The organism is Paracidovorax wautersii, from assembly GCF_031453675.1.
GTDB lineage: Bacteria > Pseudomonadota > Gammaproteobacteria > Burkholderiales > Burkholderiaceae_C > Paracidovorax.
Window position 1 is genome coordinate 339,870 of the sequence record NZ_JAVIZX010000001.1, and the last position, 57,481, is coordinate 397,350.

The window sequence follows — 57,481 nt, forward strand, 5'->3', positions numbered from 1 at the left end:
TCGATGGCAGGCCGGCTGCGCTCGATGAGCTTGCGGTCCAGCGTGTGCTCGATGTTGTGGTCCTGCACGTCCACGTGGAAGCGAGGCACGTCGGCAGGCACTTCGGGCTGGGCGAAGAGGCGGCTGAAGTCCAGGCCGCGGGCCTTCCAGTGGGCGATGCCGGCGCGCATGTCGAGCAGGTCGGCGCGGCCGATCAGGTCGTCGAACTTGGCGATGCCCAGCTGGGCCATGATCTGGCGCACTTCTTCGGCGATGAAGAAGAAGTAGTTCACCACGTGCTCGGGCTTGCCCGAGAACTTCTTGCGCAGCTCGGGGTCCTGCGTGGCCACACCCACCGGGCAGGTGTTCAGGTGGCACTTGCGCATCATGATGCAGCCCTCGACCACCAGCGGCGCGGTGGCGAAGCCGAACTCATCGGCCCCCAGCAGCGCGCCGATGGCGACGTCGCGGCCGGTCTTCATCTGGCCGTCGGCCTGCACGCGCACGCGGCCGCGCAGGCGGTTCAGCACCAGCGTCTGCTGGGTTTCGGCCAGGCCGATCTCCCACGGGCCGCCCGCGTGCTTGATGGACGACCAGGGCGATGCACCCGTACCGCCGTCGTGGCCGGCGATCACCAGGTGGTCGCTCTTGCACTTGGTCACGCCCGCGGCGATGGTGCCCACGCCCACTTCGGACACCAGCTTGGTGGAGATGCTGGCGTGCGGCGCCACGTTCTTCAGATCGTGGATCAGCTGGGCCAGATCCTCGATGGAATAGATGTCGTGGTGCGGCGGGGGCGAGATCAGGCCCACGCCCGGCACGCTGTGGCGCAGCTTGCCGATGTAGTTGGTCACCTTGCCGCCGGGCAGCTGGCCGCCCTCGCCGGGCTTGGCGCCCTGGGCCATCTTGATCTGGATCTGGTCGGCCGAGGACAGGTACTCGGCCGTGACGCCGAAGCGGCCCGACGCCACCTGCTTGATGCGCGAGCGCAGCGAGTCGCCGTCCTGCAGGGGCAGGTCGACCTCGACGTTCTCGGCGCCGATCACGCTCTTGAGCGTGTCGCCCTGCTTGATCGGGATGCCCTTCAGCTCCTGGCGGTAGCGGCGCTCGTCCTCGCCGCCTTCGCCGGTGTTGCTCTTGCCGCCGATGCGGTTCATCGCCACGGCCAGCGTGGCGTGCGCCTCGGTGGAGATGGAGCCCAGCGACATGGCGCCGGTGGCGAAGCGCTTGACGATCTCCTTGGCGGATTCGACCTGGTCGACCGGGATGGCCTTGGCGGGATCGAACTTGAACTCGAACAGGCCGCGCAGCGTCATGTGGCGGCGGCTCTGGTCGTTGATGATCTGCGCGTATTCCTTGTACGTGTTCCAGTTGTTGGCGCGCGTGGAATGCTGCAGCTTGGCGATGGCATCCGGGCTCCACATGTGCTCTTCGCCACGGGCGCGCCAGGCGTATTCGCCGCCGGAGTCCAGCATGGTCTCCAGCACGGGGTCGTCGCCGAACGCCGCCTTGTGCATGCGGATGGCTTCCTCGGCAATCTCGAACACACCGATGCCTTCCACGCGGCTGGCCGTGCCCGTGAAGTACTTGCCCACGGTGTCGGTGTTCAGGCCGATGGCCTCGAACAGCTGCGCGCCGCAGTAGCTCATGTACGTGCTCACGCCCATCTTGGACATGATCTTGGACAGACCCTTGCCGATGGCCTTCACGTAGTTGTAGATGGCCTTGTCCGGCGACAGGTCGCCGGGCATGTCCTTGTGCATCTCGGCCAGGGTTTCCATGGCCAGATAGGGGTGCACGGCCTCGGCGCCGTAGCCGGCCAGCACGGCGAAGTGGTGCACTTCACGGGCGGTGCCGGTCTCGACCACCAGACCGGCCGTGGTGCGCAGACCTTCGCGCACCAGGTGCTGGTGAATGGCGGAAAGCGCCAGCAGCGCAGGGATGGCCACCTGCGTGGCGCTCACCTGGCGGTCGCTGATGATGAGGATGTTGGCGCCGCCCTTGATGGCGTCCACGGCCTGCGCGCACAGCGAGGCCAGCTTGGCCTCCACGCCTTCGTGGCCCCAGTCCAGCGGGTAGGTGATGTCGATCACCGCGCTCTTGAACTTGCCCTGCGTGTGCTGCTCGATGGCGTGCAGCTTGGCCATGCCGGCGAAGTCCAGGATGGGCTGGCTCACTTCCAGCCGCATCGGCGGGTTGACCTGGTTGATGTCCAGCAGGTTGGGCTTGGGGCCGATGAAGCTGTTGAGCGACATCACGATGGCCTCGCGGATCGGGTCGATCGGCGGGTTGGTCACCTGGGCGAACAACTGCTTGAAGTAGTTGTACAGCGGCTTGTTCTTGCTCGACAGCACGGCCAGCGGGCTGTCGTTGCCCATGGAGCCGATGCCCTCTTCGCCGTTCTTGGCCATGGGGGCCATCAGGAACTTGATGTCTTCCTGCGTGTAGCCGAAGGCCTGCTGGCGCTCCAGCAGCGGCAGCTCGGCCGGCTGCGGGCTGGCGGACGCCTGCTCGCCGACGTTGTCGAGCTTGATGCGCAGGTTCTCGATCCACTGCTTGTACGGCTTGGTGTTGACGATGTTGGCCTTCAGCTCATCGTCGTCGATCATGCGGCCCTGCTCCAGATCGATCAGGAACATCTTGCCGGGCTGCAGGCGCCACTTGCGCACGATCTTGTTCTCGGGGATCGGCAGCACGCCGGATTCCGACGCCATCACCACCAGGTCGTCGTCGGTGATGCAGTAGCGCGAGGGGCGCAGGCCGTTGCGGTCCAGCGTGGCGCCGATCTGGCGGCCGTCGGTGAACACGATGGAGGCCGGGCCGTCCCAGGGCTCCATCATCGCGGCGTGGTATTCATAGAAGGCGCGGCGGCGCTCGTCCATGGTGGTGTGCTGTTCCCACGGCTCGGGGATCATCATCATCACGGCTTGGCTGATGGGGTAGCCGGCCATGGTCAGCAGTTCGAGGCAGTTGTCGAACGTGGCGGTGTCGGACTGGCCCGCGAAGCTGATGGGGTAGAGCTTCTTCAGGTCGGCCGCCAGCACGGGCGAGGCCATCACGCCTTCGCGCGCCTTCATCCAGTTGTAGTTGCCCTTGACGGTGTTGATCTCGCCGTTGTGCGCCACGTAGCGGTACGGGTGGGCCAGCGGCCATTCGGGGAAGGTGTTGGTGGAGAAGCGCTGGTGCACCAGGCCGATGGCCGAGACGCAACGTTCGTCCTGCAGATCCAGGTAGTACGTGCCCACCTGGTCGGCCAGCAGCAGGCCCTTGTAGACCACGGTGCGGCTGGACATGCTGGGCACGTAATACTCTTTGCTGTGCTTGAGCTTGAGCGCCTGGATGTTGGCGCTGGCCGTCTTGCGGATCACGTACAGCTTGCGCTCCAGCGCGTCCTGCACGATCACGTCGTTGCCGCGGCCGATGAAGACCTGGCGCAGGATGGGCTCCTTCTTGCGCACCGTGGGCGACATGGGCATGTCCACGTTCACCGGCACGTCGCGCCAGCCCAGCAGCACCTGGCCCTCGGCCTTGATGGCGCGCTCCATCTCCTGCTCGCAGGCCAGGCGGGAAGCGTGTTCCTTGGGCAGGAAGATCATGCCCACGCCGTACTCGCCGGCGGGCGGCAGCTGCACGCCCTGCTTGGCCATCTCTTCGCGGTACAGCGCGTCGGGGATCTGGATCAGGATGCCCGCGCCGTCGCCCATCAACTTGTCGGCGCCCACGGCGCCGCGGTGGTCGATGTTCTCGAGGATCTTCAGCGCCTGGGTCACGATATCGTGACGCTTGACCCCCTTGATGTGGGCCACGAAGCCCAGGCCGCACGCATCGTGCTCTTGGTCGGATGCATACAAACCGTGCTGTTGCAGGTGCTGGATTTCGGCGGCCGTAGTCATGGCGCACTCTCCTCAGGGAAATGGGTCGCAGGGACCGCAAGGTTAGTGCAATGCAACATGCTTGCGCAAGCAGATTAATTAGGGTCAGATACTATTTATAAATAGGAATTTTTCTCATTTATTTATATTGGGGACATATTAAAAACAGGAGCAACAAACCTAAATCTACTAACGGTTTCCATTTTCTTCAGGTAGGGATGACGGGCTTGGGCGGTCGGCCAGCACGGGATTTGGTCACCCGGCGCACCGTGCTCTTCTGCAACTCCGCCGCGAATTTTTCATCGCCCAGGGCCCATCCGGCCAGCGCGGACGCGGTCAGATCCGCCTGGTCGGCCCCGCTGACGCCGCCCTGCACCAGCGCGCCGTAGGCGGCCTCGCGGGCGAAGGGCGTGTTGCCCAGCGACCAGTACAGGGCATGCGGCGTGATCAGCCGCTCGTGCCGCAGGCCCCGCGCGTGGGCATGGCTGGACCAGGGGTAGTCCGCCGGCTGGGCCACCAGGCCGGCGCGCACCGGGTTGAGGTCGAGGTAGGCCATGCACGGCAGCAGGTAGCGGGCGGCATCCAGCACCGTCGAGCGGTAGCGCCCTTCCCACAGCGTGCCACTACGGCCGTGGCGGTTGTTGAAGGTCCGCACGTAGCTGCGGCCCACGGACTGCATCAGCTGCGGCAGCCCCTCGGCCGTCTGTGGCGTGGCCAGCAGGTGGAAGTGGTTGGGCATGAGCACATAGGCGTGCACCGCGACGCCGGCCTTGCGGGCGTGCTCGCCCACCAGGGCGAGCAGGGCTTCGCGGTCCGCATCGTCCACGAAGATGGGCTGGCGGTTGTTGCCCCGCTGGATGACGTGGTGGACGTAGCCGGGCAGGGTCAGGCGGGGAAGACGGGCCATGGTGCGGTTGCGAAGGAGCGGCAGCAACCCGCATGGTATGCGAATCCGTCCCCGATTAGCGTGGCGACCCTGCCCCGGAGCGACCGCCGCTTGCCCTATGCATCAAAATGGCCCGCAGCGCTTATCCTGAAAGCGCATACAGCTATTTTTTTTATAGCAAAGCACTAATCCGCAGAATCCGCCAGCCATTCGGCCAGCGCGCGCCCGGCAGGCGTCAGGGCGGCCAGCCAGCGGCCGTCATCCTGTGTCACCCGCACCCAGCCGGGGCCGGGAATGCCGCCCAGCGCGGCATCGCCCATGAGTGTCAGTTCGCGCAGCACGGCACTGGCGCCCACACCCAGGCGCTTGGCCAGACGGGGCAGCGAGACGCTGGCCGGTGGCGGAGGCGCTGCCGAAGCCCCCTCCCCGCCGTGACCATCGGCCCCGACGGTGGACGCCGCAGGCCGCGGCCGGGCCTCCTCGTCCAGCACCTGCAGCAGCGCCACGGCCAGCGGCCGCTGCAGCAGCGGGTGCAGGCTGGCGGCGCCGTCCTCTGTCATGCCGGCACGGCGTCGGGCCGCGGTCCGGTGGGAGCGGGCTCGTGCGGCACCACCAGCACGGGTATGGACTTGGAGGTGGGCGTGCCGGCCGTCTCCGCCACGGCCGACAGCGGCACCAGCGGGTTGGTCTCGGGGTAGTAGGCGCCCACGTTGCCGCGCGGAATGTCGTAGGCCACCAGCTTGAAGCGGTCGGCCCGGCGCTCCTGTCCATCGCTCCACACGGTATGCAGGTCCACCCAGTCGCCGTCCTTCAGGCCCAGCGCGCGGATGTCTTCGGCGTGGATGAACAGCACGCGCCGCTGGCCGTAGACGCCGCGGTAGCGGTCGTCCATGCCGTAGATGGTGGTGTTGTACTGGTCGTGCGAACGCGTGGTGAACAGCGTGAACACGATGCGGTCCTTGATGCGCTCGCGTGCGCGGTGCGTGGGCGTGTCCAGCGGAATGGGGGCCGGGTAGAAGCTGGCCTTGCCCGACGCCGTGTTCCACACCCGCTCGCTGGCCGTGTTGCGCAGGCGGAAGCCGCCCGGCACGGCCACGCGCTCGTTGAAGCCGCGGAAGTCGGGGAAGACCTTCTCGATCTCGTCGCGGATGCGGGCGTAGTCCTCAATCAGCCACAGCCACGGCACCTGGCTGCGGCCCGCCAGCGTGGCGGCCGCCAGGCGGGCGACGATGGCCGGCTCGGACAGCAGATGCTCGGACGCGGGCGGGTTGATGCCCACCGAGATGTGCACCATGCTCATCGAATCCTCCACCGTCACGCCCTGCGGGCCGGTGGCCTGCATGTCGATCTCGGTGCGGCCCAGGCAGGGCAGGATCAGCGCCTCGCGGCCGTGCACGAGGTGGCTGCGGTTGAGCTTGGTCGTCACATGCACCGTCAGGTCGCAGTTCTGCAGGCCCTTCCAGGTCTGGTAGGTGTCGGGCGTGGCCGATGCGAAGTTGCCGCCCAGCGCGAAGAACACCTTGCCGTTGCCGTCCAGCATCTGCTGGATGGCCTCCACGGTGTCCACGCCGGGCGCGCGCGGCGGCTCGAAGCCGTACACATCGCGCAGCGCGTCCAGCAGCGCAGCCGGCGGCTTCTCCCAGATGCCCATGGTGCGGTCGCCCTGCACGTTGCTGTGGCCGCGCACGGGGCAGGCGCCCGCGCCTTCGCGGCCCAGGTTGCCGCGCATCATCAACAGGCTGACGATGGCCTGGATGGTGGCCACCGAATGCTTGTGCTGCGTGATGCCCATGCCCCAGCAGGCGATGACACGCTTGGCGCCGAGGTACACGTCGCCGGCGGCGCGCAGTTGCTCCTGCGACAGGCCGGACTCCTGCTCCAGCAGCGCCCACGATTCGGCGCGCAGATCGGCCGCCAGGGCCTCGAAGCCCTGCGTGTGCTCGGCGATGAAGGCATGGTCGAGCACGCCGCCCCGGGCGTCCTCGGCCTCGATCACATGCTTCATGATGCCCTTGACCGCAGCCAGGTCACCGCCCACGCGAAGCTGGAAGTAGTGCGTGCTGATGGGCGTGGAGCCGCCCGAGACCATCTGCAGCTTGTCCTGCGGATCGGTGAAGCGCTCCAGCCCGCGCTCGCGCAGCGGGTTGAAGCTGGCGATGCGGGCGCCGCGCTTGTGCGCCTCGCGCAGTTCGCCCAGCATGCGCGGGTGGTTGGTGCCCGGGTTCTGGCCGAAGATGAAGATGGCGTCCGCGTGCTCGAAGTCCTGCAGCGTCACCGTGCCCTTGCCCACGCCGATCTGCGGGCGCATGCCGCTGCCGCTGGGCTCGTGGCACATGTTGGAGCAGTCGGGGAAGTTGTTCGTGCCGTACTGGCGCACGAACAGCTGGTAGAGGAACGCCGCCTCGTTGCTGGCGCGCCCCGAGGTGTAGAAGATGGCCTGGTTCGGATCGGGCAGGGCGCGCAGGTGCTTGGCGATCAACGCGAAGGCGTCGTCCCAGGCGATGGGCCGGTACTGGTCGCTGGGCGCGTGGTAGGCCATGGGCTGCGTCAGGCGGCCCTGGTCCTCCAGCCAGAAATCGCTCTGGTCGGCCAGTTCGGCCACCGTGTACTGCGCGAAGAACTCCGGGCCCACGCGGCGCGCGGTGGCTTCGGCGGCCACGGCCTTCACGCCGTTCTCGCAGAACTCGAAGGTCGAGGCATGGTTGCGGTCGGGCCAGGCGCAGCCCGGGCAGTCGAAGCCATCCGGCTGGTTGGCCGACAGCAGCGTCTTGGCGCCCTTGATCGGAATCTCCTGGCGCAGCAGCGTGTTCTTCACGCTGTTGAGGGCACCCCAGCCGCCGGCTGAACCCGTATAGAACTCGATCTTCTGTTCTTTCATCGCAATCTCCGATCGCAGCGGCTCCTGGGTGCTGGCCGCTACGTGATCCCTGCAGCGCCCCGAATAAAACGCTGCATGGGTGAATTCTTCAGCGGGACACGGCCCTGGCGACATCCACCAGGAAACCGTCATGGCCTCTCCGGTCCGATGGCCGCGGAGCAGGCCGCGCCAGCAGACGCTGTGGAAACGGCTTGGCCGGGCCACCAGCGTCGTCCCCCTTCCCGCCCCGCGCAGCGGGTCGAGAGCGGGGGCTGAGGGCCGCGGCTCCCAGCCTGCCTGCGCAGGCTGGGACGTGCCCGAAGGGCTGTCGCCTCTGGCGGCTGCTCGGAGCGGCATCGCCGCTCAGGGGGTTGCCCCCGTCCTTCAATGGAAGAACTTGGCCGTGCTCAGCAGCGTCTTGTAGATGCCCCAGCACAGCGGAATCCCCACCAGCAGCCAGGCCAGCGCCACGGTGACCGGCGACGTGGTGCCGCCACCGCCCGTGCCGCTGCCCACTTCGGCCGCGGCGGCCTTGTCGTGCGCCAGGCGCTTCTCTTCGGCCAGCTCGGCGTCGGTCATGAAATGCTTGTCGGCCACGGGGCGCACCAGCAGGTTGGCGATCAGGCCCACGGCCAGCATGCCCACCAGGATGTACATCGTCTGGTTGTACACCTGCTCGCGCGGGATGCCCAGGCCCAGCTGGTAGTCGCGCATGTAGTTCACCACCACCGGGCCCAGAATGCCCGCCGTGGCCCAGGCCGTCAGCAGGCGGCCGTGGATGGCGCCCACGTTCTGCGTGCCGAACAGGTCGGCCAGGTAGGCCGGCACCGTGGCGAAGCCGCCGCCGTACATCGACAGGATGATGCAGAACGCGGCCACGAACAGCAGCTTGCTGCCCGCCGAGGCGCTGGAGGGGATGCTGAAGTACAGCAGGCCGCCCAGGATGAAGAACACGGCGTAGGTCGCCTTGCGGCCCAGGCGGTCGGAGATGCTGGCCCAGAAGAAGCGGCCACCGATGTTGAACAGGCTCAGCAGCGCAGTGAAGCCGGCGGCGACGCCGGCGATGGCGGCCAGCTGGCCCTTGTCGAGTTCGCTGTACTTCAGGTCGAGGTTGATCAGCCCGCCGCCGAACACCTCCTGCAGCATCGGGCTGGCCATGCCGATCACGCCGATCCCGGCCGACACGTTCATGCACAGCACCACCCACACCAGCCAGAACTGGGGAATGCCCCAGACCTTCTTCACGTGCACGTGGCGCTGCGTGATCATGGTGTTGTTGGCCTGTGCAGGAGGCGGCGTCCAGCCTTCCGGCTTCCAGCCGCTCGGGGGCACGCGGTAGCCCAGCGCACCGCCCATCATGAACACGAAGTACACCAGGGCCATCACCACGAAGGTCTGCGCAACGCCCACGTCGGTGGGGGTGGCGAACACCTTCATCAGTTCGGCCGCCAGGGGCGAGCCGATCATCGCGCCGCCGCCGAAGCCCATGATGGCCATGCCGGTGGCCATGCCGCGGCGGTCAGGGAACCACTTGATCAGCGTGGACACGGGCGAGATGTAGCCCAGCCCCAGGCCGATGCCGCCGATCACGCCAGAGCCCAGGATCATCATCCAGAACTGGTGGGTGTAGATGCCCAGCGCCGACAGCAGCATGCCGCCGCACCAGCACACGGCCGACACCACGCCGGCCTTGCGCGGGCCGGCACGTTCCAGCCAGCCGCCCCAGATGGCGGCCGAGCAGCCCAGGAACACGAAGAACAGGGTGTACATCCAGCCCAGGGTGGCCACGCTCCAGTCGCACTGCGTGGTGAACAGCTGGGCGAAGAAGCCCACGTCCTTGCCGCAGGCCACGCCGGTGCCGGCCGTCTGCAGCGCCTTGGACAGCGGCAGCCAGAACACCGAGAAGCCATAGGCCATGCCAATGCACAGGTGGATGGCCAGGGCGGCCGGTGGCACCAGCCAGCGGTTGAAGCCCGGGCCGGCGATGATGCGTTCCTTGCTCAGAAAGCCCGGTGCATCGTCGCCCTGCAGCGCGGCGAAGCCGGCGGCGCTTGCGGTCGATGTGTTCATGAAAAGTCCCTCTACGAATGAAATGTGATCCGTTGTTATTGATCTAGATCAATAGCGGGGCGGAGTGTCAGAGGGTGTCTGATTTGCGTCAAATTGAATCAGCACATGGGTCGATTCAGCTTTTGAATGATGCGGTGCAGCACCGCTGAGGCGGGACGGCGCCGAGGGGAAACGGCGCACAGCGGCATCACAACCGCCGTTTTGCTATTCAATACATAGCTGCATGCGCTTTCCCACCGAGGTTTCTGGCACTAAATATGCCTCAACCGCAGATGTGGAAAGCGCGTGTCGCTATGTTTTTTGATGCGCCGCGGCCGCCCAGGCGGCCGGCCCCGCTCAGCCCGGCAGGTCGCCGTAGTGCGCCGCCAGCTGCTCTTTCCACTCGGGCGTGTCGAGCAGTTCCAGCGCCGAGCCCAGGGCGCGCGACACGCGCGGGCCGCGCTGCGTCATGAAGCCGATGGGCGTGCGCACTTCCGGCCCCATCAGCGGCAGCGCCTCCAGGTTCGGCTCGCTGCGCACGGCGGCCACCATGGCGCCGGGCAGCACGCTGCACACATCGCCCGCCACCACGCTCAGTACCAGGGTGATGACCGAGTTGGTCTCGATGGCCGGCGCCACCGGCATGCCGGAATCGCGCAGCGCCGAATCCATGATGGAGCGGTTGTGCATCTCCTGCGTGAGCAGCACCAGCGGGTGCCGCGCGGCCTCCGCCCAGCTGACCGGCGCGCCGATGCGCAGCTGCGCCGCGGGCTCGGCGGAGCGCCGCAGCAGGTAGTAGCGCTCGATGCACTGCGGCCAGGCGCGCAGGTTCACGCCCTGCGCCTGCATGCGCTCGGAATAGCCCAGGGCCAGGTCCAGCGACAGGTCTTCCAGCCCCTGCTCCAGATCGCGCGAGCTCATCGACAGCACCACGGGCACGATGCCCGGATGGCGTTGCCGCAGCACGGCGGCAAAGCGCGAGAGGATGGGAATGGCCGTGGGCACGGCCGCCATGCGCAGGCGGCCTTGCGGCGCGAGTTCGGTGCCCCGCAGTTCCTGGCGCAGCACCTCGTTGTCGCGCAGCATGCGCCGGGCCGTGGTGAGCACGGCGCGCCCTTCGTGCGTGAGGCCGGCGTACGCCCGCCCCCGCTGCACGATCACGACCGCAAACTCCTGCTCCAGCGCCCGCAGCGCATTGGACAGCGCCGGCTGCGTGATGTGGCAGGCCTGCGCGGCGCGGCCGAAGTGGCGGTGCTCGTCCAGCGCCACCAGATAGCGCATCGCAGCCAGCAGGTTCATGGTCGTCCGAAGCCCCCGGTGCGCGGCACGCGCCTCAGGTGCCCTTGCTGATGGTGATGGACGGGAACTTGGACGAGAAGTCCTTGGCCTGCTGCGCGATCTTCACGGCCACCGTGCGGGCGATGGTCTTGTAGATGCCGGCCACGTCGCTGTCGGGCTCGGCAGCCACCGTGGGCCGGCCGCTGTCGGCCTGCTCGCGGATCGACAGCGCCAGCGGCAGTGCGCCCAGGTAGTCCATGCCGTAGTTCTCGGCCAGGCGCTTGCCGCCCTCGGCACCGAAGATGTGCTCCTGGTGGCCGCAGTGCGTGCAGATGTGCACGGCCATGTTCTCCACGATGCCGAGGATGGGCACGCCCACCTTCTGGAACATGGTGATGCCCTTCTTGGCATCGAGCAGGGCAATGTCCTGCGGCGTGGTGACGATGACGGCACCCGTCAGCGGCACCTTCTGCGACATGGTCAGCGCCACGTCGCCCGTGCCGGGCGGCATGTCGACGATGAGGTAGTCGAGGTTGTCCCAGCGCGTCTGCATGATGAGCTGCTCCAGCGCCTGGCTGGCCATGGGGCCGCGCCAGATCATGGCCTGCTCGTCGCCCACCAGGAAGCCGATGGAATTGACCTGCAGACCCAGGGCGCGCTTGGGCTCCATGAGCTTGCCGTCCAGGCTCTCCACCTTGCCCGAGGCGCCCGTCATCATGGGCTGGCTGGGGCCGTAGATGTCGGCGTCGAGCAGGCCGACCTGCGCGCCCTCGGCCGCCAGAGCCAGCGCCAGGTTCACGGCCGTGGTGCTCTTGCCCACGCCGCCCTTGCCCGAGGCCACGGCGATGATGTTCTTCACGCCCGGCAGCAGCTGCACGCCGCGCTGCACCGCATGGGCGATGACCTTGGTGGTGATGTGGACCGACACGTTCTCCACGCCCGGCACCGCCTTGGCCGCCGCGACGAACTGGCCGCGCAGCGCGGGGGCCAGGCTCTGGGCAGGGTAGGCCATCTCCACGTCGAAGGCCACGTCGCCGCCCGTGATCTGCACGTTGCGCACAGCGCGCGCGCCGACGAAATCCTTGCCCGTGTGCGGGTCGGGCACGCTGGCCAGCGCGGCGAGCAATGCCTGTTCTGTGACTGCCATATGGTTGGTATCTCCTGTGGGAGCGGTAGTCTATCGAAGGGGCCGGACCCGGAACGCCCGTAGGGAGAATCGCCCGGCGGCGCCCCGGCCCCATGCCGCGTGGCGCCGCACGTGCAGGGGCATTGGCGGCGCGCCGGGGCATTTCCCGCACAATGCGCGCCGACCGCTCCAACCCCGAGGACCCTTTCCGTGAAATTCAAGATGGCCCCCAATTCCCTGTTCGCGATCCTGCTGCGCTCGCCGTGGTGGGTGAGCTGGGCCATCGCCGGCGCCATCGCGCTACTCTGCGGCGCGCTGCTGCCGGGCCACCTGGCGCCGTATGCCGCCGTGGGCGTGCTGCCCATCTTCATCGTCGGCTGCATGTCGGCGTGGCGCCAGCTCAGGGCGCCCAGCCCGGCCAAGGTGCAGGCCGCGTTGGCGCAGGCCGCGGCCATGTCGTGGCGCGACTTCGCGGCCGCGCTGGAAGCGGCCTGGCAGGCCGACGGCCAGAGCGTGCAGCACCTCACCCAGTCGCAGGCCGACCTGCGGCTGGACAAGGCAGGCCAGTCGGTGCTGGTGAGTGCCAAGCGCTGGAAGGCCGCCACCCACGGCGTGGAGCCGCTGCGCGAGCTGCAGTCCGCCGTGCAGGTCCAGGGCGCGCAGGCGGGCATCTACATCGCCATGCAGGGCAAGGTGAGCGACAACGCCCGCAGCTATGCCCGCGACCAGGGCCTGGTGATCATGGAAGGCGACGCGCTGGCCGCCCTGCTGCTGCGCCGGCTGCGCTGAGCGCGGCAGAGCGAAGCAAGGCACCGCCGCGGCGGGCATACTGCGCCCATGACCGCCCGCCCCCGCCCCGCGCCCGCCGCCATCCCCCAGGTCGGCCTGGTGCTCACCGGCGGCGGCGCCCGGGCCGCCTACCAGGTGGGCGTGCTGGAGGCCATCTCCGACCTGCGCATCGCCTGCGGCGCCGGGCGCGAGCCCAACCCCTTTCCCATCATCACCGGCACGTCGGCCGGGGCCATCAACGCCGCGGCGCTGGCCTGCGGTGCCGACCACTTCGACCGCGCCGTGCGGCGCATCGCCCACGTGTGGCGCCACTTCCGCGCGCAGCAGGTCTACCGGGCCGATTCGCTGAGCGTGATGCGCAGCGGCGCGCGCTGGCTCACGCTGCTGTCCATGGGCTGGATGCTCACCCGCTGGCGCCGCATGCGCCCCCGTTCGCTGCTGGACAACGGCCCGCTGCAGCAGCTGCTGGTGCAGCTCGTGCCGCTGGCGCGGCTTCCGCGGCTCATCCGGCAGGGCCACCTGCGGGCCCTGGCTGTGACAGCGTCCAGCTACACCTCCGGCGAGCACGTGACCTTCTTCGAGGCCGGCGATGCGCTGCGCCCCTGGGTGCGCTCGCAGCGCAAGGCGGCGCGCGACCGCATCACGCACGGGCACCTGCTGGCGTCGTCGGCCATTCCGTTCGTCTTTCCGGCCGCCCCCCTGGAGCTGGACGGCTACACCGAGTACTTCGGCGACGGCTCGATGCGCCAGTCCGCGCCCATCGCGCCGGCCATCCACCTGGGGGCCGAGCGCATCCTGGTGGTCGGCGCGGGCCGCATGCACGAGCCCGCGGGCGCCGCGCCGCCCGCTGCGGCCCCGGCCTACCCTTCGCTGGCCCAGATCGCCGGGCACGCACTGTCCAACATCTTCCTGGATGCGCTGTCGGTGGACGTGGAGCGCGCCCAGCGCATCAACCAGACGCTGGCGCTGATCCCGCCCGAGCTGCGCACCCACAGCCCACTGCGCCCGCTGGAACTGCTGGTGATCGCCCCTTCGCAGCGGCTGGACGAAGTGGCCGCCCGCCACGTGGCCGACCTGCCCAAGCCCATCCGCACCCTGCTGGGCGCACTGGGCGTGACGGCCACCCGGCAGGACGTGCGCGGCGCCGCCCTCGCCAGCTACCTGCTGTTCGAGTCCGGCTACACGCGCGAGCTGATGGCCCTGGGGCGCGCCGACACGCTGGCGCGCCGCGCCGAGGTGTGCGCCTTCTTCGGCTGGAAGGACCACGGCAACCCGGTGCGCGAGCCCGCCCTGTGAGAGGGTGCCCCTGGCAACCCGCGCGCATTTCCCGGCGCGCGCACAGCCTGCAAGCCTGATGCGCTTGCAGCTCGGCACCTCCCGGGCCTGTCGGCCCGGCCGGCGCCTCAGTCGCCCAGCGGCAAGGCGTCCAGCTCGGCGTAGGCGCGCTTGAGCCAGGTCTTCACCCGCTGGCGCTCCAGCAGACCCAGGGCCTCCGGGCCCGCCGTGCCATGGGCGGCCGCCCAGAAGCTGGCGTTCTGGCGGTCGATCTTGCGCATGCTCGCCTCGTGCAGCGGGGCCAGGTCCACCACGTGTCCGCCGGCCTCGCGCACCTTCTGGAGCGCGGGCGACGCGTCGAGCTGCGAGAAGTCGCTGCCGCGGCCCCGGTTGCGCACGACGATGTAGCCGGGCGCGTCGCCGTAGGTCGTGACCAGGCGCTCCAGCAAATCCACCGAGTCCTTGCCCGCGTCCGCCACGTGCCAGAAGTTCACGGCCACGCCCATGTCGGCCATCAGCGGCACCAGATCGGAGTCTTGCACCCAGCGCGCCAGCGGGGCAGCCGTCTGCGCGGCCAGGTCGACGATGACGTGCGGCACCGGCGCTCCGGCGGGCAGCGCCTCGTACACGCCGGCGATCGCGTCCAGCCCCTCGTAGCTGTCCACCACCACCGGGGCGGCGTAGTCGGCATAGAAGCGCTGGAACGAGGTGTGCGAACGGTCGGTGTCGAACCCCGTGAAGGCGCGCCCGTGGTCGATGAAGTACTGCGCCAGCAGACGGGCCACGACGGACTTGCCGACGCCGCCCTTCTCGCCACCGATGAAATTGAGGGATGCCATGGGTTTCCTTGGGTCAGACCGAAAAAGCGGAGGGGAAGCAAGACGTGTGCACAACCGGCTGTGCACGCGTTGCGCTGAAAGGGTTGGCGGCGGACCAAGGCGGTAGGGCGGCCGCCTCGGGGCAGCCTCGCAGATCACCCGGGGCCGCAGCCACCTCGCATGCCCATTCTTGCAGAGCGACCCGCAGCCGGTGCGGTCCCATGGCCCGCCGCGCCGTGCCGCCAGATCCGAACCAGGGCACGCACCCCCTAAAATCGCCCGTTCCGCCCGAGAAAGCCGCATTCCATGACGTCCCCCGCACGCCACCTCTTCGTCACCACCGCCCTGCCCTACGCCAATGGCAACTTCCACATCGGCCACATCATGGAGTACATCCAGGCCGACATCTGGGTGCGGTTCCAGCGCATGCAGGGCAACGCGGTGAACTTCGTGGGTGCGGACGACACCCACGGCGCGCCCATCATGATCGCCGCCGAAAAGGCCGGCAAGACGCCCCAGCAGTTCGTGGCCGGCATCGCCGCCGGGCGCAAGCAGTACCTGGACGGCTTCCACATCAGCTTCGACAACTGGCACAGCACCGACGCGCCCGAGAACCACGAACTGGCCCGCCAGATCTACCGCGACCTGCGCGACAGCGTCGACGGCAGCCTGATCGAGGTGCGCACCATCGAGCAGTTCTTCGACCCCGAGAAGAACATGTTCCTGCCCGACCGCTACATCAAGGGCGAGTGCCCCAAGTGCCACGCCAAGGACCAGTACGGCGACAACTGCGAGGTCTGCGGCACGGTCTACGCCCCCACCGACCTGATCAACCCGTTCTCGGCCCTGTCCGGCGCCAAGCCCGAGCTGAAGGCCTCCGAGCACTTCTTCTTCAAGCTGTCCGATCCGCGCTGCGTGGCGTTCCTGGAGCGCTGGACGCAGGACGGCAAGCTGCAGCCCGAAGTGGCCAACAAGATCAAGGAATGGTTCACCGTCCGTACCAACCCGGACGGCACCACCAGCGAAGGCCTGGGCGACTGGGACATCAGCCGCGACGCGCCTTACTTCGGCATCGAGATTCCCGACGCACCGGGCAAGTACTTCTACGTGTGGCTCGATGCGCCCGTGGGCTACCTGGCCTCGCTCAAGAACTGGTTCAGTCAATCGGCAACAGGGGGCGGCCCCAAGGCCGCGCATGGCGACACACGCAGCTTCGATGAATACATCGCCGCGCCCGACACCGAGCAGTACCACTTCATCGGCAAGGACATCGTTACCTTCCACACGCTGTTCTGGCCCGCCATGCTGCACTTCAGCGGCCGCAAGACGCCCAACAACGTCTTCGTGCACGGCTTCCTCACCGTGAACAACGGCGAGAAGATGAGCAAGAGCCGCGGCACCGGCCTGGACCCGCTCAAGTACCTGAGCCTGGGCATGAATGCCGAATGGCTGCGCTACTACCTGGCCGCCAAGCTCAGCGCACGCAACGAAGACATCGACTTCAACGCCGAGGACTTCATGCTGCGCGTGAACAGCGACCTGATCGGCAAGTACGTCAACATCGCCAGCCGCGCGGCGGGCTTCCTGACCAAGCGCTTCGGTGGCCAGCTGACCCGCGACTTCGGCGCCACCGGCGGCGCGCTGCTGGCCGAGATCCGCGGCGCGAGCGACGCCATCGCCGCCCTGTACGAAGCGCGCGAATACAGCAAGGCCACGCGCGAGATCATGCTGCTGGCCGACAAGGTGAATGCCTATGTCGACCAGAACAAGCCCTGGGACCTGGCCAAGGACGCCGCCAACAACGAGGCCCTGCACCAGGTGTGCTCGGTGCTCATCAACACCTTCGCCGCGCTCACGCGCTACCTGGCGCCGGTGCTGCCGGGCCTGGCCCGGTCGGTGGAGCAATTCCTGGGCGTGGACCTGCAGCGCTGGAACGTAGCCGGCGACGTGCAGGCCATCCAGCCCTACCAGCACCTGATGCAGCGCGTGGCGCCCGAGCAGCTTGAAGCCTTGTTCGAGCCCCCAGCGCAGGCAGCACAAGCGCCAGCAGCTACCGAAACAGGAGCAGAAGCAGGCAGCGCCCCGGGCGGCGAAGAGCTGGCGCCCACGATCACCATCGACGACTTCACCAAGATCGACCTGCGCATCGCGCTGATCGTGAACTGCGAAGCCGTGGAGGGCTCGACAAAGCTGCTGCGCCTGACGCTGGACGTGGGCGAAGGCCGCCACCGCAACGTCTTCAGCGGCATCGCCAGCGCCTACCAGCCCGCCGACCTGATCGGCAAGCACACGGTGATGGTCGCCAACCTGGCGCCGCGCAAGATGAAGTTCGGCGTCAGCGAAGGCATGGTGCTGGCCGCCAGCCATGGCGACGAGAAGGCCCAGCCGGGCATCTACGTGCTCAACCCCTGGCCCGGCGCCACGCCCGGCATGCGCGTGCGCTGAACAGCATTGCCCCATGAAAAAAGGCCCCTCGGGGCCTTTTTTCATGGGCTGCGATCAATGCCCCACATACCGGCCGGGCCGGTGGCTGATCCACAGGAACCCGCTCATCACCACCACGGCCAGCACCGAGTACGCCACGCGGTCGAAAGGCACGATGAACAGCGCCAGCAGCACCACCACGCAGTCGATGGCCATCTGCACCTTCCCGGCGCGGATGCCGTAGCGCTGCTGCAGGTACAGCGAGAGAATGGTGGCGCCGCCGAGGCTGGACTTGTGGCGCGCCAGGAAAAGGCAGCCCGTGCCCAGCAGCAGCCCGCCCAGGATGGCGGCGAACAGCGGGTTGAGGTAGTCCACATGCATGACGTGCGGGAACAGCTCGGTCAGCACCGACAGCAGCGCGACGGACAGGAAGGTCTTGACCGTGAACTCCCGCCCCATGCGCGTCCAGGCGAACCAGTAGAACGGCAGGTTGATGAGAAAGAACAGCTTGCCGAACGACACATCGGTCACGTAGTGCAGCAGGAAGGCGATGCCCGCCGTGCTGCCGATGAGCAGCCCCGCCTGCCCGAACAGCATGAGCGCCATGGCGACGAACAGCGTGCCGGCGAAGAGGGCCTGGGCGTCCTCGTAATGGCCGTGGCGCAGCGAGGGTAGCGGGGTGTCGGTGGGCGGTGGCATGGGGGCGACAAAAAGGGGTGGGGCAGTCTATGCCGCATGCAAGCCCCGCGCCAGCTCGCGCGTACCGCGCCGTGGCTCTACAGCAGCGCGTCAGCGCCCGTCAGCGCCCATCGCGCATCTCGACGGTGCTGCCGCTGCGCAGCACCCGCCCTTGTGCGTCGAAGGTCGCGGTGAAGACCATGGGCTGGGTGCCGCCGTCGTTCCAGCGCCAGTCCCAGTCGGTCTCGCCCTTGCGCTCATAGGTCGTCTGCTTCATGGGCTGGCCCAGGCGGCGGCGGACCTCTTCCTGGGGCATGCCGGGCACGATCTGCGCGAACTGGTGCGGCGCCAGCACCTGGCGCAGCGCGGCCATGCGGCCGTCCGGGCCGATGGTGATCATGTAGTTCTGGTGGCCGGCCGGCTGGCGGTTGTATTCGAAGGTCCGGGCGCCGCCCGGCTCGTCCCACACCCGATCGGGCTCCCCGAAGCGCGCGCGCACGTCGGCCTCGGTCGAGGTGCCTTCTTCCAGTTCAGCGATGCGCTGCTGATCGCAGCCGGCCAGCAGCGCGAGCAGCGTGAGCGCCGCGGCGCCAGCGGTTTTCTTCCAGTAGCGACTGACCATGCCTTCCCCTTAGAACGTGTTTACGATCTCCCTGGGGCCGCGCAGCGGCGTTTGCGGGAGGGGATGCAAGGCGCGGTGCGCTGCCAATAGCTCGGCTATTGGCAAGCGCCGCAACGCCGCAGACCGCCCGCAAACGCCACTGCCCGAAGGGTTGGAGCGAAATCGGGCGATTGAACGCCTCGAATGCTTGCATGGGCACGAGCCCATGCGGCGCATCCGAAGCGTCCACTCATTCCGATTGCGCTCCAACGCGACCCCTGCGAGATCGTAAACACGTTCTTAGAGCGTGTGCGGGCGATCACGCAGAATTGCGTCAGGACCGCACTCTAGTGCAGCTGCGGCGGGCCGAAACCCCACCGCCCCGACTTGCGCCGCGCCAGCCCGTAAAATCGCCGGTTCCCACAGAGCACGCCCTTAGCGACCATGTCCTTCTTCCGCCGCCCCGACTACCAGTCCGACACCACGCAGTTCATCAACAAGCTGAAGGAGCAGCGCCCCGAGTTGGACGCCCAGCAGCAGGCCGGCCGCGCCCTGCTGTGGGACAAGAATGTCGACCACAGCGCCTGGAAGGAATACGACGAGGCGCGCATCTCGCAGCAGCCTTACGTCTACCAGACGCGATCCTGAAGTTTTTTGATCAAAATGGCCGCCATCGCTTACCAGCAAAGCGCAAGCAGCTATTAAAACAATAGCATCATGGCTGCCACCGAGGCCCTCCACGCCGACGGCGATCACGCCCCGCCCGCCGACGCGGGCGGCCTGCCCAACGTCATCGACCAGGTGGCGTTGGCGCGCCTGTACGGCGAGCCGCTGTTCGCCCTGCCGAACGACCTCTACATCCCGCCGGACGCGCTGGAGGTCTTCCTGGAGGCCTTCGAGGGGCCGCTCGATCTGCTGCTGTACCTGATCCGCAAGCAGAACTTCAACATCCTCGACATTCCCATGGTGGGCGTCACGCGCCAGTACCTGGCGTACGTGGAAGAGATCCGCAGCCGCAACCTGGAGCTGGCGGCCGAGTACCTGCTGATGGCGGCTATGCTCATCGAGATCAAGTCCCGCATGCTGCTGCCGCCCAAGAAGCAGGAGGGCGGCGAAGAGGCCGAGGACCCGCGTGCAGAGCTGGTGCGCCGCCTGCTGGAGTACGAGCAGATGAAGCTGGCTGCCGCGCGCCTGGGCCAGATGCCGCAGTACGGGCGCGACTTCCTCAAGGCGCAGGTCTACATCGAGCAGAGCCTGCAGCCGCGCTTTCCGGACGTGCACGTGCTCGACCTGCAGGAGGCCTGGCGCGACATCCTCAAGCGCGCCAAGCTCGTGCAGCACCACCGCATCACGCGCGAGGAACTCTCGGTGCGCGAATACATGAGCCACGTGCTCAAGACACTGCAGGGCCAGCGCTTCGTGGAGTTCGAAGACCTGTTCAACCCCGAGAACGGCAGCACCGTGCTGGTGGTGACCTTCATCGCGCTGCTGGAGCTGGCCAAGGAGACGCTGATCGAGATCACCCAGGCAGAGGCCTTCGCACCGATCTATGTCCGCCTCGCCTATACACCGGCATAACACCCCCTGAGCGGCTGCGCCGCTTCCCCCTCTCTCGCTGCGCGGGAGGGGGACGCCACCGGTGGCCTGGCAAAGCCAGTTCCACGGTGGCCCTGGCAAGGGAGCGCGCCCCTGGGTACGGCAACGGACACCACTTTCATGGCACCCCACGACTTCGACGTTCTCATCATCGGCAGCGGCCTGGCCGGCCTGAGCGCGGCGCTGCATCTGGCCTCCACGCACCGGGTGGCGGTGGTCACCAAGCGCCAGCTGCACGACGGCGCCAGCGGCTGGGCGCAGGGCGGCATCGCCGCGGTGCTGGCCGAAGGCGACTGCGTGGACGACCACGTGCAGGACACCCTGGTGGCCGGCGCGGGCCTGTGCGACCTGGCGGCCACGCGCTTCGTGGTGGAGAACGCGCCCGACGCCATCCGCTGGCTGCAGCAGCTGGGCGTGCCCTTCTCGCTGGATGAAGCCGGCGGCGGGCTGCACCTCACGCGCGAAGGCGGCCACGGCGCGCGCCGCATCGTGCACGCGGCGGACGCCACCGGCGCGGCCGTGCAGCGCACGCTGATCGACACCGTGCGCGCCACGCCCGGCATCACCTTGTTCGAGCAGCACACGCTGGTGGACGTCATCACGGCCGGCAAGCGGGGCCTGAAGACGGCGGGCGGCAGCGACCGCTGCCTGGGCGCCTACGTGCTGGACGAGGCCGCCGACGAGGTGCTGACCTTCCGCGCGCCGCACACCCTCCTGGCGACGGGGGGCGCGGGCAAGGTGTATCTCTACACCACCAATCCCGACACCGCCACGGGCGACGGCATCGCCGCCGCCTGGCGCGCCGGCTGCCGCGTGGCCAACCTGGAGTTCATCCAGTTCCACCCGACCTGCCTGTACCACCCGCATGCCAAGTCCTTCCTCATCAGCGAGGCGGTGCGCGGCGAAGGCGGGCAGCTCCAGCTCCCCGACGGCGCGCGCTTCATGCCGCGCCACGACGAACGCGCCGAACTCGCCCCGCGCGACATCGTGGCCCGCGCCATCGACTTCGAGATGAAGACCCACGGCCTGGACTGCGTGCACCTGGACATCTCGCACCAGAGCCCGGCGTTCCTGCAGGAGCATTTCCCCAACATCCTGGCGCGCTGCGCCGAGTTGGGCATCGACATCACGAAGGAGCCCATTCCCGTGGTGCCCGCCGCGCACTACACCTGCGGCGGCGTGCTGACCGACCTGGCCGGCCGCACCGATCTGCCCGGCCTCTACGCCATTGGCGAGACGGCCTGCACCGGCCTGCACGGCGCCAACCGGCTGGCCAGCAACTCGCTGGTCGAGTGCATGGTGTTCGCCCGCGCCGCTGCGCAGCACATCGCCGCCGCCACACCGCAGCCCGTGCCCGCCCTGCCCGCCTGGGACGACAGCCGCGTGACCGATGCCGACGAATGCGTCGTCATCTCCCACAACTGGGACGAGCTGCGCCGCTTCATGTGGGATTACGTGGGCATCGTGCGCACCGACAAGCGCCTGGAGCGCGCCGCCCACCGCATCGCGCTGCTGCAGGCCGAGATCGCCGAGTTCTACGCGAACTTCCATGTTTCGCGCGACCTGCTGGAGCTGCGTAACCTGGTGCAGGTGGCCGAGCTCATCGTGCGCTCGGCCCAGATGCGCCACGAAAGCCGCGGCCTGCACTACAGCCGCGACTGGCCCGAGCGCGCGGCGCCGGCCGCGCCCACCATCCTTGTACCCGCGGCGCGCTGAGTGCGCCCCGCCCTGACGCCCATGACGATGACCCCCGACGACTCCCTTGCCCGCCGCAGCCTCGCCAGCGTCTGGCACCCCTGCACGCAGATGAAACGCCATGAGGCCGAGCCGCCTGTGGCCATTGCGGGGGCCCAGGGCCCCTGGCTGTACGGCACCGACGGGCGCCGCTACCTGGACGGCATCAGCTCCTGGTGGGTCAATCTCTTCGGCCACGGGCACCCTCACATCCAGGCGGCCCTGGCGGACCAGCTGGCGCGGCTGGACCACGTGATGCTGGCCGGCTTCACGCATGCGCCGGTGGTGGAGCTGTCCGAGCGGCTGGCCGCGCTCACCGGCCTGGGCCATGCCTTCTACGGCAGCGACGGCGCCGCCGCGACCGAAATCGCGCTGAAGATGAGCGCCCACTACTGGCGCAACCAGGGCCGGCCCGCCAAGTGCCGCTTCGTGGGCCTGGCGGGCGGCTACCACGGCGAAACCGTGGGTGCCCTGGCCGTGACCGACATCCCCATCTTCCGCGAGGCCTACGCGCCCCTGGTGCGCCTGGGCAGCGTGGTGCCCAGCCCCGATGCGCGCGGCGCCCAGCCCGGCGAGAGCGCGGCCGACGTGGCCCGCCGCGCCGCGGCCGCGCTGGGCGACTGGCTGGCGGAGCACCACGCCACCACGGCCGCGCTGATCCTGGAGCCGCTGGTGCAGTGCGCCGCGGGCATGGCCATGCACGACCCCGAGTTCCTGCGGCAGGCCCGTGCGCTGTGCGACCGCTATGAGGTCCACCTGGTGGCCGACGAGATCGCCGTGGGCTTCGGCCGCACCGGCACGATGTTCGCGCACCAGCAGGCCGGCATCCGGCCCGACTTCATCTGCCTGTCCAAGGGCCTCACCGGCGGCACGCTGCCGCTGTCGGCCGTGCTCACCACGGACGCGGTCTACGCGGCCTTCTACGACGACGACATCGCGCGGGGCTTCCTGCACTCGCACTCCTACACCGGCAACCCGCTGGCCTGCCGCGCGGCCCTGGCCACGCTGGAGCTGTTCGAGTCCACCGGCGCGCTCGCGGCCAACGTGCAGCGGGCGGCGGCCATCGACGCCGCCTGCGCGCCGCTGTCGCGCCACCCGCGCGTGCGCCACGCACGGCGGCTGGGCATGGTCTGGGCCTGGGACGTGGAGACCACCCTGCCCGACTTCGCCCGCCGCTACCACCGCCAGGCCCTGGCCCGCGGCCTGCTGCTGCGCCCCATCGGCAACACGCTCTACGCCATGCCACCCTACGTACTCGACGATTCCGAAATAGACCACCTGGCCACGCAGGCCCTGGCCGCCCTGGAGGCCACGCTGGCCGAGGAGCCGGCGGACCACGCCGCGGCCCACCGCCCGGAAAAGGTCGTGCCATGAGCTGGGGCTGTTTCATCACCGGCACCGACACCGGCGTGGGCAAGAGCCTGGCCAGCGCCGCGCTGCTGCACGCCCTGGCGCGACACCACGCCCGCGTGGTGGGCATGAAGCCCATCGCGGCCGGGGCGGAGATCGTCGCAGGCCAACTGGCCAACGAAGACGCCCTGGCCCTGCGCGCCGCCTCCACCATCACCGTGCCGCCGGAACTCGACAACCCCGTGCTGCTGCCCGACCCGCTCTCGCCGCACATCGCCGCGCAGCGGGCCGGGGTGGCGATCGACGTGGACGCCATCGCCCGCAGCTACCGGCAGCTGGCGCTGCAGGCCGACGCCATCGTCGTCGAGGGCGCGGGCGGCTGGCACGTGCCGCTGTCCGACACCGCCACCGGCGCCGACCTGGCGCACGCCCTGGGCCTGCCCGTCATCCTGGTCGTGGGCCTGCGGCTGGGCTGCCTGAACCATGCGGCGCTGACGGCCGAGAGCATCCGCGCGCGCGGGCTCACGCTGGCCGGCTGGGTCGCCAACCGGGTCGATCCCCGCATGCTGGCCCCCGAGGACAACATCGCCTGGCTGCGCCAGCACCTGCGCGCGCCCCTGCTGGCCGAGCTGCCGCACCAGCCCCACCCCGACGCACGCGCCCTGGCGGCCTGCTACCACCTGCCCCCCGAATGGACATGACCTCCCCACCGCAACCGCCGGCCACGGGCTCCTGGCTCGACGAGTTCCCGGCCCGCATCGCCGCGCTGGACGCCGCCCACCTGCGCCGGCGCCGGCGCACCGTGCGCCCCTTGCAGGGCGCCCACCTGGAGGTGGACGGCCAGCCCATGCTGGCGTTCTGCAGCAACGACTACCTGGGCCTGGCAGGCCACCCCGCACTGGCCGACGCGGCCTGCGCGGGCGCACGCGAGTTCGGGGTCGGCTCCGGCGGCTCGCCCCTGGTGAGCGGCCACAGCCAGGCCAACGCCGCGCTGGAGGAAGACCTCGCGCGCTTCGTGCAACTGCCCCGGGCGCTGTACTTCTACGCCGGCTTCCCGACCAATGCCGGCATCGTGCCGGCCCTGGTGGGCGCTGGCGACGCGCTGTTCTCCGATGCGCTCAACCATGCCTGCCTGATCGACGGCGCGCGCCTGTCGCGCGCCACCATCCACCGCTACGAACACGCCGACCTGGCCGCGCTCGAAGGCCTGCTGGCCGCCAGCCCCGCACGCCGCAAGCTCGTGGTCACCGATGCGGTGTTCAGCATGGACGGCGATGTGGTGGACATCCCGGCGCTGGTGGCCCTGTGCGAGCGCTACGACGCCCTGCTGCTGCTCGACGACGCCCACGGCTTCGGCGTGCTGGGCCCGCAGGGCCGCGGCGCCCTGGCCGAAGCGGGGCTGACCGGCGCCGGCGCATCGCCGCGCGTGCTCTACATGGCCACGCTGGGCAAGGCGGCGGGAGCCGCCGGGGCCTTCGTCGCCGGCAGCGATGTGCTCGTCGAGTGGCTGGTGCAGAAGACGCGCAGCTACATCTTCGCCACCGCAGCGCCCGCGCTGCTGGCGCGCACGCTGCAGGCCAGCCTGGGGCTCATCGAACGCGGCGATGCGCTGCGCGACCATCTCAACGCCCGCATCGCGCAACTGCGCAGCGGCCTGGCCCCCCTGGTGCACGGCACGCACTGGGCGCTGGTGCCCTCGCGCACCGCCGTGCAGGCTCTGCTCATCGGTGCCAACGACGAGGCCCTGGCCGCCATGGAGGCGCTGCGCGCCCGCGGCCTGTGGGTGCCGGCGATCCGCCCGCCCACGGTGCCGGAAGGCACGGCGCGCCTGCGCATCGCCCTGTCGGCCGCGCACACCGAGGCCGACGTGGACCGGCTGCTGGACGCCCTGGCCGCGCTGGCCCCGGCGCGCACGGCGGCACTAGAAGGGGAGCTGGCGGCATGAGCTACAGCGTCAAGGAAATCTTCTACACCCTGCAAGGCGAAGGCGGCCAGGCCGGCACGCCCGCCGTGTTCTGCCGCTTTGCCGGCTGCAACCTCTGGAGCGGCCGCGAGCAGGACCGTGCGACGGCCGTCTGCCGCTTCTGCGATACCGACTTCGTCGGCACCGACGGCACGCTGGGCGGCAAGTTCAGCGCCGCCGACGCCCTGGCCGACCAGATCGCCGCGCAGTGGCCCGCGAACGATGCGCAGCACCGTCTGGTGGTGCTGACCGGCGGCGAACCGCTGCTGCAGGTCGATGCGGCGCTGATCGACGCGCTGCACGCGCGGCGCTTTCGCATCGCCGTGGAAAGCAACGGCACCGTGGCGGCGCCCGCCGGCATCGACTGGCTGTGCATCAGCCCCAAGGCCGGCGCGGACTGGGTGCAGCGCGCGGGGCAGGAGCTCAAGCTGGTCTGGCCGCAGCCGGGTTTCGACCTGGCGGCGCTGGAAGCGAAGACGCAGTTCATCCACCGCTTCCTGCAGCCCATGGACGGGCCGGCGCAGGCCGAGAACACGGCGCTGTGCATCGAGGCCTGCCTGCAGCGCCCGGCCTGGCGGCTGAGCTTGCAGACCCACAAGCTCACCGGCATCCGCTAGCGGAGCAGCGCAAGGAGCCCTTCTGGCGTCGTTGCCGCATCTTGTCGTAGCGTTGCTACTGCCTGCGATGCGGCGCCTAGCCAGAACCGCTTCGCTGGCCTCCTCGCGCCGCTTTCGCTCTGATCTTTATTTTTTCCCCCTGGTTTTTGCCCCATGCAGTTCACCGTCCACCAACGTTTCTTCTTCGACGCCGCCCACACGCTGCAGCGCGCCATCGAGGCCGAAGGCAGCCGCCGCATCCACGGCCACACCTACCATGCCGAGGTCTCCGTCACCGGCCCGCGCGATGCCCGGACGGGCATGGTGATCGACCTGGGCCACCTGCGGGCGCGCTGCCAGGCGCTGCGCGACCGGCTGGACCACCACCTGCTGGACGAAGTGCCCGGCCTGGGACCGGCCACGCTGGAGAATCTCTGCGTCTTCATCGCCGAGGCGCTGGCCGACCTGCAGCCCCGCCCCAGCCGGGTGCGCGTCTGGCGTGGCGGCGTAGGCGACGGCTGCGTGCTGGATCTCTAAAAGCCAGCACATCCATTCCCACGCGGGCCATCCCGTTTTCTTTCCTCTTCTCAACCAAGGACCGACCATGCCGCACCTGACCATCGAATACACCCGCAACCTGGCCGACTTCCCCGAAGCCCAGGCGCTCCAGGAGATCAACGCCGCGGTGACCGCCAGCCCCGAGATCCTGGACGAGGCCGACCTGAAGAGCCGCTTCGTGCACACGGACAGCTTCCAGGTGGGCACCGCGGCCGGGCCGCGCGCCTTCATCCACGCCCAGCTGCGCCTGCTGTCGGGCCGCACGCCGGAGGCCAAGCAGGACCTGGCCGGCCGCATCGCCGAGGTGCTGCGCCGCCTGGCACCCCGCCCGGCCGGCGTGCTGGTGCAGCTCAGCGTGGAGATCATCGACATGGACCGGCCCTCCTACGTCAAGGAACGGCTGTAACCGATATTTCGTGCCAAACAGGCCTGCAGCGCTTACTCCATAAGCGCTTACAGCTATATTTTCAATAGCATCATGGATGTTTGCTCAGCAGCGCCTGCTGCGCGGCGCCCGCAGTGCGCACGCTGCCGGCGCCCCGCCAGCACCTGCCTGTGCCCCTGGGCCGCCCCGGTCGCCCACCGGGCCGAGGTGCTGGTGCTGCAGCACCCCCTGGAGGTAGCCCACGCCAAAGGCACGGCCCGCCTGCTGCACCTGTGCCTGCCCCGCAGCCGGATCGAGGTGGGCGAGCGCTTCGACCCCGCGCTGCTGCAGGATTGGCTGGCGGCGCCCACGGCCAGCGGCGTGCCCGCCCACGCCGTGCTGCTGTATCCCGACACCCCGCCGAACCCGTCGCTGCCGCTGCAGGCCCCGCCGCCGTTGCCGGCGCAGTGGATGGCCACGCCCGCGGCGCTGCGGCTGGTCGTGCTGGACGGCACCTGGCGCAAGAGCCGCAAGATGCTCTACCTGAACCCGCTGCTGCAGCAGTTGCCCCGCCTGCCGCTCGAGGATCTGCCCACGTCGCGCTACGGCCGCTTGCGCAGGGCCCAGGCCGCGCACCAGCTGTCCACCCTGGAGGCGGCCTGCGCCGCCCTGGCCCAGATCGACGGCGATGCAGCGCGCTACGCCCCGGTGCTGGCGGCCCTGGACGGTTGGATGGCCCAGGCCACCGGCTGGCAGCAGGCCGGTCAGCCCGGCCCCGTCAGAAGGCGTGAATGAATCCGGCGTGGCCGAGCAGGCTGCGAAAACGCGGCCCCTCAAGGCGCCAAGCGCAGCCCTAGCCCGGGCCAGGGCGAGCATTTGCAACGCAGAGGGGGCGCTTTTTGGCAGAACGAGCGGACATGGCGGGTGCGTTCGCGCCTTCTCAAGCCAGCACCGCCGGCAGCCAGCCCCGCAGGCTGTTGACGAAGGCCCAGGCACGCAGGCGGGGCACGTCGTCCACGCGCAGCACGGACTCGGTCACGCGGCCCTCGCCCAGCGCCACGGCCCGGCCCACGCCGGGCAGCAGGCCGCAGGCCAGCGGCGGTGTGACCCAGACGCCGTCCTCGCGCTGGGCGGCGATGTTGCCGAAGGTGGTCTCGGTGATTTCGCCCGCCGCGTTGTAGAGCACGGTGTCGAACACGCCCGAGCCCGGCGCGGGCGCGAAGGCCGCGTAATGCGCGCGGCGCGTGGTCTTGTGGCGCACGAATTCGCTGTGGGCCTCTGCGAACGCCTTGCCGGCCAAGGCCAGGCGCACCGGCCCGGCGGCCTGGGGCACCAGCGCAAACGCTTCCGCCCGCGGGCTGCCATCGGCGCGCAGCAACAGCCGCGCACGCCAGGCCCCCTGCGGGTGGGTGGCCGCCAGGGCATGCAGGCAGGCATCGATGCGCTCTGCGTCCCACGGAACGTTGAAATGCGCCGCAGAAGCCTCCATGCGCGCCAGGTGTTCGGCCCGGTGGCGGAAGGCGCCGTCGACCAGCGCCAGGGTTTCCAGGAGGTCGAACGGCTCGCTGGCGCGCACGAGGAAGGCGCGCTTGTGCTGCCACTCCTGCCATTCCGCATCGGCCCGCGCGCCGTGGGTGATGCCGCTGCCGATGCCGCAGCGCGCTTCGGCGCCGTGCAGCTCGACGGTGCGGATGGGCACGTTGAAGGTCGCCGCCAGCCCGCCGCCGGGCCGCGGGCGCACCACGCCCAGCGCGCCGCAGTACCAGCCGCGCGGGCCGTCCTCCAGCGCGTGGATGGCCTGCATGGCGCGCACCTTGGGCGCACCGGTGATGGAGCCGCAGGGGAACAGCGCGGCGAACACCCGGTCCAGCGTGGTGCCCGCGGGCGTATCGGCCTGCACGTCGGAGGTCATCTGCCACACCGCAGGCAGCGCCTGGGTGTGGAACAGCGCCGGCACGCGCACGCTGTGCGGCGTGGCGATGCGCGAGAGGTCGTTGCGCAGCAGGTCCACGATCATCACGTTCTCGGCCCGCTCCTTGGGGCTGGCGCGCAGGGCCGCCGCGCGCTCGGCGTCTTCGGCCGGCGTGGCGCCGCGCGGGGCCGTGCCTTTCATGGGCCGGGCCAGCAGCGTGCCGCATGGCACGCCCTCCGGGCCTTCGCCCCCGTCCTGCCAGTCGAAGAACAGCTCGGGCGAGGCCGACAGCACCTGCTCGCCGTCCAGCTCCAGGTACAGCCCGTAGCCGCCCGGCTGCGCCCGCTGCAGCGCGGCGAACAGCGCCTGCGCCGTGGCGCGCGGGCCGGCCGCGGATCCCGCCGAGTGCGCTGGCGCCGCCACGGTGCCGCGCAGCATGCCGGTGTAGTTGACCTGGTAGTACTCACCCGCCGCGATGCCGGCGTGGAGGGCCGCCAGCGCCGCATCGAACGGCGCGCGCTGCGGCTCCGTGTGCCAGTCGACGGTGGGCTCGTGCGCCACCGGCGGGGCCGCGGCCGGCCACGGCCCGGGTGCATCGAACACGGCGAACCAGGCCAGCGGCTGCCCCGGCGCCCCGGCATGGGTGCGCAGCGCGCCGTCGAACGCTGCCGCGACCTCGTAGCGCAGGCCGCCCACGCACCAGGCGCCGGCGCGCGCGGCCGCGTCCACGGCGCGCAGCACGCCGGGCACCTCGGCCAGCGTGTACGCCGCCAGCACGCGCTGCGGCGGCCCGGCGAAAGCGTGGCGCAGCCGGACGCCGCCGTCCGCCGCGGCCCGCGGGTCGGTGAAGTCGATCAGCGCAGTCAGATCCAAATCAGGCTCCAGCGCTTATACAGCAAGCGCAAACAGCTACCAAATCAATAGCGCACATCAGGCAGCGCCCAGGTGGGGCACCAGCGCTCCGGCCGGCTGTCCGCTCCGGAGCGCGGCGGTGAAGGCCAGCATGCGGTCGATGGGCTGGCGGGCGCGCGGGATCAGGGCCGGGTCCACCGCGATGGCGTTGGCGCCGGTCTCCAGCACGCGCGCCACGTCGGCCAGGCCGTTCATCGCCATCCACGGGCAGTGCGCGCAGCTCTTGCAGGTGGCGCTGTGGCCGGCGGTGGGCGCTTCGTGGAAGGTCTTGCCCGGGTTGAGCGTGCGCAGCTTGTGCAGCATGCCGTTGTCGGTGGCCACGATGAAGTCGGTGGCGTCCAGCTCGCGCGCGGCCTTCAGGATGGCGCTGGTGGAGCCCACGGCGTCGGCCAGGGCGACCACGTCGGCCGGGCTTTCAGGGTGCACCAGCACCTTCGCCTGCGGGTGCTGGCGCTTCAGGTCCAGCAGCTCCTGCGCCTTGAACTCGTCGTGCACGATGCAGGCGGCCGTTCCAGAACAGCATGTCCGCGCCCGTCTCGCGCTGGATGTAGCCGCCCAGGTGCCGGTCCGGCGCCCACAGGATCTTGTGCCCGGCCGCGTGCAGCGCGCCCACGATCTCCAGCGCGCAGCTGGAAGTGACCAGCCAGTCGGCCCGCGCCTTCACGGCCGCGCTGGTGTTGGCGTAGACCACGACCGTGCGGTCCGGGTGCTGGTCGCAGAAGGCGCTGAAGGCATCCGCGGGGCAGCCCAGGTCGAGCGAGCAGGTGGCGTCCAGGTCGGGCATGAGCACCGTCTTCTCGGGCGACAGGATCTTGGCCGTCTCGCCCATGAAGCGCACGCCGGAGACGACCAGCGTCTGCGCGGCGTGGTCGCGCCCGAAGCGCGCCATCTCCAGCGAATCGCTGACGATGCCGCCGGTGTCCTCGGCCAGGTCCTGCAGGTCGGGGTGCACGTAGTAATGCGACACCATCACCGCGTTCTTCTCGCGCAGCAGGGCGCGGATGCGGTCCTTGAGCGCAGCGCGCTCGGCCGGCGCGGGCTCGGCAGGAACGCGGGCCCAGGCATGGCGCGTGGCGCAGACGCCGCTGCCGCCATCGGCGGGCTGTTCGTATTCCACGGGCTGGAGGGCAAGGGTGTCGGTGGTCATGGCAGGGCGTGCGTCCGGGTGCGAAGAGCGCGGCGTGGTGATGGCAAGAGGCGGGGCGGCGGGAGCGTGCAACAGACGGCGCCGGGGCTGCTCAAAAGGTGTGAAGGGCGGGCTCGTTCACGCCGTCTCAGGCCAGGTCCTGCATGCGCATGGAGAAGTCGACGGCCTTCACGTCCTTGGTCAGCGTGCCGATGGAAATGCGGTCCACGCCGGTCTCGGCCAGCGCGCGCAGGCCGTCCAGCGTGACGCCGCCGGAGATCTCCAGGATGGCGCCGCCGCCCGGCTGCGCGGCGTTGAGGCGCACGGCCTCCTGCAGCTGCGCCAGCGGCATGTTGTCCAGCAGCAGCATGGCGGCGCCGGCGTCCAGCGCCTCGCGCAATTGCGCGAGCGTCTCGACCTCGATCTCCACAAAGGCCGCCTGCGCCGCCACCGCGCGGGCGGCCTGCAGCACGGCCGTCACGCCGCCGGCCGCAGCGATGTGGTTTTCCTTGATCAGCACCGCGTCGTGCAGGCCGATGCGGTGGTTGGTGCCGCCGCCCATCCGCACGGCGTACTTCTGCGCCAGCCGCAGGCCGGGCAGGGTCTTGCGCGTGTCCACGATCTGCGCGCGCGTGCCCTGCACCGCGGCCACGTAGGTGTCCGTCTTGGTCGCCACGGCCGAGAGCAGCTGCAGGAAGTTGAGCGCCGTGCGCTCGGCACTGAGCAGCGCACGGGCCTGGCCCTCGACGGTGAACACCACGTCCCCTGCCGCACAGCGTCCGCCTTCGGCCACGTGCCACACGATGCGGGCCTGCGGGTCCAGCGCGCGGATGGCGGCGTCCACCCACGGCCCACCACAGACCACCGCCGCCTCGCGGGCGATCACGCGGGCCTGCACCCGCCGCGCGGGGTCGATCAGGCCGGCCGTGAGGTCGCCGGCCCCCACGTCTTCACCGAGGGCGCGGGCGACGTCCGCCTGGGCCAGCCGGGCCAGGAATGCCGCGTCGAACGGATGGTCGGGTTTTTTCATGGGCGGCAAGCATAGCGGCATCGCATAGACTCGCCGCACTTTTCGGCCTCACCCCTTCCCGCCCATGTCGCCAGAAACCGCCCCCACCGCCGCCACGCCCTACGGCACGCTGCCGCCGGCCTCTCCGCTGCCGCAGCGCCGCCCCGTGAGCCTTCCGCGCCTGGCGCAGATGCGCGCCGCCGGCGAGAAGATCACCATGCTGACGGCCTACGACGCCACCTTCGCCGCCGTGGCCGACGCGGCCGGCGTCGAGTGCATCCTGGTGGGCGATTCGCTCGGCATGGTCTGCCAGGGCCTGCCCAGCACCGTGGGCGTGTCGCTCGACACCATGGCCTACCACACGGCCAGCGTCGCGCGCGGCCTGCACCGTGTGCAGGGCACGGCCTGGCTGGTCGCCGACCTGCCCTACGGCACGTATGCCGAGAGCCGCGAACAGGCCCTGCGCAGCGCCTGCGCGCTGATGCAGGCGGGCGCCCACATGGTCAAGCTCGAAGGCGGCGGCTGGACGGCGCCCACGGTGCAGTTCCTGGTCGAGCGCGGCGTTCCCGTCTGCGCCCACCTGGGCCTGACGCCGCAGACGGTGCACGCCCTCGGCGGCTACCGCGTGCAGGGCAAGGGCGACGAGGCCGCGGCCACGCTGCGCCGGCACGCGCTGGAACTGCAGGACGCCGGCGCCGCCATGCTGGTGCTGGAGATGGTGCCGGCCGCCCTGTCGCGCGCCCTCACGGCCGAGCTGCCGCACTGCCACACCATCGGCATCGGCGCCGGCAGCGGCACCGCCGGCCAGGTCTTGGTGCTGCACGACATGCTGGGCGTGAACCTGGGCAAGAACCCCAAGTTCGTGCGCGACTTCATGCAGGAGGCCGGCAGCGTACGCGGCGCCATCGAGGCCTATGTGCAGGCCGTCAAGCAGGGCCGGTTCCCCGACGACGCGCTGCACGCCTGGTAATCCCCGCCCTTCTCGCCTCCTTTTCTTCCTTCACCCGCCGGCGTGCCGGCCTGCTCCGGATGATCATCACCCCCACCATCGCCGACCTGCGCGCCGCCCTGGCCCAGCGTGGCCGACCCGCCTTCGTGCCCACCATGGGCAACCTGCACGACGGCCACATCGCCCTGGTGGCGCAGGCCCGGCCGCTGGGCGACGTCACCGTGGCCAGCATCTTCGTGAACCGCCTGCAGTTCCTGCCGCACGAGGATTTCGACAGCTATCCGCGCACCTGGGAGGCCGACTGCGCCCGGCTGGAGGCCGCCGGCTGCGACGTGCTCTTCGCCCCGCGCGAGGCCGATCTGTACCCCGCCCCGCAGACCTTCAAGGTGCAGCCCGACCCGGCGCTGGCCGACATCCTGGAGGGGCACTTCCGCCCCGGCTTCTTCACCGGCGTGTGCACGGTGGTGATGAAGCTGTTTTCGGCCGTGTTCTTCGCGGCCGGCGGCGGCACGGCCGTGTTCGGGAAGAAGGACTACCAGCAGCTCATGGTGATCCGCCGCATGGTGGAGCAGTTCGCCCTGCCGGTGCAGGTGGTGGCAGGCGAGACGCAGCGCGCGCCCGACGGCCTGGCGCTCAGCTCGCGCAACGGCTACCTCGGCACCGAGGAACGCGCGCAGGCGGTCGCGCTGTCGCAGGCGCTGCGCGCCCTGGCCGATGCCGTCCGCTCCGCCGCCACTCCCGGGCAACTGCAGGCGCTGGAGAGCGCGGCGCAAGACCGCTTGCGCACCCAGGGCTGGGCACCGGACTACCTCACCGTGCGCCAGCGCGGCAACCTGCAGCCGCCTGCCGACGCCGCGGCGCTGGCGGGTCCGTTGGTGGCGCTGGGGGCTGCCCGGCTGGGCAGCACGCGGCTGATCGACAACCTGGAGTGCTGATCTGCGCATCGCCCCGGCGAGCGGCGGCGCAGACCAGGGCACGGCGTGCGGCCTGACAGGCCCACGCTGCCGATAGGCCGGCGCCTACAGGCCGCGCGCCCTGTGTCGCACAACCCGGGGGTTTCCGCATCGATAAGGTGAAGCCATGTCTTCAACCCTTTGATCAGGAGTCCCTCATGCCTATCATTCTCTGGCTTCTCGGCGTCCCACTGTCCGTTGTGCTGTTGCTCATGCTCTTCGGCGTGTTCTGACGCGTCCCCCGGCACCTGGCCGCAGGCTCACCGCAGTTCCGCTGCGGGATCCCGGCCCATCAATGCGGCCACCGCCTCGGCAGGCCGCATTTTTGCGTCCAGCAGGTCCACCACGGCCTGGGTGATCGGCATGTCCACGCCCAGCGCCGCCGCCCGGTGCGCCACCGTGCGGGCGCTGTAAACGCCCTCGGCCACATGGCCCAGCGAGGCCACCACCTCGTCCAGTGTGCGCCCCTGCGCCAGCAGCAGGCCCACCCGGCGGTTGCGCGACAGATCGCCCGTCGCCGTCAGCACCAGATCGCCCAGACCCGACAGGCCCATGAAGGTGTCCTGCCGCGCACCGAGCGCCACGCCCAGGCGCGTCATCTCGGCCAGTCCCCGCGTGACCAGCGCAGCGCGCGCGTTGAGCCCCAGACCCAGCCCGTCGCACAGTCCGGTGGCGATGGCCAGCACGTTCTTCACCGCGCCGCCCACCTCGACGCCGACGATGTCTTCATTGGCATACACCCGCAAGCTAGGGCTGTGGAAGGCGTGCACCAGCATCTCGCGCACGCTGGCATGGGCGCTGGCGGCAACCAGCGCCGTCGGCTGCGCGCGGGCCACTTCCTGCGCGAAGCTGGGGCCGCTGAGTGCGCCGGACAGCAGCCCCGGCGCCACTTCGGCACAGACTTCGTGCGCCATCAGGCCCGCGGCGGCGCTGCCGGCGGCGCCGGCCTCGAAGCCCTTGCACAGCCAGGCGACCGGCGAAGCGGTGTGCGCCAGCGCCTGCAGCGTGCCGCGCAGGGCCGCCATGGGCGTGGCCACGATGACCAGATCGGACGCGCCCGCCAACGCCACGGCGTCGCCGCTGCGCACATCCAGGGAATCGGGAAAGGTCAGGCCGGGCAGATAGCGCGGGTTCTCGCGCGCGGCCGCCATGGCGGCGGCCTGTGCCGCATCACGCGCCCAGAGCGTGACGGCATGCCCGGCGGGATGCGATGCGGCGCTCATGGCCATCGCCGTCCCCCAGGCCCCGGCGCCAATTACTACTATTTTCATAGCTATCAGCGCTTATCCATCAAGCGCTAGAGGCCAAAACGGCCCCAAGCGCTTGCCGGATGGTTTACTGCGTGATGATGGGCGAAGGCTCGCCGGCAGCCTGGGCTTGCTGCTGCTCGTACATGGCCTGGAAGTTGATTTCCGCCAAGTGCACGGGCGGGAAGCCGGCGCGGGTGATCAGATCGGCCACGTTGCCGCGCAGGTACGGGTAGACGATCTGCGGGCAGGCGATGCCCATGATCGGGCCCATCTGGTCTTCGGGCAGGTTGCGGATTTCGAAGATGCCGGCTTGCTTGGCCTCGACCAGGAACACCGTCTTGTCCTTGATCTTGGTCTGCACGGTCGCCGTCACGGCCACTTCGAAGATGCCTTCGGCCACGGGGGTGGCTTCCACGCCGAGCTGGATGTCGACGTTGGGCTGCTCCTGCTCCAGCAGGATGGCGGGCGAATTGGGCTGCTCCAGGGAGGCGTCCTTCAGGTACACGCGCTGGATCTGGAACACGGGATTTTCTTCGGTAGCCATGGTCTCGGTCTTTCAGTCGGCAAGTCGTTGGTGACAAAACAAAGCCCGCCCGGGAAACGCTCCCGCAGCGGGCTCATGGGCTGCATTATGCAGCGGCGTGCAAGGCCTTTGCGGCGGCCCGGCGCACGCCTCAGGCGCCCAGCAAAGGCATCAGGCCGCCCCGCCCGTCCAGCGCCACGAGGTCATCGTGGCCACCGACATGGGTGTCGCCGATGAAGATCTGGGGCACCGTGCGGCGGCCGGTGATCTCCATCATCTGCGCCCGGGCCTGCGGGTCCATGTCGACACGGATCTCCTCGATCTGCTCGACCCCCTTGGACTTCAGGATCTGCTTGGCCCGGATGCAGTAGGGGCAGACGGCGGTGGTGTACATCTTGACGGCTTGCATGGCGGGCCTTTCAGGAAAATCTACAAGGTGGAAAAAGCGGCTATCGGCTGCACATGGCGGCCAATCACGCCTTTTCAACCGGCAGGCTGGCTTCCTTCCACGCCTTGAGACCGCCCGCCAGCGCCTGGGCGTTGTCGAAGCCCAGCTTCTTGGCCACGGCGACCGCGCGCTGCGCCCGGGCGCCCTTGGCGCACACGAGCACCACCGGCAGGGCCTTGTTCTTCACCACCTGGGGCAGGCGCTCTTCCAGCTGCGCCAGCGGAATGTTCTTGGCGCCGCCCACGTGGCCGGCAGCGAACTCTTCCGGCTCGCTCACGTCGATGACCACACCCTTTTCACGGTTGATCAGCTGCACGGCGGCGGAGGCCGTCAGTGCGCCACCGGTGGCGCCTTTGAGTACCGGCACCAGCAGCATCGCGCCCGAGGCCAGCGCGATAAAGATCAAATACCAGTTGTCGATGATGAATTTCACGTCGGTCCTTGGGGAAAGCAAACCTCGAATTCTAGAATGACGGATTTTGAACCCGCTCGCTCTAGGGAAACCATGCACAAACTCGTCCTGATACGCCACGGAGAATCCACCTGGAACCTCGAGAACCGCTTCACCGGCTGGACCGACGTGGACCTGACGCCCACGGGCGTGGAGCAGGCCAAGACGGCGGGCCGCCTGCTCAAGGCGGAGGGCTACGAGTTCGACCTGGCCTACACCAGCGTGCTCAAGCGTGCCACGCGCACCCTGTGGCATACCCTGGACGAGATGGACCGCACCTGGCTGCCCGTGCAGCACAGCTGGCGCCTGAACGAGCGCCACTACGGCGCGCTGCAGGGCCTGAACAAGGCCGACATGGCCAAGCAGTACGGCGACGCGCAGGTGCTGGTGTGGCGCCGCAGCTATGACACGCCGCCGCCGGCGCTGGAAGCAACCGATCCGCGCAGCGAACGCAGCGACATCCGCTATGCCAACCTGTCGCCCGAACAGATTCCGCTGACCGAGTGCCTGAAAGACACCGTGGCCCGCGTGCTGCCGTTCTGGAACGACTCCATCGCCCCGACCATCCAGTCGGGCAAGCGCGTGGTCATCGCGGCGCACGGTAATTCCATCCGGGCCCTGGTCAAGTACCTGGACAACATCTCGGACGACGACATCGTGGGCCTGAACATTCCCAACGGCATCCCGCTGGTGTACGAGCTGGACGCCGACCTCAAGCCCCTGCGCCACTACTACCTGGGCGACGCCGAGGCTGCGGCCAAGGCCGCCGCGGCGGTGGCATCGCAGGGCAAAGCGTAAAGCGCGGGTAAAAGCCTCCCCACCGGCGCAAAAGCAGCGCCGGCGCGGGAACTGCACCGGGCATGGCCCTTCCAAGGTGTATATTGAAGCGGTAAAGGTAGCTTATGGGCCAGAAACTCAAAATTGCAGGTTGGATCTCCGTCGGCGTGGTGGCGGGTGCACTCACCACGGTATCGCTGCAGACGGTAGCCCGCGGCGCCATGACGCCGCTGCCACTGGAAGAGATTCAGCAGCTGTCTGCAGTTTTCGGGCTGGTCAAGACCGACTACGTCGAGCCCGTGGACGACAAGAAGCTGATCACGGATGCCATCTCCGGCATGGTGTCCAGCCTGGATCCGCACTCGCAGTATTTCGACAAGAAGTCCTTCAAGGAATTCCGCGAAGGCACGTCCGGGCGCTTCGTCGGCGTGGGCATCGAGATCACGCAGGAAGACGGCCTCATCAAGATCGTCTCGCCCATCGAAGGCTCGCCTGCGTTTCGCGCCGGGCTCAAGACCAACGACCTGATCACCAAGATCGACGACACGGCCGTCAAGGGCCTGGCCCTGAACGACGCCGTCAAGAAGATGCGCGGCGAGCCCAATACCCAGGTCACGCTCACCATCCTGCGCAAGGACGAGAGTCGCAGCTTCCCCGTGACCATCACGCGCGAAGAGATCAAGACCCAGTCGGTGAAGGGCAAGGTCATCGAGCCGGGCTATGCCTGGATCCGCCTGTCGCAGTTCCAGGAACGCTCCGTGGACGACTTCGTGCGCAAGGTCGAAGAGGTCTACAAGCAGGATCCCAAGCTCAAGGGCCTGGTGCTCGACCTGCGCAACGACCCAGGCGGCCTGCTCGACGCAGCCGTCGCGGTCTCTGCGGCCTTCCTGCCCGAGAACGTCACCGTCGTGTCCACCAACGGCCAGCTGGCCGAGTCCAAGGCGACGTTCAAGGCGTCGCCCGAGTTCTACCAGCGCCGTGGCGGTGGTGACCCGCTCAAGCGCCTGCCTGCCGCCCTCAAGACGGTGCCGCTGGTCGTGCTGGTCAATGAAGGCTCCGCCTCCGCCAGCGAGATCGTCGCAGGCGCGCTGCAGGACCACAAACGCGCCACCATCATGGGCAGCCAGACCTTCGGCAAGGGCTCCGTGCAGACCGTGCGCCCCCTGGGCCCGGACACCGGCATCAAGCTCACCACCGCGCGCTACTACACCCCCAGCGGCAAGTCCATCCAGGCCAAGGGCATCGTGCCGGACGTGATGGTGGACGAGACCGCCGAGGGCGACCTGTTCGCGTCGCTGCGCATGCGCGAAGCCGACCTGGAAAAGCACCTGAACAGCGGCCAGGGCGAAGAGATCAAGGACGTCGCCCGCGAAAAGGCTCGCGAGGAAGCCCGCAAGCGCCTGGAAGAAGAAGCCAAGAAGCCCCAGGCCGAGCGCAAGCTGCCCGAGTTCGGCACCGACAAGGACTTTCAGTTGGCCCAGGCCCTCAACCAGCTCAAGGGCCAGCCTGTCATCGCCAGCAAGACGCAGACGGAACGCCAGGAAGAGAAGAAGGAAAACTGACACCGCGCAGCGCACGCTCGCAGCCAGGCCGGGCTCCCGCGGGACCCGGCCTTTTTCCATCCCGGGCCGCTGCGCCATTTCCCTGGGCGGCCCCTGCATGCACCCGGCCCGGCGCAGGCGCCGCGCCCATCGCCACCGCTTCTCCGGATCCCACATGAACGACGACCAACTGCTGCGGTACTCGCGCCACATCATGCTCGACGACATCGGCATCGAAGGGCAGGAGCGCATTCTGGCGGGGCACGCCCTGGTCATCGGTGCCGGAGGCTTGGGTTCGCCGGCCGCATTGTTCCTGGCGTCTGCGGGGGTGGGCATGCTCACGCTGGTGGACGACGACACGGTCGACCTGACCAACCTGCAGCGGCAGATCGCCCACACGACCGCGCGGATCGGACAGCCCAAGGTGGAGTCGGCAGCGCAGGCGGTGCACGCGATCAATCCCGAAGTGCAACTTCGGGCGCTGCAAGAGCGCGTGGACGATGAGGCGCTGCAGGCCCTGGTGCAGGCGGCCGACGTGGTGCTGGACTGCAGCGACAACTACGCCACCCGGCAGGCCGTGAACGCGGCCTGTGTACGGCACCGCACGCCGCTGGTGGCCGGTGCGGCCATCCGCTTCGACGGGCAGATCACGGTGGTGGACCCCCGCGAGGCCGAAGCGCCCTGCTACGCCTGCCTGTTTCCTCCGTCCGCGCAGTTCGAGGAAGTGCAGTGCGCAACCATGGGTGTGTTCGCCCCGCTGGTGGGCATCATCGGCAGCATGCAGGCGGCCGAGGCCCTGAAGATCCTGACCGGTGCGGGAACCACGCTTGCGGGGCGGCTGCTCCTTCTGGATGGCAGGTCGATGGAATGGACGCGCCTGCGCACGCACCGTGATGCAGGGTGCCCGGTGTGCGGCACAGGCGGTAGCGACAAGCCCTGAACGGGTGCCTCGATCAGAGGTGCAGGAGTAGGAATGCTCCTACGATACTGCCATATGGCCGCTGGCAGAATGCTCCGAGCCCCGCTATTACAGTCTGGTTGCGGCCACCATGCCCGATGGCGGCCCAGACAGGAAACTTCTGTGAAACTGCGCACCTACATCGTCGAAGACAACGCTACCATTCGAGAGAACTTGATTGGCACCCTCGAAGAACTGGCAGACGTCGAAGCCGTTGGTATGGCAGAAACGGAAGATGAGGGCAAGGACTGGTTGAGCACCAATGCCGGCGAATGGGATCTCGCCATCGTGGATCTTTTCCTCCGCCAAGGCAGCGGCCTCGGCGTGCTGGCGGCGTGCCGCAATCGCAACGCCGGTCAGAAGATGGTGGTTTTGAGCAACTACGCCACCCCCGATGTGCGCATGCGTTGTGCCCAGCTGGGCGTCGACGCCGTCTTCGACAAATCCAATGAGATCGATGCGCTGGTGGACTACTGCATCGAACACAGCTCCCAACAGGCGGCCAGCCGCCAGATGGCAGGCTGAGCGGTCGGAACCGCCCCGTTTCTGGGCGATCAGATACAACCCAGGAAGCACAAGGGCCCGTCGCGACGGGCCCTTTGCATTGCACGGACACGGGCAGCGCGCTGCGCTGCAGCCCGCTTCTGCATTAATCGATCAGCTTGTTCTTCAGCGCGTAATAGGTCAGGTCGCTGTTGGAAGACAGCGCCATCTTTTCCATCAGGCGCGTCCGATAGGTGCTCACCGTCTTCACGCTCAGCGACAGCGATTTGGCGATGTCGCCCGCCGTCTCGCCCTTGGCCAGCTTGAGGAACACCTGGAACTCGCGCTCGGACAGTTGTTCGTGCGGCGGGGCATCGTCTTTGCGGTTGAGCTGCTGGGCCAGCAAGTCGGCAACCGCCGGCGTGAGGTAGCGCCGCCCCAGCGAGATGGTGCGGATCGCCTCGACGATCTCCTTGGGATCGCACTCCTTGTTGAGGTAGCCGCTCGCTCCCTGGCGGATCAGGTTGATCGCATAGTGCTCTTCGGGATAGCCGCTCAGGATCAGGATACCCATGTCGGGCGCCTTGGCGCGCAGCATGGCCAGTGCATCCAGACCGCTCTGCCCCGGCATGGACAGGTCCATCAACAGGACGTCGATTTCCTGTGCGCGCACCAGGTCGATGGCCTCGCGCCCGTTGGACGCTTCGCCCACCACCCGCAGGTCTACATGTTCGGAAAGAAATTGCCGCAGTCCTGAGCGGACAATCGCATGGTCATCCACAATGCCGATCTTGATCATTGAGCCTTCTTTCAGGGAGCGGCTTCACGCCGCCACTATTGTTCTGGTTGCCGATCAACCCGATGGCCGGGCCTGCCGTTAGCATGTGAAGCCAATGGCAAGTGCCATTATCCAGAAACCTGTCGCGTTCCGGAGAAACCTATTTATGCGCTGGCCCAATTTCCGCAAGATGGCCATCAGCCTGCCGCTTGCCTTGCTGGCCGTCGCCATGCTGGTGGGCATCAACGAGGTCGGCTACCTGCGCTCCCACGATGCCGTCAACGCGCTCGCCCGCACCCACACCACGCGGGCGGAGATCGATCGGCTGATGCAGAACATGCTCGATGCCGAAACCGGTCTGCGGGGCTACCTGCTGACGGGCGATGACCGCTATCTGGCCCCCTACGAAAAGGCCGTTGCCACCATCAACACCAATCTGGACAGCCTGCGCACGCTGCTGCTGAACTCGACGGATCCCGCCGATATCGAGGACCTGGCGCAGCTGTCGCGGCAGATCTCGCGCAAGCTGTCGGAGCTGGACCTGAGCCTGCGGCTGCGCCGCCAGAACAACGACGATGCTTGGAAGTTCGTGCTCTCCACCGATGTGGGCAAGGAGAACATGGACGCCATCCGTACCATCGCGGGACGCCTCACCGACCGTAGCGCACAGAAAACGGACCACAGCACCGCAGAGATTCTGCGTTCGCTGATGCTGTCGCGCCTGGGCATCGCGACGGTGGCCGTCATCGGGCTGCTGGCCTTCTACATGTACCTGCGCCAGGGTGTGGCCCTGCAGGCAGCCAACCAGCGCCAGCAGGACGCCTTGGCCCGCGAACGCGACCGCCTGGAGCACCTGGTGCGCGAACGCACCGCCTCGCTCACGGAGCTTGCCAACCACCTGCAGCAGGTGCGCGAGGACGAGCGCGGCCACCTGGCCCGTGAACTGCATGATGAACTGGGCGCGCTGCTCACAGCGGCCAAGCTCGACGTCGCACGGCTGAAATCCCGCGTGGATGTGAATGCGCCGGAAATCGCCGAGCGGCTGAAGCACCTCACGGAAACGCTCAACAGCGGCATCGCCCTCAAGCGCCGCATCATCGAGGACCTGCGCCCCTCCTCGCTGTTCAACCTGGGGCTGACCGCGTCGCTGGAGATCCTCACGCGGGAGTTCTCCGAGCGCAGCAATGTCGAGGTGGATGTGAACCTGGAGACGGTGGACCTGCCGGAGTCCGTGCAGCTCACCATCTACCGCATGGTGCAGGAGTCGCTGACCAACATCGGCAAGTACGCCAACGCCAGCAAGGTGTTGGTGGCCGTGCACAACTACCCCACCCACGTCTCGGTGCAGATCCGGGACGATGGTGCCGGGTTCGAGACGACCAAGATCAACCCGGCTGCCCATGGCCTGGTGGGCATGCGCCACCGGGTGGAGGCCGCCGGCGGCCGTCTCTCCGTGACATCCGACCCGGGCGAGGGCACGCTGGTGTCCGCCATCCTGCCCCACCCCTGACCGCCTCTTGCCGGCCGCCTCTTGCCGGCTTACGGCCAGGAGCATTCTGCTGCGGTGCGCAAACGACGACGCTCACGCGCCCAGGCCTTTTTGCGCCTCCAATCTCTGCATTGAACGGCCTTCTGCGGCAGCCTAGGGCCGTTGCTGCACCCCGCATGGAACGCGTCGGCCCATGGACTCTGTCCTACACCCCGCCGCGCCAGCTACCGGCATGCCGGCAAAAGCCCCCCGTCTACAGTGACTGCAAGCGCCGCAAACCAGTGGCGCCAATCCACTTACGGCAGAAGCCGGTCTCATAGAAGGAGATGGACATGTTGCATTACGCAGTCGTTTTTCTGGTCATCGCCCTGGTGGCCGCCCTGTTTGGCTTCGGCGGCATCGCTGCAGGCGCAGTGGGCATCGCCAAGATCCTGTTCTTCGTGTTCGTGATCATGGCCGTGGTGACCTTCGTCTTGAGCCTGCTGAAGCGCGGATAGCCCCTCGGCATCCCTGACCCCGCCGCCCTCCCCTAGCCGGTCCCGAAAGGAATACCCATGAACGTAGAAACCGCCACCCAGAAAGCCGCCAGTACCGCCCACTCCGTCGCCGACGGCGTGCTGGGCTCCGCCAAGGACGCTGTGCAGGCGAGCCGCCGCGTTGCCAACGAATCGTTGGACAAGGCCGAGCGCGGTGTCGACAAGCTGCAGGGCGAGCTGAACCCCGCCATCGACGATCTGGCTGCCCGCGCCCAGGAACTGGCCAGCCGCAGCATTTCGTACTGCGCCGACGCCAGCGAACGTGCCCGCCGCCAACTCAACCATGCTGCCGACGTCAGCAGCCGCTACGTGGCCGAACAGCCCGGCAAGTCCGTGGTGCTGGCCTTCGCAGCGGGCGCTGCCCTGACTGCCCTTTGCATGATGACTTCGCGCCGCCGCCACGACTACTGAGCAAGGCACCTCCAGGCTTCCGAGCGAGCGATCCATGACACAACAAACACAACAGAACCCCGCGACCACGGCAGCGACGGCATCGGCCCTGGTGCTGGACGAAAAGGCCCTGCACCAGGCAGCCACTTCCGATCTGGACGAAGGCGCCGTGACGCCGGCCTACGGTCCGCACCGCGATGCCATCGTGAAGCTGCTGAATGACGCGCTCGCCACGGAACTCGTGTGCGTGCTGCGCTACAAGCGCCACTACTTCACGGCCGATGGGCTGGAATCGCCCGCCATCGCAGCCGAATTCCTGGTGCATGCCAACGAGGAATCGGCCCATGCGGACATGATTGCCCAGCGCATCGTCCAACTGGGCGGCGAGCCCGACTTTTCGCCCTCCACGCTGCTGGAACGCAGCCATGCCGACTACGACGAATCGTCGGATCTGAAGGCCATGGTCCGCGCCAACCTGGTGGCCGAGCGCATTGCCGTGGAAGCCTACCGTCAGATGATCAACCTGATCGGCGACAAGGACCCCACGACGCGTCGCATGCTCGAAGGCATTCTGGCCGACGAGGAAGAGCATGCGGACGAACTGAAGGACTGGCTCCACCGCTGACGCGGCGGACCGGCCATTGATGCCAACAGTCGACCGGCCACGGAGGGGTGCAACAGGCTGGTGGGCTGCGGATCCCCAAGCACCCGTGTTTTATCAACCAATTCGAAGGAAACAACCATGAAATACGTCCGTGCACTCGCTTTCGCCGCTCTGGCCGGCGCCACCATCGTCTCCACGGGTTGCTCGGTCGCACGCGACCAGCAAACGGTGGGTTCCTATGTGGACGACGCCGCCATCACCACCGCGGTGAAGGCCAAGATGGCCGAAGACAAGACCGTGTCCGCCACCTCCATCAACGTGGAAACGCTGAATGGCACGGTGCAACTGTCGGGCTTCGCCAAGTCGCAAGCCGAGAAGAACCAGGCCGAAGCGCTGGCACGCAGCGCCAAGCACGTGCGTGACGTGCGCAACAGCATCGTTGTGCGTCCCTGATCCGGCGCTGAACTGACAGACGCCTTGCCGGGAATCGGCCCGGCGCCTGCCACCCCAGCCCGTAGAGCCACGGCCGATGCCGTGGCTTTTTGCTGGGCGGTCCCCTTCGGGGCCGCAGCGCCCCTTACCCGGTGAACCCCTCATGAAACTCTTTCATTGCAGCCACTGCGGCTCCGTGGTGTTCTTCGACAGCTTCCTGTGCGTGCACTGCTCCAGCCCGCTTGCCTTCGTGCCCGAGACGCTGGACGTCGTCGCCCTGGCCCCGGTCGACGAGGACGAGAACCTCTGGGAAGTGCGCCGCCCCACCCCGGACAGCGCGGTGACTCCCCAAGGCGCTGACACGACCGCAGCTACCGGATACGGCAGCGGCGACGTGGGTGGCGCGCCGGCGGTGCGCTACCACCTCTGCGGCAACCGCAAGGCCTACAACGCCTGCAACTTCACGGTCGCCTGCGACACCGCAGGTACCACGGTCACGGCGAGCACCGCAGAGGCGGGCACCGACGATGCCGAGCCGTCCCTGCCGCTGTGCGTCTCGTGCCAGCAGACGCGCATCCTGCCCGACCTGTCGGACGCGAACAACCAGCGCCGCTGGACCGATATCGAGCAGGCCAAGCGGCGGCTGTACTACTCCCTGGCCATGCTCGGCCTCGAACACATCGAGGGCGAGACCGGCCCGGTCTTCGAATTCCTGGCCGACGTTCCGGGCGAGCCGCCGGTGCTGACCGGCCACGCCAACGGCGTCATCACCCTCAACGTGGCAGAGGCCGACGATGACGAGCGCGCCCCGCCGGCGGGTGGCGCTGGGCGAACCCTACCGCACGCTGCTCGGCCACCTGCGGCACGAGTCCGGCCACTACTTCTGGGATGTGCTGGTGCTGCGCGGCGGCCATGTGCAGGCCTTCCGCGAAGTCTTCGGCGACGAGCGGCGCGACTACGGAGAGGCGCTGGAAGAGCATTACGCGCGCGCGCCGCACACGGGTTGGCAGGAGCAATTCGTCAGCGCCTACGCCACGGCCCACCCGTGGGAGGACTGGGCCGAGACCTGGGCGCACTACCTGCACATGGTCGACCTGCTGGAAACGGCGGAAAGCTACCGCACCGAGCTGTCGGTGCCCGGCCCGCACGACGCGCCGCGCTACACCATGGTGAACCCGTTCGGCACGCCCGTGCCGGACTTCGACGCGATGCTGACCGCCTGGGTGCCGCTCACGCTGCTGCTCAACAGCCTGAACCGCAGCCTGGGCCAGCTGGACGCCTACCCGTTCGCGCTGAGCGCCGGCGCGCAGGACAAGCTGCGCTTCGTGCACGCGCTGGTGCACGGGCAACTGGTTCCGGCGCCGCAGGAGGAGCAGGAGGTTCCGCAACAGCCGCCGGCGCCACCAGGGGACGCGGCCGCAACGCCTGCGATCGACACACCGGCCGCGGATGGACCAGCGCCCGCCACCGCACCGGCCGAAGCGCCTCCGGTCACGCAGGCCGCCCAACCGGCAACGGCCTAGCGGAAAGAATCAAAAATAATAGCAATAAGCGCTTTATAGATAAGCGCTTCCGGCCATTTTGACCCCAACCACCTGATGAATGGTAGGGGCCGGAAGGCTTACAACGCCGCCGACCCGATCGGCTCCACGGTGACGCCCACGCGCAGCACGTGGCGCTCGCCGCCGTGGATCACGCCGCGCAGCGGCGATACGTCCGCGTAGTCGCGCCCCACCGCCAGCGTGACGTAGTCCTCGCCCGGAGCGCGGTCGTTCGTCGGGTCCAGGTCACACCAGGCGCCCTGCCCGGCTGCGCCGCCGGGCGATGGTGACCAGACGGACACCCAGGCGTGCGAGGCATCGCTGCCCACCAGCCGCGGCTGGCCGGGCGGCGGCTGGGTGAGCAGGTAGCCGCTGACGTAGCGCGCCGGCAGCCCGAGGCCGCGCAGGCAGGCGATGAGGATGTGGGCGAAGTCCTGGCACACGCCCTTGCGCATCGCCAGGGCCTCCAGCGCCGGCGTGCTGACGTCGGTGGCGGCCGCCTCGTAGGTGAAGTCAGCATGGATGCGCGACATGAGGCTGCGCGCCGCCTCCAGCAGCGGGCGGCCGGGCGCAAAGCTGGCCCGCGCGTAGGCTACGAAGTCGCCGTGCCGCGGCACGTGCACCGAGGGAAAGCAGAACTCCGCCGCAGGCTCATACGCCGCGCCACGGGCGTAGGCCATGCGCCGCGCCACCGTCTCCCAAGGCAGGCTGCGCGCGGCGTCCGGCAGCGGCGGCGGGGCCGTCCGCACCCGGCTCTCCGCCCGCACGCGCAGGTGGTCATGCACGAAGGGCAGGCTGAAGAAGGTCTTGCCGTTGCCGAAGACATCGTGCAGCGCCACGCATTGGGCAGGGTCGGGGTCGATGTGCAGCACATGGCTGTCCACCTGCTGGTGGGGCAGGTCGAGCGGGCGCAGGTGCGCCACATGCTGGGCGTTGCTCACCGAGGGAGCGTATTCGTAGAGGGTTTCGTGCAGCACGCGCAGCAGCATGGCCGGTACTCCGTCTCAACAGGCGGCGGAGCGCAGCCGCAGCGCAGGGGGCACCGCCGCGCGGTGGATGCAGCGCAGGCGACGAGGGGGCCATGAAAGCGCTTGCACGCTACACCCCCACGCTCTGGCGTACATCGCCCGAGTGGGTGAAGTAGCGCGCGCCCAGGCGTTCGGACAGCCGCCACGCCTCGTTCACGCACTGCTGCAGATAAGCCTGCAGCGCAGCGTAGCGGCCGTTCGCATCCTGGGTGCAGAGCGCCTCCAGCGACAGCGCGGACGGGTCCGACAGGCCCGGTCCGGCAGGCTCGTGCGCGCCCGCCCCATCGGCCGGCTCCCGCTGCGTGCCGGCTGCGAGCTTGACCAATCGGCCGCGCAGGGTCTGCGCCACCCAGGCCAGGGACCGGGGGTTGTCCCGGTCCATCACCAGCAGGTCCACCAGTGCCGGCACATCGTGGCGCAGCTGGTACTGGGCGCGGAAGGTGATGGTGCTGTCGAACAGCGCCACCAGCGCCTCATAGCCCGCCTCGTCGAAGACCGCTCCCGTATCGAAGCCGCTCGCCAGGGCCTGCGACAGAAAGCCCAGCCGCTCCAGGTGGCGCCCCACGGAGAGCAGCCGCCAGCCGTCGTCGCGCATCATGCGGTCGGTCTGCGCACCCGTCATGGCGGCCATGTGCCCGCTCAGCACTTCCAGCACGCGCAGCGCTTCCAGGGCCGAGTAGTCGCCGCCGTGCGTGCCGCTCGGGCATTGCTGGAAGAAGTCCGCGCCGGCGCGCTCGATCAGGTTCCACTGCTCCTGCGACAGCCGGTCGCGCACAGCGGCAGCCGCGCCCTGGATGCCACGCAGGTTGTAGCCCACGCTGGTCGCCTGGGCCGTATCCGCCAGCCCGGCGATGAGCGATCGCTCGAACACCCGCCGCGCCTGCGTGGCCGCCGGCACCGACGGCAGCACCAGCCCCTGCGACTGGCAGAGCGTGCTCAGCCACGCCAGCAGCGGCTGCGAGGTCTGGTCCTCGCCATTGAGGCCCTGCAGCGCCAGCCGGGCCAGGCGGATCGTGTTCTCGGCCCGCTCGGTGTAGCGGCCCAGCCAGAAGAGGTTCTCCGCCGCGCGGCTGGTCACCTGGCGGCTGCGGTGGGCCGTGGCCGGTGCACTCTGCGCCGGGGGCAGCAAGGTGGTGGTGTCCACCGCGCCCTGCGTGAGGGCCCAGACGTCCGCGCTGCTGCCGCCCCGCTGCATCGACGTGATCTGCTGCGTGCCGGTGGCGATGCGCGCCAGGCCGCCGGGCAGTACGCGCCAGGACTGGGGGCCGTCCGAGACGGCGAACACCCGCAGCATCACCGAGCGCGCCGCAATGCGGCTGCCCCCGGCCTCGCGGCGCCAGGTGGGCATCTGCGACAGCGGCAGGTAGGACTGCACGGTGTAGTGCTCACCCTCGCTCGCGATGCGCTGCGCCCAGGCGGCCAGGCCTTCACTCGGCAGTTCGCCGCAGAGCACGGGGCCCGTGCCGTCACCGGCCGCGGCGCCTGCCGTGGGCCAGGTCGGGCGGATGACGCTGTTCGCCAGAAGCGGCATGGCCGCCGCGCGCGCGGCGTCCTCGCCACACCACCAGCTGGCGAGCGACGGCAGGGCCAGCGTTTCGCCCAGCACATGCTCGGAGAGCGCAGGCAGAAAGCCCAGCAGCGCAGTGGATTCCAGAAACCCCGAGCCCGGCGCGTTCGCCACCAGCACGTTGCCGGCGCGCACCACCTGCAGCAGGCCGGGCACGCCCAGGCGCGAATCGCTGCGCAGCTCCAACGGATCGAGGAACTCGTCGTCCAGCCGCTTGAGGATGCCGTGCACGGGCTGCAGGCCGTGCAGCGTCTTCAGGAACAGGTGCTCGCCGCGCACAGTGAGGTCGCTGCCCTCCACCAGCGTCAGCCCCAGATAGCGCGCCAGGTAGGCGTGCTCGAAGTAGGTCTCGTTGTACGGTCCTGGCGTCAGCAGCACGATGCGCGCGTCGCTGCCGGCAGGCGACATGCGGCGCAGCCCGTCGAGCAGCGCGCGGTAGGTGCCGGCCAGGTGCTGCACCTGCATCTGGCTGAAGGCTTCGGGAAACAGCCGCGAGATGAGCAGCCGGTTCTCCAGCAGATAGCCCAGGCCCGAAGGCGCCTGGGTGCGCTGGGAGACCACCCACCAGTCGCCCTGTACATCGCGTGCCAGATCGAACGCGGCGATGTGCAGGTGCGTTCCGCCCACGGGCTGCACGCTGTGCAGCGGCCGCAGATAGCCGGGATGCCCATGCACCAGTGCGCTGGGCAGCAGGCCGTTGGCCAGCAGCTCCTGCGGGCCGTAGACGTCGGCCATGACACGGTCGAGCAGGCGCACGCGCTGCAGCACACCGGCTTCGATGCGCGCCCAGTCCTCGGGCGTGACGATCAGCGGGAACAGGTCCACCGCCCAGGGCCGCTGCGGGCCATGCGCGTCGGCATAGACGTTGTAGGTGACGCCGTTGTCGCGCACCTGCCGGCGCAGGCTCAGCGTGCGGCGGTCCAGGTCGGCAAAGCCATCGGCGCCCAGTAGATCGAAGAAGCGGGCCCAGTCGGGCGTGAGCGGGGCGCCCGCCTCGGCCCCCGCAGCGGGCGCGGGCGCACCCGGCGGCACAGGCACACCCGCGCCGCGCAGCTCGTCGAAATGGCCGGCCGTCGCGGCGGGCGCGAGCGCGGCCGCCACGTCGGCGGCCCGCTCAGGCGCGTCATCGGGGGCGAACAGGGAGTCGTTGGTGTTTTCCACTGGCAAGGATTGTCAGGGAAGTTCGCAGCAGGCCGGGAGGTCCGGATGCGCGTGCACGGCGCACAGCCCACTGCACCGGCACCGGTGCCACCGCGCGCGGCAGCACCGGGCATCCGCCGCGTTCACGGCCGCTGGCTGCGGCGCAGGTCCAGCGTGAATGGGAACTCGCGGCTGCCTGGCAGGGCGATGGTGGCCGGCGGCACGGGCAGCGCGCCGGGCGTGTGCCCCATGCGGAAGAAGCGTGCCATGCGGCGGCTTTCCGCCTCGTAGGCGTTGACGGGGAAGGTGCCGTAGTTGCGCCCGCCCGGGTGGGCCACGTGGTATTGGCAGCCGCCCAGCGAGCGGCCCATCCACGTGTCCACGATGTCGAAAGTGAGGGGCGCATGCACGCCGATGGTGGGATGCAGTGCGCTGGGCGGGTTCCAGGCCTTGTAGCGCACGCCCGCGACGAACTCGCCCGCCGTGCCCGTGGGCTGCAGCGGCAGCGGCTGGCCGTTGACGGTGACGACGTAGCGGCTCTCGTTCAGGCCGGTCACGCGCACCTCGATGCGCTCCAGCGACGAATCCACGTAGCGCACCGTGCCGCCGATGGCGCCCTCCTCGCCCATCACGTGCCAGGGCTCCAGTGCGTTGCGCAGGGTCAGCTCCACGCCGCGCGACTGCACCTGGCCCACCAGCGGGAAGCGGAACTCCAGGTGCGGCGCGAACCAGGCGTCGTCGAAGCCGTAGCCCGCGTCGCGCATTTCGCTTAGCACGTCGTGCAGGTCCATCTGCACGAAGGTCGGCAGCAGGAAGCGGTCGTGCAGCTCGGTGCCCCAGCGGGCGGCCGGCGCCTTGTAGGGCGTCTTCCAGAACCGGGCGATCAGGGCGCGCAGCAGCAGCTGCTGGGCCACGCTCATGCGGGCGTGGGGCGGCATCTCGAAGGCGCGCAGCTCCAGCAGGCCCAGGCGGCCAGTGCTGCTATCGGGCGAGTACATCTTGTCGATGCAGAACTCGCTGCGGTGCGTGTTGCCCGTCACGTCGATGAGGATGTTGCGCAGCGTGCGGTCCACCAGCCACGGCGGCATGTCCTGGCCGTAGCGCTCGCGGTTCTTCTCGATCTCGCGCAGGGCGATCTCCAGCTCGTACAGCTGGTCGTTGCGCGCCTCGTCCACGCGCGGTGCCTGGCTGGTCGGTCCCACGAACATGCCGCTGAACAGGTAGCTCAACGACGGGTGGTTGTGCCAGTACAGGATCAGGCTGGCCAGCAGCTCCGGCCTGCGCAGGAAAGGCGAGTCGGCCGGCGTGGCGCCGCCCATCACGAAATGGTTGCCGCCGCCCGTGCCGGTGTGGCGGCCGTCGGTCATGAACTTCTCGGCCGACAGGCGCGACTCCCAGGCCGCCTGGTAGAGGAACTCGGTGTGCTGCACCAGTTCGCCCCAGTTGTGCGCGGGGTGGATGTTCACCTCGATCACGCCAGGGTCGGGCGTCACCTGCAGCAGCTTCAGGCGCGCATCGCGCGGCGGCGGATAGCCCTTCCAGCACGATCTGCACGCCCAGCGCTTCGGCCGTCGATTCCACGGCGGCCAGCAGGTCGAGGTAATCGTCCAGGTGGGCGAGCGGCGGCATGAAGACGTAGAGCACGCCCGTCTTGTCGCCCTGCTGCTCGGCCTTGGGGCCATTGGCGCGGCGGGGGTCGCGCGCCTCCACGCACAGCGCGGTGCGGGTGAGCCCCGCCGCGGAGGCAAAGCGGCCGGGCGGGGCAAACCCGGCAGGCGCGGGCTGCCCGGCGGCGCGGGCGTCGCCCGTGTCCTGCTGCAGGCCCTGGCCCACGCGGCGCGCTTCGCCGGCGGCGCTGGCGCCCGCCAGGTACGGCAGGTCGCGCCCGCCGGTGACCACGCTCGGCAGCGTGGCGTAGCGGGCGCGCAGCGCCGCGGCGCCCGGCAGCGGCTGCGCCGGCACCGACGGATCTTGCGGGATCAGGTAGGGATAGTCGCCCTGGCTGACCCAGGGCAGCGAATCCAGCGGCAGCCGGTAGCCCATGGGCGAGTCGCCCGGGATCAGGTACATGCGCTCGTCGCGGAAGAACCAGGGGCCGGTGGCCCAGGTGGCACCGCCCAGCGCCGGGCCGGCACCGCGCACGGGCTCGAGCGGCAGCACGTAGCCGACCACGCTGTCGAGCTTCTGTTCGAACACGCGGCGCAGGCGTGCGCGTTCCAGTTCGTCGTCCAGCCGCGCATCGAACGGGTCCACGTTGACGGGCAGGCGGCGCTCGCGCCACAGGTAGTACCAGGTGTCCTCGAAGCCGGGCTGGATGTGCGTGTCGGTCAGATCGAGCGTGCGCGCCAGGTGGTGGATGAAGCGGCGCGCGTCCTCGCGGGTGTAGTGCTGCGGCTCGCGCTCGTCGGCGAAGAGCGCCGGGTTGTTCCAGGCCGGCTGGCCGTCGGTGCGCCAGCAGATGGACAGGGCCCAGCGCGGCAATTGCTCGCCGGGGTACCACTTGCCCTGGCCGAAGTGCAGGAAGCCCCCCTCGCCATACTCGGCGCGCAGCTTGTGGACCAGCTCGGTGGCGTAGCCGCGCTTGGTGGGGCCGAGAGCATCGGTGTTCCACTCGGCAGCATCGCGGTCGCTCTGGGCCACGAAGGTGGGCTCGCCACCCATGGTCAGGCGCACATCGCCGGCCACCAGCTCGGCATCCACCGCCTCGCCCAGGGCCAGCACGTCCTGCCACTGCGCTTCGGTATAGGGCTTGGTGACGCGCGGCGACTCATGGATGCGGGTGACGCGCATCTCGTGGTGGAACTCGACCTCGGCCTCGTCCACCAATCCTTCGATGGGCGCGGCGGTGGAGGGCTGCGGCGTGCAGGCCAGCGGAATGTGGCCTTCGCCGGCCATCAGGCCGCTGGTGGCGTCGAGACCGATCCAGCCGGCGCCGGGCAGATAGACCTCGCACCAGGCGTGCAGGTCGGTGAAGTCGTGGTCGGTGCCACTGGGGCCGTCGAGCGACTTCACGTCCGGCGTGAGCTGGATCAGGTAGCCGGACACGAAGCGCGCGGCCAGCCCCATGTGGCGCAGCAGCTGCACCAGCAGCCAGCCGGAGTCACGGCAGGAGCCACTTGCGCTTTCCAGCGTCTGCTCCGGGGTCTGCACACCGGGCTCCATGCGGATCAGGTAGCGGATGTCCTGCGCCACCTGCTGGTTCAGGCCCACCAGGAAGTCGATGGTGCGCTGCGGCTTGCGGTCGATGCGGTCCAGGTAGGCCTGCACGCGCGGCGTGGCCGGCTCGGTCGCCAGGTAGGGGGCCAGCTCCTGCTGCTGGCTTTCGCTGTAGCCGAAGGGAAATTGCTCCGCGTGCGGCTCCAGGAAGAAGTCGAACGGGTTGTAGACCGACATCTCCACCACCAGGTCCACCGTGACCTTGAACTGCGTGGTCTTCTCCGGGAACACCAGCCGCGCCTGGTAGTTGGCGAACGGATCCTGCTGCCAGTTGATGAAGTGCTGGGCGGGTTCGACCTTCAGCGAATACGAAACGACGTGGCTGCGGCAGTGCGGCGCCGGGCGCAGGCGCACGATCTGCGGCCCCAGGCCGATGGGCCGGTCGTACTGGTAGTGCGTGACGTGGTGGAGGGCAGCGTGGATGGACATATGGGAGCCATCCTAGCAAGTGTCGAGCCAATCGGCGTGTAGACCGGAGACGCGCTGTGGGTGATCGGCCCGCGCCGGCCGGTCCGCGCTCAGCCCGCGCTCGACACCCGCGCCAGCAGCCGGGCCTGCACCGAGGGCGACACGAACTTGTCCACCTCGCCGCCCAGCGTGGCGATCTCGCGCACGAAGGTGCTGCTGATGAACTGGAAGCGGTCGCTGGGCGTGAGGAACACCGTCTCCACCTCGGGCATCAGCGTGCGGTTCATGCCGGCCAGCTGGAACTCGTAGTCGAAGTCGGTCACCGCGCGCAGGCCGCGCACGATGGCCTTGCCGCCGCGCGCCACGACGAAGTCGCGCAGCAGGCCGGAGTAGCTCTCCACCTGCACCTGCGGGTAGGCGGCCGCCACCTCGCGCACCATCTCGATCCGCTCCTCCAGGCTGAATAGCGTCTTCTTGTGGTGGCCCGCCGCCACCGCCACGATCACGCGCTGAAAGAGCTGCGTGGCACGGCGCACCACATCCTCATGGCCCAGGGTGATGGGGTCGAAGGTCCCGGGGTAGATGGCGAGCACGTTCTGGGCCATGGCGGTTCGGTCTCCTGCGGCGGTGGATGGAGGGGCGGGCGGGCGCCGGGCCCGTCACGTGGGCGGATTATGCAGTGCCAGTGCTGCGCCGCAGCACGGCAATAAATGCATATGGAAATTCGGCTCCAGCGCCCGCAGGACAAGCGCAGTCAGCTATCAATTCGATACTGCGGCTGAGACGGGGGCAGCACGGCGCAGCAGGTGCGCGTGCACGGCGCCGGCTTTGAGGTGGCGGTGCACCGCCAGCCCCAGCGGCTGCAGGGCCTCGTCGGTCCAGGCCTGCGGCGCCTCCAGGTAGATGAAGCCGTCGGCGGCCAGCGCGGGGGCGGCAGCCTGCAGTGCGGGCTGGAACAGCGCGCCGTCGAAGGGCGGGTCGATCAGCACCAGGTGCAGGCTGCCCGGCGCGCACTGGCGCAGCGCGGCCACGCCGTCGCCGCGCTGCACGCGCACGGTGTCGGCCTTCAGCCGCTGGCGCACGGTTTCCAGCTGGGCAGCCAGGGCGGCGTCGCCCTCCACCAGCTGCACCTGCACGGCCCCGCGGGAGGCGGCCTCGAAACCCAGCGCGCCGGTGCCGGCGAAGGCGTCCAGGCAGCGCCAGCCGGTGAGGTCCTGGCCCAGCCAGTTGAACAGCGTCTCGCGCACGCGGTCGGGCGTGGGGCGCAGCCCGGGGCGGTCGGCCACGGCCAGGCGCGTGCGCTTCCACTGGCCGCCGATGATGCGCACCTCGCCAGCGCCCTGGGGCACGCGCCGGGCGGGGGCCGGGGCGGACTTGCCGGGGCGCGCTGCAGCGCCGCCGCCTGCGGAGCGTGCGGGCCGCTTCATGGACGGGCTCCGGACGCCGGCGCGCTGGCCGGGGCGGCCGCGGGGGCGCCGCCGCCCTGCCCGCCCACCACCACGGTGACCATGCGATCCGGCTGCAGCTTGCGCTGCATGGCGGCGCGGATGTCGGCCACGGTGAGCGCCTGCACGCGGTCCGTCCAGTGCTCCAGGTAGTCCAGCGGCAGGCCGTTGGTGGCGATGTTGACCACGTTGCCCAGCAGCTTGCGGTTGCTGTCGATGCGCAGGGCGAAGCCGCCGATCAGGTTGTCCTTGGCAGCGCGCAGTTCGGCCTCGGTCGGGCCCTCGGCCACGAAGCGGCGCAGCACCTCGCGCGAGACCTGCACGGCCTGCGCGGCCTGGTCGGGCCGGGTCTGCAGGCTGACGGCGAAGGCGCCGGCGTTCAGGCCCGGCGAGAAATCGCTGCCCACGCTGTAGCTCAGGCCGCGCTTTTCACGCACCTCGTGCGTCAGACGCGAGGTGAAGCCGCCCCCGCCCAGGATGTGGTTGCCCACCAGCAGCGCAAGGAAGTCCGGGTCGCGGCGGGCAAAGCCCGGCTGGCCGATGAGCACGTGCGCCTGGGCCGAGGCGAAGGGAAGGTCGCGCTCTGCGGACTGCGCCAGCGGCGGCACCTCCGGCACGGCGGGCAGCGGCGCGCAGGCTGCGGCCTGCGGTGCGGGCAGACGCGCCAGCAGGGTCTGCACCAGCGTCTGCGCCTGGGCACGGCTGACGGCGCCCACGATGGCCACGCGCGCGCGGCAGGCCTGCAGGTACTGTGCCTGGTAGGCCTGCATGTCGGCCACCTCAATGCGCGCCAGCGTCTCGGGCGTGGGGCGCTGGCCGTACGGGTGGCCGCCGTACACGGCGGCGGCAAAGGTCTTGCCGGCCACGGTGCCGGGCCGGGTTTCCGACTCTTTCAGCGCGGCCGTCCAGCGGGCGCGCTCGCGCTGCCAGACATCCTGCGGAAAGGCGGGCTCGCCCAGCTGGCGCGCAGCCAGGCGGGCGGCACGGTCCAGCAGCGCGGGGTCGGTCAGGGAGCGCAGCGAGTAGCTCAGCCCGTCACGGCTGGCGGTGGCATCGAAGCTGGCGCCCAGATCGGCCCAGGCCTCGCCCAGGGCGTTCTCGTCCAGCGCCGGCTGGCCGTCCGTGCCGGCCTTCACGCCCTTGGACGCCATGCCCGCAACCGCACTCGCCAGCCCGGCCTGCGCGGCGGGATCGCGGCGCGCACCGGCGTCGAAATCGACCTGCACATCCACCATCGGAATGGCCGGGCTCTCCACCAGCCAGACGCGGGCTCCGCTCGGCTCCGTCCAGTGCTGGATGGGCAGCAGCGCCCAAGCCGGATTGGCAAAGAAAAAGGCTCCAGCGCCCGCCAATAAAGCGCGAACAGCTATTTTTTTGATAGTCATCGTCATGTCATGCATCCTGCGCGTTCGTTCACGCCATCTCGGTTATCCATTGCGCTGCGCGCCGCCCGCGTGGCATGAACCGGCGCGGTCCACGCCAGCGGCAGCCGAGCCAGGGCCGCCCCGCAGCGAGGGCTGCGTCCCCCTGCCCGCCGTGCGCAGCACGGCGAGAGCGGGGGGAAGCGGCGCAGCCGCTCAGGGGGGTGTTCATTTCAATGGACGCGGCCGCCGGCCGCGTCCGCACCGGCGGGCGCAGCCCGCTTGGCGTTGGGATCGATCGGCTGGGGCACCAGCGTGCCCACGGTGAGCTGGTCGTCGCCGAAGTAGCGCGCCGCCACCGACTGCACCTGCGCCGGCGTCACGTCCCGCAGCAGCTTGAGCAGGCGGTCGTCCGCGTCCAGCGGCAAGCCCTGTACCCAGTTGCTGCCCAGATCGCTTGCCTGGCTCTGCAGCGAATCGCGGGCGTAGATGGTGGAGGCCGCCCACTGCGTTTTCACGCGGGACAGTTCGGCCTCGCTCACGCCGTCCTTGGCCACGCGGGTCACCTCGGCGCGCAGGGCCTCCTCGACCTGCTGCGGCGTCTTGCCCGCGGCGGGCACGCCTGTCAGCAGGAACAGGCTGGGGCCGCGCCCCATGACCGAGGCGCCGCTGTCGGCCCCGTCGGCCACGCGGTCCGGGCCCTGGCGCAGGGCGCGCTCCAGGCGTGCGCCGTCGTAGCCGCTGAGCACGCCGGACAGCACCATCAGCGCCAGGCCGTCGCGGTCGGCCTCCGTTAGGTTCTCCAGCCGCTGCACCGTCGGCACGCGGAAGGCCAGCGCCACGTACGACTGCTCGGCGGGCGCCTTGAACCAGATGCGGCGCAGGCCGCGCTGCTCGGGCTCGGGCCGCGGCTTGCGCACCGGCACGGCGCGCACGGGGATGCGGCCGTAGGTCTTCTCGGCCAGCGCGCGCACCTGGGCCGGGTCCACGTCGCCCGCCACCACCACGACGGCATTGGCCGGCACGTACCAGCGCTGGTGGAAGTCACGCACGTCCTGTGGCGTCATCGAATCCAGGTCGCCCATCCAGCCGATCACCGGGCGGTGGTAGGGCGAGGCGACGAAGGTGGCGGCGTACAGCTGCTCCATCAGCGCGGCGCGGGGCTGGTCGTCGGTGCGCATGCGGCGCTCTTCCTTGATGACCTCGATCTCGCGCTTGAACTCGTCGTCCGGCCACTGGTTGTTGGCGAAGCGGTCGGACTCCAGCTTCATCACGTCGCCCAGGCGCTTGGCCGGGATCTGTTGGTAGTAGCCGGTGTAGTCGTAGCTGGTGAAGGCGTTTTCCTGCCCGCCCAAAGCGGCCACCCGGCGCGAGAACTCGCCCGGCTTCACCGTCTTGGAGCCCTTGAACATCATGTGCTCCAGCGCATGGGCCACGCCCGAGGTGCCGTCCACCTCGTCG

The 57,481-nt window shown here is 69.4% G+C and carries 47 protein-coding genes and 3 pseudogenes (2 of these 50 only partly in view); 25 read left to right on the forward strand and 25 right to left on the reverse strand.

Annotation, left to right across the window (positions count from 1 at the left end):
- The 7 genes from QE399_RS01590 to apbC form a co-directional block, all read right to left on the reverse strand.
- On the reverse strand, positions 1–3,872 hold the 5' portion of the coding sequence (locus tag QE399_RS01590) for a glutamate synthase-related protein (protein WP_309825598.1). It extends 862 nt beyond the left edge of the window; only the first 3,872 of its 4,734 coding nucleotides appear in the window; the start codon lies at positions 3,870–3,872; its stop codon lies off the left edge, out of view.
- A 187-nt stretch (positions 3,873–4,059) separates the two neighbouring features.
- Positions 4,060–4,758, reverse strand: coding sequence for an REP-associated tyrosine transposase (locus QE399_RS01595; protein WP_309825599.1), 699 nt, complete (start codon positions 4,756–4,758; stop codon positions 4,060–4,062).
- Between the two features lie 164 nt (positions 4,759–4,922).
- Positions 4,923–5,297: a hypothetical protein gene (locus QE399_RS01600; RefSeq protein WP_309825600.1), complete on the reverse strand. Its 375-nt coding sequence runs from the start codon at positions 5,295–5,297 to the stop codon at positions 4,923–4,925.
- Positions 5,294–7,615 (reverse strand): FdhF/YdeP family oxidoreductase, encoded by a 2,322-nt coding sequence (locus QE399_RS01605; RefSeq protein WP_309825601.1) that lies wholly within the window; start codon positions 7,613–7,615, stop codon positions 5,294–5,296. Before QE399_RS01605 ends, QE399_RS01600 begins: the two co-directional genes overlap by 4 nt.
- Positions 7,616–7,978: 363 nt before the next feature.
- Positions 7,979–9,664 (reverse strand): OFA family MFS transporter, encoded by a 1,686-nt coding sequence (locus QE399_RS01610; protein ID WP_309825602.1) that lies wholly within the window; start codon positions 9,662–9,664, stop codon positions 7,979–7,981.
- 336 nt (positions 9,665–10,000) lie between these two features.
- On the reverse strand, positions 10,001–10,942 hold the full coding sequence (locus QE399_RS01615) for a LysR family transcriptional regulator (protein ID WP_309825603.1): 942 nt from the start codon (positions 10,940–10,942) through the stop codon (positions 10,001–10,003).
- A gap of 34 nt (positions 10,943–10,976) precedes the next feature.
- Positions 10,977–12,068 carry an iron-sulfur cluster carrier protein ApbC gene (gene apbC, locus QE399_RS01620; RefSeq protein WP_309825604.1) on the reverse strand — a complete coding sequence of 364 codons (1,092 nt, stop codon included), beginning with the start codon at positions 12,066–12,068 and terminating at the stop codon, positions 10,977–10,979.
- Between the two features lie 201 nt (positions 12,069–12,269).
- On the opposite strand from apbC, the gene QE399_RS01625 reads away from it, so the two are divergent.
- Positions 12,270–12,836 (forward strand): restriction endonuclease, encoded by a 567-nt coding sequence (locus tag QE399_RS01625; RefSeq protein WP_309831896.1) that lies wholly within the window; start codon positions 12,270–12,272, stop codon positions 12,834–12,836.
- 48 nt (positions 12,837–12,884) lie between these two features.
- A complete protein-coding gene (locus tag QE399_RS01630; protein ID WP_309825605.1) occupies positions 12,885–14,132 on the forward strand; it encodes a patatin-like phospholipase family protein in 1,248 nt (415 codons plus the stop codon).
- Positions 14,133–14,239: 107 nt separating this feature from the next.
- Here QE399_RS01630 and QE399_RS01635 read toward each other — a convergent pair whose 3' ends face one another.
- The gene (locus QE399_RS01635; RefSeq protein WP_309825606.1) at positions 14,240–14,950 is read right to left on the reverse strand and encodes a P-loop NTPase family protein; all 711 of its coding nucleotides are present in this window, start codon (positions 14,948–14,950) and stop codon (positions 14,240–14,242) included.
- A gap of 285 nt (positions 14,951–15,235) precedes the next feature.
- Between QE399_RS01635 and metG the strand changes: the two genes are divergently transcribed.
- Positions 15,236–17,374 carry a methionine--tRNA ligase gene (gene metG / locus QE399_RS01640; protein WP_309825607.1) on the forward strand — a complete coding sequence of 713 codons (2,139 nt, stop codon included), beginning with the start codon at positions 15,236–15,238 and terminating at the stop codon, positions 17,372–17,374.
- A gap of 54 nt (positions 17,375–17,428) precedes the next feature.
- Here the strand turns inward: metG and QE399_RS01645 are convergent, their stop codons facing one another.
- Together QE399_RS01645 and QE399_RS01650 are read right to left on the reverse strand one after the other, a co-directional pair.
- Positions 17,429–18,052 carry a YitT family protein gene (locus QE399_RS01645; RefSeq protein ID WP_309825608.1) on the reverse strand — a complete coding sequence of 208 codons (624 nt, stop codon included), beginning with the start codon at positions 18,050–18,052 and terminating at the stop codon, positions 17,429–17,431.
- 100 nt (positions 18,053–18,152) lie between these two features.
- Positions 18,153–18,653 (reverse strand): outer membrane protein assembly factor BamE, encoded by a 501-nt coding sequence (locus tag QE399_RS01650; RefSeq protein WP_309825609.1) that lies wholly within the window; start codon positions 18,651–18,653, stop codon positions 18,153–18,155.
- Positions 18,654–19,076: 423 nt separating this feature from the next.
- On the opposite strand from QE399_RS01650, the gene QE399_RS01655 reads away from it, so the two are divergent.
- The 10 genes from QE399_RS01655 (at position 19,077) to QE399_RS01700 (ending at position 27,588) form a co-directional block, all read left to right on the forward strand.
- Positions 19,077–19,280 carry a DUF3460 family protein gene (locus QE399_RS01655; RefSeq protein WP_309825610.1) on the forward strand — a complete coding sequence of 68 codons (204 nt, stop codon included), beginning with the start codon at positions 19,077–19,079 and terminating at the stop codon, positions 19,278–19,280.
- 69 nt (positions 19,281–19,349) lie between these two features.
- Positions 19,350–20,210 (forward strand): segregation and condensation protein A, encoded by an 861-nt coding sequence (locus QE399_RS01660; protein WP_309825611.1) that lies wholly within the window; start codon positions 19,350–19,352, stop codon positions 20,208–20,210.
- A 138-nt stretch (positions 20,211–20,348) separates the two neighbouring features.
- The gene (gene nadB, locus QE399_RS01665; RefSeq protein WP_309825612.1) at positions 20,349–21,944 is read left to right on the forward strand and encodes an L-aspartate oxidase; all 1,596 of its coding nucleotides are present in this window, start codon (positions 20,349–20,351) and stop codon (positions 21,942–21,944) included.
- A 27-nt stretch (positions 21,945–21,971) separates the two neighbouring features.
- Positions 21,972–23,336, forward strand: a complete 1,365-nt coding sequence (gene bioA, locus QE399_RS01670) for an adenosylmethionine--8-amino-7-oxononanoate transaminase (protein ID WP_309831898.1) — start codon at positions 21,972–21,974, stop codon at positions 23,334–23,336.
- Positions 23,333–24,013 carry a dethiobiotin synthase gene (gene bioD, locus QE399_RS01675; protein ID WP_309825613.1) on the forward strand — a complete coding sequence of 227 codons (681 nt, stop codon included), beginning with the start codon at positions 23,333–23,335 and terminating at the stop codon, positions 24,011–24,013. Before bioA ends, bioD begins: the two co-directional genes overlap by 4 nt.
- The gene (bioF, locus tag QE399_RS01680) at positions 24,010–25,257 is read left to right on the forward strand and encodes an 8-amino-7-oxononanoate synthase (protein ID WP_309825614.1); all 1,248 of its coding nucleotides are present in this window, start codon (positions 24,010–24,012) and stop codon (positions 25,255–25,257) included. Before bioD ends, bioF begins: the two co-directional genes overlap by 4 nt.
- Positions 25,254–25,892: a 7-carboxy-7-deazaguanine synthase gene (queE, locus tag QE399_RS01685; protein ID WP_309825615.1), complete on the forward strand. Its 639-nt coding sequence runs from the start codon at positions 25,254–25,256 to the stop codon at positions 25,890–25,892. Before bioF ends, queE begins: the two co-directional genes overlap by 4 nt.
- 153 nt (positions 25,893–26,045) lie before the next feature.
- On the forward strand, positions 26,046–26,408 hold the full coding sequence (locus QE399_RS01690) for a 6-carboxytetrahydropterin synthase (RefSeq protein ID WP_309825616.1): 363 nt from the start codon (positions 26,046–26,048) through the stop codon (positions 26,406–26,408).
- A 67-nt stretch (positions 26,409–26,475) separates the two neighbouring features.
- Positions 26,476–26,835 carry a 5-carboxymethyl-2-hydroxymuconate Delta-isomerase gene (locus QE399_RS01695; protein WP_309825617.1) on the forward strand — a complete coding sequence of 120 codons (360 nt, stop codon included), beginning with the start codon at positions 26,476–26,478 and terminating at the stop codon, positions 26,833–26,835.
- Positions 26,836–26,907: 72 nt separating this feature from the next.
- Positions 26,908–27,588 (forward strand): tRNA-uridine aminocarboxypropyltransferase, encoded by a 681-nt coding sequence (locus tag QE399_RS01700; protein WP_309825618.1) that lies wholly within the window; start codon positions 26,908–26,910, stop codon positions 27,586–27,588.
- A gap of 145 nt (positions 27,589–27,733) precedes the next feature.
- Here the strand turns inward: QE399_RS01700 and QE399_RS01705 are convergent, their stop codons facing one another.
- From QE399_RS01705 to nadC, 3 genes and pseudogenes are all read right to left on the reverse strand, one after another.
- Positions 27,734–29,578 carry a chorismate-binding protein gene (locus QE399_RS01705; RefSeq protein WP_309825619.1) on the reverse strand — a complete coding sequence of 615 codons (1,845 nt, stop codon included), beginning with the start codon at positions 29,576–29,578 and terminating at the stop codon, positions 27,734–27,736.
- Between the two features lie 57 nt (positions 29,579–29,635).
- A pseudogene (nadA, locus tag QE399_RS01710) lies at positions 29,636–30,764 on the reverse strand (quinolinate synthase NadA).
- A gap of 127 nt (positions 30,765–30,891) precedes the next feature.
- Positions 30,892–31,773, reverse strand: a complete 882-nt coding sequence (gene nadC, locus QE399_RS01715) for a carboxylating nicotinate-nucleotide diphosphorylase (RefSeq protein WP_309825620.1) — start codon at positions 31,771–31,773, stop codon at positions 30,892–30,894.
- Between the two features lie 64 nt (positions 31,774–31,837).
- Between nadC and panB the strand changes: the two genes are divergently transcribed.
- Entirely contained in the window at positions 31,838–32,722 is an 885-nt protein-coding gene (gene panB / locus QE399_RS01720; protein ID WP_309825621.1) for a 3-methyl-2-oxobutanoate hydroxymethyltransferase, read from the forward strand.
- A 59-nt stretch (positions 32,723–32,781) separates the two neighbouring features.
- Positions 32,782–33,636 (forward strand): pantoate--beta-alanine ligase, encoded by an 855-nt coding sequence (gene panC, locus QE399_RS01725; protein ID WP_309825622.1) that lies wholly within the window; start codon positions 32,782–32,784, stop codon positions 33,634–33,636.
- Between the two features lie 278 nt (positions 33,637–33,914).
- Here panC and QE399_RS01730 read toward each other — a convergent pair whose 3' ends face one another.
- From QE399_RS01730 to QE399_RS01745, 4 genes are all read right to left on the reverse strand, one after another.
- A complete protein-coding gene (locus QE399_RS01730) occupies positions 33,915–34,925 on the reverse strand; it encodes an NAD(P)H-dependent glycerol-3-phosphate dehydrogenase (protein WP_309825623.1) in 1,011 nt (336 codons plus the stop codon).
- Between the two features lie 64 nt (positions 34,926–34,989).
- On the reverse strand, positions 34,990–35,448 hold the full coding sequence (gene secB / locus QE399_RS01735) for a protein-export chaperone SecB (protein ID WP_309825624.1): 459 nt from the start codon (positions 35,446–35,448) through the stop codon (positions 34,990–34,992).
- A 130-nt stretch (positions 35,449–35,578) separates the two neighbouring features.
- Positions 35,579–35,836 carry a glutaredoxin 3 gene (grxC, locus tag QE399_RS01740; RefSeq protein ID WP_309825625.1) on the reverse strand — a complete coding sequence of 86 codons (258 nt, stop codon included), beginning with the start codon at positions 35,834–35,836 and terminating at the stop codon, positions 35,579–35,581.
- 64 nt (positions 35,837–35,900) lie between these two features.
- Positions 35,901–36,308: a rhodanese-like domain-containing protein gene (locus tag QE399_RS01745; protein ID WP_309825627.1), complete on the reverse strand. Its 408-nt coding sequence runs from the start codon at positions 36,306–36,308 to the stop codon at positions 35,901–35,903.
- A 72-nt stretch (positions 36,309–36,380) separates the two neighbouring features.
- Here QE399_RS01745 and gpmA point away from each other — a divergent pair, with 72 nt between their 5' ends.
- From gpmA to QE399_RS01765, 4 genes are all read left to right on the forward strand, one after another.
- Positions 36,381–37,124 carry a 2,3-diphosphoglycerate-dependent phosphoglycerate mutase gene (gpmA, locus tag QE399_RS01750; protein ID WP_309825628.1) on the forward strand — a complete coding sequence of 248 codons (744 nt, stop codon included), beginning with the start codon at positions 36,381–36,383 and terminating at the stop codon, positions 37,122–37,124.
- Positions 37,125–37,228: 104 nt separating this feature from the next.
- On the forward strand, positions 37,229–38,665 hold the full coding sequence (locus QE399_RS01755) for a S41 family peptidase (RefSeq protein WP_309825629.1): 1,437 nt from the start codon (positions 37,229–37,231) through the stop codon (positions 38,663–38,665).
- A 154-nt stretch (positions 38,666–38,819) separates the two neighbouring features.
- Positions 38,820–39,584, forward strand: coding sequence for a HesA/MoeB/ThiF family protein (locus tag QE399_RS01760; protein WP_309825630.1), 765 nt, complete (start codon positions 38,820–38,822; stop codon positions 39,582–39,584).
- A 141-nt stretch (positions 39,585–39,725) separates the two neighbouring features.
- Positions 39,726–40,127 carry a response regulator gene (locus tag QE399_RS01765; protein ID WP_309825631.1) on the forward strand — a complete coding sequence of 134 codons (402 nt, stop codon included), beginning with the start codon at positions 39,726–39,728 and terminating at the stop codon, positions 40,125–40,127.
- Between the two features lie 124 nt (positions 40,128–40,251).
- On the opposite strand, the gene QE399_RS01770 is transcribed toward QE399_RS01765, so the two are convergent.
- Positions 40,252–40,884, reverse strand: coding sequence for a response regulator (locus tag QE399_RS01770; protein ID WP_092741509.1), 633 nt, complete (start codon positions 40,882–40,884; stop codon positions 40,252–40,254).
- 145 nt (positions 40,885–41,029) lie between these two features.
- On the opposite strand from QE399_RS01770, the gene QE399_RS01775 reads away from it, so the two are divergent.
- From QE399_RS01775 to QE399_RS01800, 6 genes and pseudogenes are all read left to right on the forward strand, one after another.
- Entirely contained in the window at positions 41,030–42,373 is a 1,344-nt protein-coding gene (locus QE399_RS01775; RefSeq protein WP_309825633.1) for a sensor histidine kinase, read from the forward strand.
- Positions 42,374–42,684: 311 nt separating this feature from the next.
- Positions 42,685–42,849: a DUF1328 domain-containing protein gene (locus QE399_RS01780; RefSeq protein ID WP_011806609.1), complete on the forward strand. Its 165-nt coding sequence runs from the start codon at positions 42,685–42,687 to the stop codon at positions 42,847–42,849.
- Between the two features lie 57 nt (positions 42,850–42,906).
- A complete protein-coding gene (locus tag QE399_RS01785; RefSeq protein ID WP_309825634.1) occupies positions 42,907–43,299 on the forward strand; it encodes a hypothetical protein in 393 nt (130 codons plus the stop codon).
- A gap of 34 nt (positions 43,300–43,333) precedes the next feature.
- Positions 43,334–43,903, forward strand: a complete 570-nt coding sequence (locus QE399_RS01790; protein ID WP_309825635.1) for a ferritin-like domain-containing protein — start codon at positions 43,334–43,336, stop codon at positions 43,901–43,903.
- A 117-nt stretch (positions 43,904–44,020) separates the two neighbouring features.
- Positions 44,021–44,335, forward strand: a complete 315-nt coding sequence (locus QE399_RS01795) for a BON domain-containing protein (RefSeq protein WP_309825636.1) — start codon at positions 44,021–44,023, stop codon at positions 44,333–44,335.
- Positions 44,336–44,477: 142 nt separating this feature from the next.
- Positions 44,478–45,663: pseudogene (locus QE399_RS01800) on the forward strand (zinc-binding metallopeptidase family protein); the annotation flags it as partial.
- Between the two features lie 272 nt (positions 45,664–45,935).
- Here the strand turns inward: QE399_RS01800 and QE399_RS01805 are convergent.
- The 7 genes and pseudogenes from QE399_RS01805 to QE399_RS01835 form a co-directional block, all read right to left on the reverse strand.
- Positions 45,936–46,844 carry a transglutaminase family protein gene (locus QE399_RS01805; protein WP_309825637.1) on the reverse strand — a complete coding sequence of 303 codons (909 nt, stop codon included), beginning with the start codon at positions 46,842–46,844 and terminating at the stop codon, positions 45,936–45,938.
- Between the two features lie 109 nt (positions 46,845–46,953).
- Positions 46,954–49,611 (reverse strand): circularly permuted type 2 ATP-grasp protein, encoded by a 2,658-nt coding sequence (locus QE399_RS01810; RefSeq protein WP_309825638.1) that lies wholly within the window; start codon positions 49,609–49,611, stop codon positions 46,954–46,956.
- Between the two features lie 122 nt (positions 49,612–49,733).
- Positions 49,734–53,235 (reverse strand): annotated as a pseudogene (locus QE399_RS01815) (transglutaminase family protein).
- A gap of 89 nt (positions 53,236–53,324) precedes the next feature.
- Entirely contained in the window at positions 53,325–53,819 is a 495-nt protein-coding gene (gene coaD, locus QE399_RS01820; RefSeq protein WP_309825639.1) for a pantetheine-phosphate adenylyltransferase, read from the reverse strand.
- Between the two features lie 156 nt (positions 53,820–53,975).
- Positions 53,976–54,641 (reverse strand): 16S rRNA (guanine(966)-N(2))-methyltransferase RsmD, encoded by a 666-nt coding sequence (gene rsmD / locus QE399_RS01825; protein WP_309825640.1) that lies wholly within the window; start codon positions 54,639–54,641, stop codon positions 53,976–53,978.
- Positions 54,638–56,050, reverse strand: coding sequence for a M16 family metallopeptidase (locus QE399_RS01830; RefSeq protein ID WP_309825641.1), 1,413 nt, complete (start codon positions 56,048–56,050; stop codon positions 54,638–54,640). The genes rsmD and QE399_RS01830 overlap by 4 nt, the downstream gene beginning before the upstream one ends.
- Before the next feature lie 203 nt (positions 56,051–56,253).
- Positions 56,254–57,481, reverse strand: the 3' portion of a protein-coding gene (locus tag QE399_RS01835) for a M16 family metallopeptidase (protein WP_309825642.1). Its footprint extends 233 nt past the window's final position; 1,228 of the gene's 1,461 nt are visible here — the last part of the coding sequence; its start codon lies off the right edge, out of view — the gene reads right to left on this strand; the stop codon is at positions 56,254–56,256.

Coding starts and splice junctions, on each gene's coding strand:
- QE399_RS01595 (WP_309825599.1), bottom strand. CDS start 4,758: ATGGCCCGTCTTCCCCGCCTGACCCTGCCCGGCTACGTCCACCACGTC.
- QE399_RS01600 (WP_309825600.1), bottom strand. CDS start 5,297: ATGACAGAGGACGGCGCCGCCAGCCTGCACCCGCTGCTGCAGCGGCCG.
- QE399_RS01605 (WP_309825601.1), bottom strand. CDS start 7,615: ATGAAAGAACAGAAGATCGAGTTCTATACGGGTTCAGCCGGCGGCTGG.
- QE399_RS01610 (WP_309825602.1), bottom strand. CDS start 9,664: ATGAACACATCGACCGCAAGCGCCGCCGGCTTCGCCGCGCTGCAGGGC.
- QE399_RS01615 (WP_309825603.1), bottom strand. CDS start 10,942: ATGAACCTGCTGGCTGCGATGCGCTATCTGGTGGCGCTGGACGAGCAC.
- apbC (WP_309825604.1), bottom strand. CDS start 12,068: ATGGCAGTCACAGAACAGGCATTGCTCGCCGCGCTGGCCAGCGTGCCC.
- QE399_RS01625 (WP_309831896.1), top strand. CDS start 12,270: ATGGCCCCCAATTCCCTGTTCGCGATCCTGCTGCGCTCGCCGTGGTGG.
- QE399_RS01630 (WP_309825605.1), top strand. CDS start 12,885: ATGACCGCCCGCCCCCGCCCCGCGCCCGCCGCCATCCCCCAGGTCGGC.
- QE399_RS01635 (WP_309825606.1), bottom strand. CDS start 14,950: ATGGCATCCCTCAATTTCATCGGTGGCGAGAAGGGCGGCGTCGGCAAG.
- metG (WP_309825607.1), top strand. CDS start 15,236: ATGACGTCCCCCGCACGCCACCTCTTCGTCACCACCGCCCTGCCCTAC.
- QE399_RS01645 (WP_309825608.1), bottom strand. CDS start 18,052: ATGCCACCGCCCACCGACACCCCGCTACCCTCGCTGCGCCACGGCCAT.
- QE399_RS01650 (WP_309825609.1), bottom strand. CDS start 18,653: ATGGTCAGTCGCTACTGGAAGAAAACCGCTGGCGCCGCGGCGCTCACG.
- QE399_RS01655 (WP_309825610.1), top strand. CDS start 19,077: ATGTCCTTCTTCCGCCGCCCCGACTACCAGTCCGACACCACGCAGTTC.
- QE399_RS01660 (WP_309825611.1), top strand. CDS start 19,350: ATGGCTGCCACCGAGGCCCTCCACGCCGACGGCGATCACGCCCCGCCC.
- nadB (WP_309825612.1), top strand. CDS start 20,349: ATGGCACCCCACGACTTCGACGTTCTCATCATCGGCAGCGGCCTGGCC.
- bioA (WP_309831898.1), top strand. CDS start 21,972: ATGACCCCCGACGACTCCCTTGCCCGCCGCAGCCTCGCCAGCGTCTGG.
- bioD (WP_309825613.1), top strand. CDS start 23,333: ATGAGCTGGGGCTGTTTCATCACCGGCACCGACACCGGCGTGGGCAAG.
- bioF (WP_309825614.1), top strand. CDS start 24,010: ATGACCTCCCCACCGCAACCGCCGGCCACGGGCTCCTGGCTCGACGAG.
- queE (WP_309825615.1), top strand. CDS start 25,254: ATGAGCTACAGCGTCAAGGAAATCTTCTACACCCTGCAAGGCGAAGGC.
- QE399_RS01690 (WP_309825616.1), top strand. CDS start 26,046: ATGCAGTTCACCGTCCACCAACGTTTCTTCTTCGACGCCGCCCACACG.
- QE399_RS01695 (WP_309825617.1), top strand. CDS start 26,476: ATGCCGCACCTGACCATCGAATACACCCGCAACCTGGCCGACTTCCCC.
- QE399_RS01700 (WP_309825618.1), top strand. CDS start 26,908: ATGGATGTTTGCTCAGCAGCGCCTGCTGCGCGGCGCCCGCAGTGCGCA.
- nadC (WP_309825620.1), bottom strand. CDS start 31,773: ATGAAAAAACCCGACCATCCGTTCGACGCGGCATTCCTGGCCCGGCTG.
- panB (WP_309825621.1), top strand. CDS start 31,838: ATGTCGCCAGAAACCGCCCCCACCGCCGCCACGCCCTACGGCACGCTG.
- panC (WP_309825622.1), top strand. CDS start 32,782: ATGATCATCACCCCCACCATCGCCGACCTGCGCGCCGCCCTGGCCCAG.
- QE399_RS01730 (WP_309825623.1), bottom strand. CDS start 34,925: ATGAAAATAGTAGTAATTGGCGCCGGGGCCTGGGGGACGGCGATGGCC.
- secB (WP_309825624.1), bottom strand. CDS start 35,448: ATGGCTACCGAAGAAAATCCCGTGTTCCAGATCCAGCGCGTGTACCTG.
- grxC (WP_309825625.1), bottom strand. CDS start 35,836: ATGCAAGCCGTCAAGATGTACACCACCGCCGTCTGCCCCTACTGCATC.
- gpmA (WP_309825628.1), top strand. CDS start 36,381: ATGCACAAACTCGTCCTGATACGCCACGGAGAATCCACCTGGAACCTC.
- QE399_RS01755 (WP_309825629.1), top strand. CDS start 37,229: ATGGGCCAGAAACTCAAAATTGCAGGTTGGATCTCCGTCGGCGTGGTG.
- QE399_RS01760 (WP_309825630.1), top strand. CDS start 38,820: ATGAACGACGACCAACTGCTGCGGTACTCGCGCCACATCATGCTCGAC.
- QE399_RS01770 (WP_092741509.1), bottom strand. CDS start 40,884: ATGATCAAGATCGGCATTGTGGATGACCATGCGATTGTCCGCTCAGGA.
- QE399_RS01775 (WP_309825633.1), top strand. CDS start 41,030: ATGCGCTGGCCCAATTTCCGCAAGATGGCCATCAGCCTGCCGCTTGCC.
- QE399_RS01780 (WP_011806609.1), top strand. CDS start 42,685: ATGTTGCATTACGCAGTCGTTTTTCTGGTCATCGCCCTGGTGGCCGCC.
- QE399_RS01785 (WP_309825634.1), top strand. CDS start 42,907: ATGAACGTAGAAACCGCCACCCAGAAAGCCGCCAGTACCGCCCACTCC.
- QE399_RS01790 (WP_309825635.1), top strand. CDS start 43,334: ATGACACAACAAACACAACAGAACCCCGCGACCACGGCAGCGACGGCA.
- QE399_RS01795 (WP_309825636.1), top strand. CDS start 44,021: ATGAAATACGTCCGTGCACTCGCTTTCGCCGCTCTGGCCGGCGCCACC.
- QE399_RS01805 (WP_309825637.1), bottom strand. CDS start 46,844: ATGCTGCTGCGCGTGCTGCACGAAACCCTCTACGAATACGCTCCCTCG.
- coaD (WP_309825639.1), bottom strand. CDS start 53,819: ATGGCCCAGAACGTGCTCGCCATCTACCCCGGGACCTTCGACCCCATC.
- rsmD (WP_309825640.1), bottom strand. CDS start 54,641: ATGAAGCGGCCCGCACGCTCCGCAGGCGGCGGCGCTGCAGCGCGCCCC.
- QE399_RS01830 (WP_309825641.1), bottom strand. CDS start 56,050: ATGACGATGACTATCAAAAAAATAGCTGTTCGCGCTTTATTGGCGGGC.